Here is a 49,873-nt window from a genome sequence, read left to right on the forward strand (position 1 = left end):
ACGTCATGCCGATATTCATCAACCTGGATTTACTCTTAGTGAAAAGGAAAATGTCGCTGACTGAATTATCGGAGCGGGTAGGCATTACCATGTCTAACCTGTCTATTCTGAAACAGGGCAAGGCGAAGGCCATCCGGTTCTCCACCCTCGAAGCTATTTGTCGCGAACTGGAGTGCCAGCCCGGCGATATTCTGGAGTATAAGGAATAAACCAGACTTACTTATTGTAAGGAGTGCGCGTATGAAGTCATCCATCTTCTCGAACACAGGAAACCCACCCTTACCCCTCCGAGGAGGTGGTAGGGGTGGGTCCAAGTAATAACGTTTATCTCTAGAACGGCCTCATGCGCAGCATTTAATTGATAATGGTATTATTTAACCGATGATTTTGCTCATAATCACTTCATAGGAAAAAACGTAACAGGATATCTTTCACAGAGTAGGGCAGGTGGTATCTTCTACTTTGCTCTGGCCCTGGCCAGGTAAAGCGAAATTGAACCGTAGTTACAGCTGCTTTAGATTTCCATCCAGCACATAGCTTTTGCCTTTCTCTGTTTGGAGCGTGACCACCTGGTCTCCGTAACGAACCTGGCAGGGGTTGCCCAGTTTAGAAAGCACCTTCACCTGCTTCAGTTTCCCCGCCTCCCAATTCAGGTCTACCTCAAAGCCACCGCGGGCTACAATGCCGTGAATGTGGCCCTGCTGCCAGCCGGCAGGCAAGGCGGGTAATAACTGTATTTCCCCGGCGTGGCTCTGCATCAGCATCTCCGTGATGCCGGCTGTTGCCCCAAAGTTGCCGTCGATCTGGAAGGGCGGGTGCGTGTCGAAAAGGTTGGGGAGCGTGGATTTGCGCAGAAGGGCCAGCAGGTTGTCATGTGCTGCCTCGCCATCTTGTAAGCGGGCAAAGAAGTTGATAATCCAGGCCCGGCTCCAGCCAGTGTGCCCGCCCCCTTGTGATAAGCGGTAGTCGATGGTTTTACGGGCGGCCTCCATTAGCTCCGGGTGCTGCTGCTTTGTAATCTGCCGGCCGGGGTGCAGGGCAAACAAGTGCGAGATGTGGCGGTGGCCCGGTTCATTTTCTTCGAACTCTTCCGTCCACTCCATAATGCGGCCATCGCTCCCGATCCTGGTGGGCGCTAAGCGGGTGAGTATCTTTTCGAGTCGACGTCGAAAGGCAGCGTCTTTGTTCAATTCTTTGCTTGCGGCAATGGTGTTGCCGAGCAAATCCCGGATAATCATATGGTCCATCGTCGGTCCCATCACCATGGTGGCTACTTCACCGTCTTCGGTCTTAAAAGTGTTTTCTGGCGAAATGGAAGGTCCTGAAACCAGTTGCTTCGTCTCCGGGTTTTCTACCAGCCAATTGGCGCAGAACTCAGCGGCTTCTTTCATGACGGGGTAAGCCAGCTCTTTCAGGTAGGCTTTGTCTTCTGTGAACAGATAATGCTCCCACAAATGCTGTGCGCTCCAGGCCATGCCCATCGGCCACATCGCCCAACGCGGTTCGCCATAGGTTTCTGTGAAAAGCCACGGGTCTGTTGTGAAATGGGCCACTGTTCCTTTTATGCCATACATGTCGCGGGCAGTTTTGCGGGCATCGGGGCGCAGCGCATCTAAAAAGGTCAGGAAGGGCATGTGCATCTCCGACAAATTAGTGACCTCTGCGGGCCAGTAGTTCATCTGAATGTTGATATTGATGTGGTAGTCGGCACTCCAGGGAGGGGTGAGGCCATCGGCCCAAATGCCCTGCAGGTTCGCTGGTAAGCCACCCGGCCGTGAACTGCTGATGAGCAGGTAGCGGCCAAACTGGTAATACAGCTGCACCAACTGTGGGTCGATGTTGCCGTTCTGCATCGCTACCAGGCGGGCATCGGTGGGGAAATAAGCCGCATCGGTTGTGCCTAGGTGCAAATCGACACGCTTGAAATATTGCTGGTAATCTGCTATATGGTCCTTCTTTAGGGCTTCATAATCTTTCTTTGCCGCGGCAGCTAATTGTGTGGCAGCCATAGCCAGTTGGTCATTGCCCTTGTAATCTGTAGCGGCCGTTAAAAGAAGCGTGACGGCGTCTGCATCTTCTATCCGGATGCTTTCTCCAGCTGCATCTTTTGTACCACCTTCCTGCAGCACTTTTACACGCGCCACCATCCTGACGCCTGTTCCATCGCCTACATGTTCGCTCATAATGATTTCATCGCCGGCCAATTCCAGCTTTGCCTTGTTTCCGGGTCTGCTCAGGTTAATCCCAAAGGCCAGGGCGCCGGGCTTGCTGGCCGTGAGCCGCACTACCAGGGCTTGGTCGGGGGCACTGGAGAAGATTTCGCGGGTAAAGGAGACATCGCCTGCGCGGTAAGTCACTTTGGCTACGGCCGTCTCCAGGTCCAGTTCCCGGCGGTAGCCAGTTATATCTTTGGTGATGGGGCCAAAATCCAGCTGCAGGTCGCCCAGTGTCTGGTAGGTGCTGTGTATTTTCTTGTCGCCCATCATTTTCTCCTGGGCGAGATCCCGTGCTTCCGCATATTTGCCAGCAAAAAGCAGTGCCCGTACCTTTGGCAGGTTAGCGCGTGCTTCCGGGTTCACAAAGTCAGCCGGCTTGCCTGTCCAGACAGACTCCTCATTCAGCTGCAGCCGCTCTGTTGCTACGCCACCAAATACCATGGCTCCCAATCTGCCGTTGCCGACAGGCAGTGCTTCGTTCCAATTAGTCGCAGGGTGGCTGAACCACAACTTCAGGTCATCAGGCGCCTGTTGTTTTTCCTGGGCTACGGCAGGGTAAAGGATGAGGAGAAAAAGGAGTAGGAGAAGGAATCGTAAGTTATGGAGGCTTTGCAGGTGCATGCTAGGTGATTAAATCAAATGGTTTTTCTGGAATAAGTGTAAGTGTAAAATTAAATGAGGTCTTCTATAAGGCTTTCTGTCTCTTTGTTCACGAAGTAGGTTAGTATTACAGATGGTCAACGATGATTACAAGAGTTGATTTTTTAACTTTTTTACAACTCTCTTGTAGATACTCTTCTTCTTGTTGCTTTTTGGTCTTAAAGGCTTTTGGGCTATGTTGTCCATCCAGGTTAGCCTTCCTTTACCAAAAATATAATCCACATCGTCTTCGTGTACCTGGTTCCAGTAATCTATAAGTCCAGCCAAAAACAAAAGAGAAGCGTTTCTTTTGCTATACTCACGCATGTAAGTTGATTCATACCCATTCCTGTGTAAGTAGCTGGTTTCAGGCAATGTCCAGAATTTAGCTCCTTCTGCTAATATCTTTAAACCAAAGAGTTCAGAATCATAGGCACCACCTAAAAACTCATTGTGTCTTCCTGCTTTTTTCCAGAGCGCTTTTGTATATAAGTAATTACCTGACCCACATGGAGTCTTCATGGGATCATTCAATGCATCTATAAAGCTTAGCTTTTCTGTCAGTATCCAGGAGGAAGTAACCTCCAGGGAGTTTTCTGAAAAATAGTCGATTCTGCCAAATGCAGCTGCGTCTAACGCATTGGCAACCAGGAACTCCTTCAGCACTCTAATGCTGTTTGGCCTCAGGATATTGTCAGAATCCAGGCAAAATATCAAATCAGAACTTGCCTGATCTATACCTGTATTTCTGCCTGCGGCGGCAGTTCCTTTATTATTATGATGCCTTAATACCTTAATAAAGCTGTATCTATTGCTATAAGAAAGTGCTTTGGCATACGTGTCGTCAATGGAAGCATCATCTATGAGTATTATCTCATCACCCTCCTCAAAGTTCGTGTTGATAATAGACATAATAGACGCGTCCATGGTAGCAGAACAGTTAAAGCAGGGCATAATAAAGGAAATGCTATTCTTCAATTTCTTAGGTTTATCTATTTCCAAATCGGCTAACTCTTAATTAAAATGATTTGCATCTCATACAAAGGGCCGGAGCATACACGCTGATATTGAATTTTAAAATCTGGTTAATTTCTAACCGCTTACTAATTACAACCTCAACGCTGTTTCCTTTGCATCACTTTGATAAATAAATGTAATATAAAATTAGGATAATTGAACAGTTTAGTACGAACGAGCCCCCTGCCACTCATATTTTGCTGGGAGAATACCCGAATTGCTTTTTAAACTCAGCTGAGAAACTGCCTATATTATTGTAGCCGATAAAAAGTGCTACCTCAGAAACGTTCATTTGCTTTTCGGATAACAGCTGTTTTGCCCTCTGCATGCGTAGCTGTTGAATATGGCCGAATACTGTTGTGCAGAACAGTTGCTTATAGCCTTTCTTCAGTTTAAAATCATTCAGGCCGAATTGGCGGGAAAGGTCAGAAAGGCGCAGCGGCAAAAGATAGTTTTCTTCAATAAAGTCCCGCACCGCTTTTAGCTTTTCCCTGTCGGGCAAAAGAATTTGATCCTGCTTGGCCGACTGACCTGTTAGCGCTATATGCTCCATCTGGAGTGCAAACAGTTCCAGCAGTTTGGCTTCAATGTAAATGTACCGGGTAAGGCCTTGGAAGGGATTGTGCTGCAAGGTCTGAATAATTTCGACCATGCGGGGCTGCACTTCCAGCAGGGCAGGTGTAACCAGAAAGCTTTCCTTCTTCTCTACCTTGTTTGCCAATGCATCCATAGGGCCAGACGCAGTATCCTGCACTATGTTTTTAAAAAACTCAAGGTCGAAGATGAGGTTATACACATCAAATCTTCCTGCTTGTATAATATGCTCTCCCTGAAAACACGTGTTATACTGTAGACTATGGCTTTTCTGAAGGATATTGACAGGTTTGCTTAGGGTGCTAAACCTTGACTCAAGTTCGCCCTTTAGCAAAAAAACTGCCTGAAGGCTTTCCGCTACCTGGTCATCCACCATATGCAGCTTCTGCTCGCAGGTCAAATCCATTCTGTTGAGGACAATGCCGGGTGTAGTAACGGTATTGATTTTAAAAGTAGCAAGCCCGGGCTCTTGTAAAATAGATTCTGCTTCAGCGTACCGGGTTCCCTGGTAAACCATACGCTGCTCCTTCAAACTGAAGATGTTGGCCCAGTTCTCAGAAAGAATTTTATCCATCTTTCATAAATCAGAATCCTTTTATCCTAAACAAAAATATGCCTCTAAGATAGAAATTTGCATTAATTCTACAATGTAATAACAACGATAAAACTATGAAAAGTCTAACAGTAAGTAGCAGTTATCTGGTGCAGGTGGCATATTACCTGTTCTACCCAACCGGTGTAAAGAAAATCTGGAAGAGAAATACACGGCTGCTCGTTAAGCTGATGTACACCATTATCGGCTTTCCGGTATTCCTGCTCAGTTTCTCTTATTTAGCCCTGGTCTCTTTTGCCTTTTTCCTGCCGGAACTGGACATGAGCGTAGGAGACCGAAAAGACCGGACCTTGTTCAACAGCGCCGGAAACTATAGCGTTACCTTTCTTAAAACAGGGGCTGATACAAACGGTGCATATGAACTGGTAAGGGTGGAACTGGAACCTGGGGGAGGAAACGGCTGGCATTACCATAAAACGTTTCATGAGCACTTTCAGGTAGAAGCAGGTGAAATGATGATAGGGCTGGAAGGAGAGGAACTGATACTAACAAAAGGAGAAAAAGCTACTGCGCTTAAAAACCAGGTACATTTCTTCAAAAACCCTTCTTCTGCTAAGGCAACCCTTCTCGTGAGAACCGAACCTGCGCGGGGGCTTGAAAAGACCATCAGAATCGGCTACGGCCTCGCCAACGACGGGTTAATAGACGAAAATGGTATGGCAAATAACCCCTGGCACATGGCGCTCCTGTTGGGGTACAGTGAAAGCTATTATGGAGGAGTACCGGCAGTTATTCAGGAACCCTTAGTAAAATCATTGGCAAAAGTGGCACAGTGGAAAGGTGAAGATAAAACACTTGAGAAGTATTTTAAGTAGCATCGGTCTTACTTCACCTGGTGCAGCCATGTCGTTCATTGGTCAGGAACCGTTTCCTGTCTGTTTATAAGTAAAACCCAGTTATGTACATAGCCGGATAGAGATGTATTATCAACAAAGAATCCCCCTGCGGCTCTCAAGCAGCAGGGGGATTTTGAGTTATTCTAAACCAGAAGTTTCTTATCTGCTTCGGCCTTTCGATCTGCCGGAGGAGCCTCCTGGCTTGCCTGTTGCACCTTTATTTCTCCCGGTCGATTCATTAGGTTTTCCAGGACCGCGGCTCGTTTTACCGGCTGCACCTTTTTTTCGAAGCGAAGCTGACTTCGGGTTAACAAATGTTTCTTTGGGTTTGGCAGGCGCTCCCTTCGGCTTGCTGAAGGCAGCCTTCGGTCTGATAGCCGGACGCTGAGGTGTTTCAGCCGCTTCCTCGAAATCAAGATAAGAAGCGTCTTCAGTGTTCACAGACTCTGCCACCAATTGATGCAGTGTGTCGGTTTCTTCCTGTGTCAGATAGCGCCAGTTGCCTACAGGCTGGTTTCCCAACTTTATGTTCATCACCCGGACACGCTTCAGCTTTACCACCTTGTAGTCCAGCGCCTCGCACATTCTACGGATCTGGCGGTTCAGGCCCTGCGTCAGGACAATCTTGAAAACGTTTTTGCCCTGCTGCTGCACATAACACGGCTTGGTTACGGTTTCCAGAATGCGCACGCCGCTGCTCATCTTTGCCACAAATTCAGGAGTTACAGGCTTGTCTACCGTTACAATGTATTCCTTGTCGTGGTTGTTGCCTGCCCGCAGAATCTTGTTGATGATATCACCGTTATTGGTCAGCAGGATAAGCCCTTCTGTCGGGTTGTCCAGGCGACCAATCGGGAAGATGCGCTTCGGGAAACCGATAAAATCAATGATGTTGTTTTTGTCTTTCGGATCGGTGGTGGTGGTAACACCAGCGGGCTTGTTGAAAGCGATGTAAATTGGTTTATCAGTCGGTTTTCTGGATTTAACTGTTTCTCCGTCTACCGCAACTTTGTCACCTGCTTTTACGGTGGCACCCATCTTTGCTGTTTTACCGTTGATGGTGACACGCTTTTCTTCAATGTATCGGTCGGCCTCTCTTCTGGAGCAAAAGCCGGATTCACTAATAAATTTATTTAATCGTGTGGAGGTATCTTCAGACATGTGATTTCTTAATAATGTATGGTGTAGGGTTGTTAAATAGAGGAGCCCTTATTTTATACTTACGAAATTGATGACAAAGCGTGAGAGAAGATGCTGTCTTCTGAAAGAAGCTTACAGGTTTCGTCTATAACATCATTCATGTAAAACTACAGCGGCTGGCTTTTGCGAAGATGTTCGGGAATTTGTTAATAATCCGTCAGGAATAAACCAGGCACAGCAAGCGCAGGCTATCTTCTGTTTATCATTCTGATATAGAGATCTTCTACTTTTTGACGAGCCCAGGGTGTTTTACGGAGAAACTTTAAGCTGGACTTAATGCTGGGGTTGTTGTTAAAGCTATTGATATTGATTTTATACCCCAGTTCTTCCCAGCCATAATAATCCACTAACTGAACCAGGATCATCTCCAGGGTTCTGCCATGTAAAGGGTTGTTCTTCTGTTCTTCCATCGTATTCCTCGCAAAATTAGTTAAATACAGCAAACTAAACACTTTAATTATAGCGAAAGCCAAACATGAAAGTTATAAGCAGGGTAAAGCCGGAACCGCAATAGTTTACTGGAGTGACTTTGTCAGGCAGGTGCTATGTTTTTCAGGTATAGGCTTTTATACTGGCAAGGTGTTCGGCTCCATGCAGCAGGCCCAGGATAGGATGGAGGTAGAGCTAACGTATTTCTTTGACAATCTACAGACGGTAAACTTCATCACTAACTATAATTACATCTCTGATACGTCTTGATTGATTCTATCTGGGATTATCATTTGTTTATGGAAAGTTATTGCAATTTAGTTGCGAACTCAAAAGCTTATCTTTAACATTGCAACACAATCAGGTCTTTCTCCTACTAAAGAACAATATTAAAATATTTGCTTCTTGCTATGCAGAAATTTGCTTCCCCAGGCCTTTAAAAGAAAACCCGACTGTATTTAAATGAACAGCTGCCAGTCCTATATCGCCTATTTGCTTTTGGTGCTCTTTTGCAGAGTACTGACGCCTGAGGTTGCGATACTGGCACTACATGAGCACGAGCACACAGAGGACAAACCAACCTCAGAAGTCACTATTGGTAAAGCGCACGTGCACTGTGATGTGGATGGTTACAGCAACAGTGAATTCGCTCTTCATACCTTCTCTTCAGAGTTAGTATTAGCCCCCAAATCAGGCCACTATATACATCCCTATAGTTTCGCTTGGAAATTTACTTTCCCCAACAATACCTACCTGCGTGGGCCTCCACTAGCGTAGCTCCCACTTGTTTGCATTAAAATAGCCTGCACAAGATTGTGGTGGCTCCTTTACGGCCTTATTGCGTGGCTGTAAGAAGGAACTCTATGTCCTGCGCTGTACACGCAGGGTGTTGCAGCTTATGCTTTAGTAAAGCGCAACAGGCAAATTTGATGCATTTCTATAGCTGGGAAAGCACAACGGATTATCCTTTTCAGTCTTATGGTACCTGCAGGCAGCGAAGCATTTTGGCGTTCGCAAGGCATGGCTGTGGCCATACTTTCTTCTGTAAGCTGATACAAAACAGCGAAGCAGCAGACTGATATCACATAGATGATGATGGTCATTTCCATGAAGGCTGCCACTGCCAAAGTGCCAGGAAGCCTTCCCGTGCTTTTCCTCCATTTCCCTGTCCTCATACTTTTTTTTAAAGTTTCAGCATTAAAATGAAAACCTCATTTATATACTTTTTCCTGTTTATATCTCTGATTATTAGTGGTGCAGCACATGCACAAGTGAAGCCTTTCCTCTTTGCCGGCGATAAAGTGAAACCCGGTACCAAACAGTCGTTTTTACTGCCAGTAGTCAGTGGGCAGGACAGCACAGTTATACCTGTTACTGTTTTCCACGGGAGCAAAAGAGGACCGGTACTGGGCATTACGGCAGGTGTGCACGGCATGGAGTACGCACCTATCATGGCTGCCCAGCAACTGCCCAGGCAACTGGACCCAACCAAAATGAGCGGTACTGTGCTGCTGGTGCATATGGCCAACGTGCCGGCTTTTCTGCACCGGGGCCTGAGGGTGAACCCCATGGACGGCAAGAACCTGAACCGCGTTTTCCCGGGCAAATCCAATGGCACTATTCCTTGATGGTAAACCAGCCTCCGTGGAAAATCCAATGATGATAGCCAAACGCACTTCTGTTGACAGTGAGCACGAGGGGTTCTTCTACAGCGACCTTTCCAGCGGAAATTTTGTGAAGAAGGGGATGAAGCTGGGCTACGTCACCGACCTGTTCGGCAATCATGTGACCGATATCACCTGCCCGACAGACGGTGTTATACTTTACAAGACCTTCAACCCGCCCATCAAAAAAGGCGACGGCCTGTTTAGCATCGGGCACACTAACTAAATCTTTATCAAAAATAGTAAGAGAGCATACCGCAGCCGGCTTTGTACAATCGGCCCAGCCTTGCTTATCCATTCCAGAAAAACCAATATGAAAAAATATATAGGAATATTATTGCTGCTCCTGCTCCAGATTGCTGCTGTGGCCCAAAATACGGGTTCCATTAGCGGACAGGTAACAGGCAGCAACGGAAATGGGATTGAAGGCATCACCCTTCTCCTAAAAGAAAACAGCCAGGTTGCTGTTACACAGCCCGATGGGGCTTTCACAATCAGCGGCCTGAGCTTTGGGGAATTTACAGTCATTGCGAAGGGCCTGGGCTTTAGGGAGGAGATGCGGCACGTGATTTTGAGCAGAGAAGCTCCGTACGCTCATGTTGATTTCCGCCTCAAAGCCATCTCCAATGCGCTGCAGGAGGTGGAGGTGCTGGGCCGTAAGGAAACCACCTACAAGAGCGAGTACAGCTTTATCGGCACGAAAACAGCCAGTTTGGTGATAGACGTGCCGCAGACTATTTCCACCGTCACCAAAGAGCTGATGGAAGACCAGCAGGCTTTTACGCTGAATGAGGTGGTACAGAACGTGGCCGGGGTAAACCAGTACTCCAGCTATGATGACCTGACGGTGCGCGGGTTCCGGAACGGGTATGAAAGCGGCTTCCGCCTGGTGAATGGCCTGCGCTCGGGCTACAGCTACGGCAATGGCTTTTTCCGGGTGCCGCTTACTGTTAACCTGGAACGGGTGGAGGTGCTGAAAGGGCCTGGTGCAGCACTGTTTGGTGACATTAACCCGGGCGGCACCATCAACATGGTCACCAAAAAGCCGCTGGAGGAGAATCGGAAAGCAGTGAGCTTCTCGGTGGGCAGTTTCCAGACGATGCGGTCTACCCTGGATTTTACAGGACCGCTGAACGAGGATAAAACCATGCTGTACCGCCTGAACATAGGCTACGAAGACACCAAAACCTTTCGGGTGGGAAACGACCGGAAGTCACTGTTGATTGCGCCTACGGTTACTTTCCGCCCTACAGCCAATACCACCATCAACGCGGAGGTGGTGTACAGCAGCTTCAACGGATACCTGGACCGGGGGCTGCCCATACAAGGCGGTGACCTGTATGTGCTCCCCTCATCCTTCGCAATTAATCAGCCCAACGACCATTTCAGAGTAAACGACCTGTCGCTGAATGCCTCGCTGAACCACAAGATGAACGACAGGCTATCCTTCAACGCTGCCTACATGAAGTTCGCCTATGCAGAGGACATTCGGGAGCACCGCACGCTGAACACCTTTGCTGATGCCCCGCTGAACACGGTGATGAACCTGCGCTACTTCGAGCGACTGGCCAAGGAGTATACCGATAACTTTTCAGCTTATTTCTCTCTGGCGCAGCGCACAGGCCGCATCAGCCATAAAGTGGCACTGGGAGCTGATTACGTGAAGTTCGACACCGATAAGAACAGCACCATGTTTGAAGCCCGCCAGCAGCTGATAGATGGCGAGGCGGTGCCGCTTACTTTTGATTTGAAAAACCCGGTGTACGAGATGAAGAACTCCAGTAACTATATCCGCCGCCCGTTGCCACAGTTTTTCATCGACTACATCAACAATGTGTACCATACCACCGGCCTGTATGTGCAGGACCAGCTAGAGGTGACGGAGCGGCTGGGCCTGCTGCTGGGCCTTCGCTACGAGATGTTCCGGGACAAGCGGGACTACGGAGACGGGGAGGAAAACATTCAGCAGAACGTGCTGCTGCCACGTGTGGGGGTAACCTATTCGCTGCGCGACAACCTGAATTACTTCGCCAGCTACAGCCAGGGCTTCAGGCCTATCAACCCACAGTACATCAAGTACCCCGAGCGCTACGGGCGAAGCGAACCCTTCCGTAACGAATCCAGCTACCAGGTAGAGACGGGCCTGAAAGGGGAGTTCTTCCGGAAAGCTTTGTTTGCCACACTGTCGGTATATCAGATTGAAAAGCGAAATACCCTTGTCAATACCTTTCAACTGACGGAGGAAGGAAACCCCATCTACCGGCAGAACGGCAGAACAAGGTCGCAGGGAGCGGAGCTGGAGCTGACTGGAAACCTCATGCCCAACTTCAGCCTGAACGCTAACTATGCCTATAACCATACCGAGGTGCTGCACTCAGATTTAAGTGCAGAACAGGGAATAATGGCTGCCAATGCTCCAAAGCATTCGGCGGGGCTGTGGGCAAAGTATATTTTCACTATTCCTGCTTTAAGAGGCTTCGGTGTGGCAGTGGGTGGTAACCACGTCAGCCGCCGGCGCATGGAGGTGCAGGTAAACCAGGTGAACACAGGCGAACTGATTTGGGACTACTGGCCTGCATACACCGTGGCCAATGCAGCGCTGTTCTACAACGTGAATAAGTTTAAGTTCAGCTTTAACCTGAACAATGTGCTGGACGCGCAATATTTTGTGGGCGGGTATGATTACTTCCGCTCCAGCCCGGGCGCTCCGAGAAATTATATGGCTACAGTGGGGTATACTTTTTAATGATATGGGATTGGGCAAACTCGCACCAGCGGCAGAAGATTTTAAATAACTCAAGTTGCGATGTGCACATTTCACTACCGTTGAAGACCCACCCCTGCCCCTCCAAGGAGGGGAATCATCTTTTGAAGTTCGAAATTCCCCTCCTTGGAGGGGCAGGTTTATTTTAGCTACAAAAAACACTAACAATTGAAGTTTATCATTCAACCGGAAAAACTAAAGAGACATACCTTATGGAATTTGTTTTAGAAGCAAAGCAACTCAGCAAAGTTTACCAGGACAAGCTGGCGCTTAAGGGCCTGAACCTGCAAATACGGGCCGGTGAGATATTCTGCCTGCTGGGGCAGAACGGTGCGGGCAAGTCCACCACCATCAACCTGTTCCTGGGCTTTATTACACCTACCTCGGGGGCCGCCTACATAAACGGATTGGAAGTAGCCAGAAATGTTACGGAAGTAAAAAAGTACCTGGCTTACATACCTGAGAACGTGATGCTGTACCCTAACCTGACGGGGCTGGAGAACCTGGCCTTGTTCAGCAGCCTGGCAGGGTTCGATTACTCTAAAGAGGAGCTGATGGAGTACCTGGTGCGCTCAGGCTTGCCTGCAGAAGCTGCCAGCCGCAGGGTGGGCGGTTACTCCAAAGGCATGCGGCAGAAGGTGGGCATCGCCATTGCGGTAGCCAAACACGCCAAGGTGCTGCTGCTCGATGAGCCTACCTCTGGCCTCGACCCGAAGGCGAGCAACGAGTTCTCTGAGTTGCTGCTGCGGCTTAGCGACGCAGGCACCGGCATCTTTATGGCCACGCATGATATCTTCCGGTCTAAAGAAGTCGGTACGCGGGTAGGCATCATGCGGGAGGGTGAGCTGGTGGATGTGTTGCCTGCCGCCGACCTGGAGGCAAACGAACTGGAAAAGTTATACCTCAACCACATGCACATTTAAGAATGGTGAAAAGTATCGCAAAAAAAGAATTCGTCAGCACCCTCCGTGACAGCCGCTTCGTTGCTTTGAGCGTGATAGTGCTGCTGTTGTTGCTGGCTGCCACCATCGTGGGCTTGCACAGCTATAAAACCTTACAGGCCGAGCGTGACACAGCACAGGAAACGGTAAACGACCAGTTTGTAAGCGCCGCTGACCGTCACCCGCACCGCATGGCGCACTATGGCTCCTATGCCTTCCGGCCAAAGTCCAGCATCAGCTTCCTGGACTTCGGTATGGATTCTTACACGGGTGCCTCTGTATACATGGAGGCGCACCGGCAGAACAGCGCCAACTTCAGCCAGGCGCAGCAGTCTTCTTCGCTCATCCGCTTCGGCGAGATGACGGTGGCTTTTGTGCTGCAGATGCTCATCCCGCTGCTCATTATTTTCCTGTGCTTCGGGGCCTTTACCCAGGAAAAAGAAACAGGAACGCTGAAGATTCTGCTGAGCCAGGGCATATCGCTCCGGCAGATGGCCTGGGCCAAGATAGCCGGCTACAGTAAAGTGGTGGCCCTGGTGGTGGCACCTGCTTTAGCTTTGGCCAGCCTGCTGCTGTTTGGCAGAGGCGGTTTTGAACTGGGAGGAGATGTAGTAATCAGGCTGCTGCTGTTTATGCTCTTTTACCTGGTCTACTTCTTTATTTTTATCGTGCTGTCGGTGGTGGTGTCGGCACTGCATCAGCGTTCCAGCACGGCACTGGTCACCTTGCTGGGTATCTGGATTCTCTTTTGTGTCATTACGCCAAAGGCGGCGGCCAACCTGGGGGCCAATCTGTATACCACTCCCACCAAGGCGCAGATGGAAGCCGATGTGCATGAGGAGGTGGCCAAAGGTATAGACGGGCATAACTCACAGGACGAACGGGCGGAGGCCCTGAAGCAGGAGCTGCTGGAAAAGTATAATGTCGAGACGTTGGAGGAGCTGCCTGTGAACTTCGATGGTATCTTGATGGCGCTGGGAGAGGAGCAGAGCAGCCATGTGTTTCAGGAGCATTTCGATGAGCTGACGGGCACCTTTGAGAAGCAGAACAGTATCTCGGAGTATGTCGGTTTGCTGAACCCGTACCTGGCCGTGCGCCATTTATCCATGGGCATGGCGGGGTCTGACTTCAGCCACTTCATACACTTCCAGAAGATGGCTGAGCAGTACCGCTACAACCAATCCCAAAAGCTGAACCACATTCAGGCTACCCAGCTGAAGTACGGCGACAAAGAAACCCGCCTGAGCAGCGAGACCTGGAAAGATTTTACCCCTTTCACCTATGAGACGCCGCCTGCGGGATGGGCGCTTGGCAACCATCTATTATCCTTAGGAGCCATGCTGCTGTGGCTGGTGCTGGTGAGCACAGTAGGAATCAGGCTGATTGACAAAACAAAAGTAGCTTAAACGATGAAGATATTCCGGATACTGATAAAATATGAATGGCTCAACTTCAGGGCCGATAAAGGGCTGTTGATTCTAACAGCACTTACCCTGTTTGCAGGCCTGTACGGCATTTATTACGGCACCACAGAAATAGAAAGGCAGCGGGAAAACATAGCAGCCCTTGACGTGCTGACGGAGCATAACGTGGAAGAGATGAAGGTGAAATTCTTGGGTGATGCCGACGCAGGGGATATTGGATACTACCACTCCACCTTTGCCGTCAACCACCCGGACTCCTGGGCCAGCCTCTCCCTGGGGCAGCGCGACGTGAACCCCTATTACCTCAAACTGCGCCTGCTCAACCTGCAGTCGCAGCTATACGACACCGAGAACATCAACCCGCTCAAAGTCCTGTCAGGTAACTTCGACCTGGCCTTTGTGCTGGTATACCTGTTCCCCTTGCTCATCATTGGGCTTTGCTTTAACATCCTGTCAGCGGAGAAGGAGCAGGGCACGTTACCCTTGTTGCTGTCGCAGCCCATCAGCCTGCCTTTGGTAGTAGGAGCCAAGCTAACCTTCCGGATGATGCTGGTGCTGGGGCTGGCGCTGTTGCTTTCAGTGGTTGCCATGGTCTGGGGGCAGGTAGTGCCCGATGTGCGGATAGGCATATGGTTAGGAGTGGTACTGCTGTACTGCCTCTTCTGGTTTGGAGTGGCTTTCCTGGTGGCGGCTTTGCAGAAAAACTCTGCTTTCAACGCTGTTACCCTGCTGGGTGTGTGGCTGCTGCTAACCATCATTATACCAGCCCTGCTGAACGTGTATGTGGCCGTGAAACAGCCCGTGCCGCAGGCATTGGAGCTAACCATTAAACAGCGGGAAGTGGTGCACGCAGGCTGGGATAAACCGAAGCGGGAAACAATGAATAAGTTCTTCGCCCATTACCCGCAGTGGACCGATACCACTGAAATTCAGGGGCGCTTTGCCTGGCGCTGGTACTATGCCTTTCAGCACCTGGGAGACGTGGCGGTGGAAGACCTGGCAAGAGATTACCAGGAGAGCCTGCAGGCACGTCACCAACTGGTAGCGCAACTGAACGTGTTGTCGGTGCCCGTGAATGTGCAGGGTATCTTTAACGCGATGGCTGGTTCAGACCTGCCTTCGCACCTGGCCTTCCTTCAAAGTGCTTCGCGTTACCACGATTCACTTCGGGAGTACTATTACCCTTTCCTGTTCAACCAGGTAGCTTTCACGCATGCCGATTACGACGGGGAGCCAAGGCACAGCTTTACCAGTTCCCCCGATTTTGCTACGGCATATAGTGGGCTTGTAAAACTAGTAGTGAGCGTGCTACTGGTGTATGCAGTGGCTTTGTTGCTTTTCAGGGTAAAAGAGGCAAGTGTGAAGTAAGGCGCTTATAAATAAAGTGAGGTATAGGAGCGTTCGCTCTTACCTGTTCGTTTATAAATAACAATTTGATTCTAAGATTGGCAGTACAAACTTCGATGTTATCATTATTGGCGGCAGCTACGCCGGGCTATCTTCGGCTATGGCTCTGGGAAGGGCAATTTTCTTGGTATGGTTTATGGACTTTATCTTCTACTCCCACAGTTTATGAGGTGCAATGTTCTAAGTTGCTCTTTATTGGCAAGCATTGCAGAACCATTACCGGGTAATTAAATATAAATGTATTTTTTACGTTTATACTTAATAAAGCTAGATTGCAGGATATTTCTGCTTTAATACTATCATCATAAACAAAATGAACTACATCAAACTCTTAAAACTTACGCTTGCGGTGATGCTCATTGTCAGCGGATGTACAATGAACGCGCAAAAATCGGAGACGAAGCAATTCGACAATCCGATAGCCTTACAAAGAGCAGATCCGTTTGTGACGAAAGCTGCCGATGGTACTTATTACTTTATTGCCACAGTGCCTGAATATGACCGCATTGAGATACGCAAGTCAGAAACCATCAATGGCATAAAAGAAGCGGAACCGGTGGTGGTATGGCGCAAGCACAACGAAGGTCCTATGGGCAATCACATTTGGGCTCCTGAACTGCATCGGATAGATGGAAAATGGTATATCTATTTTGCAGCTGGTTCGGCTGAGGACAAATGGGCCATACGCAAATATGTGTTGTCAAACCCGTCGGAGGATCCCACACAGGGCGAATGGACAGAGGAAGGTGAGATGGTTAGCGATAGGAATGAGTTCACCCTCGATGCTACCACCTTTGTGCATAAAGGCCAACGCTACCATATCTGGGTGGATAGGGCATCTGATAAGGAGGTGAATACAGGCTTGTATATTGCCGAAATGACCAACCCAACTACCCTTGCTGACAAGCAGGTCGTAATCTCCCAACCTGAATATGCGTGGGAAAGGATTGGACATAATGTGAATGAGGGCCCGGCAGTACTTATCCGCAATGGGAAGGTGTTTGTAACCTTCTCGGCCAGTGCCACCGATGCCAATTACGCCATAGGTTTACTTTGGGCCGACGAGGATGCTGATCTTCTGGACCCTGCCTCCTGGAACAAATTACCCGAACCGGTATTTTACACCAACGAAGAGCTGAAGCGTTTCGGTCCGGGGCACAACAGCTTCACAGTGGCTGAGGATGGCAAAACCGATATCATGATTTACCATGCCCGCGACTATAAAGAGATTGATGGAGAACCGTTATACGATCCTAACCGCCATACCCGTGCCAGGGTTTTGAGATGGACCGAGGATGGTATGCCTGATTTTGGTCAGGATTTGAGTGACGATGAAACGGCGTTAGAGCAGTCAAAAAAGCAATAGTATTCTTAACGTTCGTATCACTAATTAGAAAGACAAGAGATTTTCAATGGATCCATCAGGCGTTTAGATGGTACTTAAATCATGGAGTTTTACTCCTAAACCCCAGCTACCTCTTGTCTTCCTGTTGAGTCTTTTGTTTCCTGGTAATCAAACCACAAAACCATTGAATGGCAATTCTACACAGAGTTGCCATTCAATGGTTTTGTGGTTTATCCGTTTAAAAATGCCTCTTCTTGCTTCGTCATTTTAGGCGGGAGAAAAGTTGGAAAGCAACCATTTGATTAAGATTAGGGTCGTTTAGAAAAAGAGACTTACAAACTCATGCTGCGGTTTACTAACTGCTTGCCGGCATTAGACACAGCAGGTCTGTCTTTGCTATAACCCTATTTTTATAAATGCAACTAACGAAACCTGTACATCTTTCCCTTTCAGGACTATTTAGACATAGAGAGCTATGGGCCTTTAATTGCCTTCTTCTGTTTGTGTTGATGCCAATTGGCATTAAGCCTATCCTACAGCTAAACCACGAACTAAATGCCGGGCTGTTCCAGGATGATAAAATAAGCATCAAAGGCACCATCCTGGACAAAGCAACGAACACACCTATACCTTTTGCCTCTGTTTCTGTCGTGGGGAGGGAGCACCATGTTCAGGCCAATGGCAAAGGTTACTTCACGCTGTTGTTGCGTCCGGAAGACAGGATACATGCGCTCAGGGTTTCTTCCTTAGGCTACGTCTCCCGTGAATACAAAGTAGAAGCTTTGTTAGAAAAAGCAGGAGCGGGTGATGCCAAAATATTTCTGGAGCCAAAGCACAGGAGCCTGAAAGAGGTAGAGATAACTGCAAAGGCCCAAAAGTGGAAAGCGCAGCGGGTGGGATATCACATAGACGAAGGCACCTCTTTCCATTATCAGTTTACCCCTTCAGATACAGCGTCAGCAGAGGGGCCTGGGCAGGAAATAGGCACCCGGATCAAAGTGAAAAGGAAGCAGGCTGTGCTGCAAAGCGTTTCCTTCGGCCTGGCCGGCTCGGGTAACGCAGCTGTTAAGGTGGGGGTAAAGCTTTACTCCATCAAAGACAATCTGCCACATCAAAACCTTCTGCCTAAACCAGCCATCATCAGCATTAAGCCGCACCACACAGGCTGGATAACGGTGGACCTGGAGAAACACAACATCACCGTGGAAGGGGACTTTGCCCTTATCATTGAGTGGCTTTCGGAGACCACCAGGCTTAACAGCGGCTCGCTCATGACCTTTGCAACAACCCCCAAAGGACAGGTTACCTATTACCGGGCAGCGGGCGCGAAGCCCTGGAGGATTCGCAAATCGACATTACTTGATGTGAAGAGCATCGGCATGTATGCCACCCTGCTATACCAAAGGTGAGCAATCCCCAGCGGCCCTGCTCCTTGGAGGGGGGATAGGAGTGGGTTCTTTTTAATTTAAGTCAACTATACATCTTTCAGGCATTGAGAGGGATTTGTTCTTGCTGCTTTTACAGCCTGCATGCCAACGGTAAACCAGGCAACGAGCAGTGCTATCAGTCCGGCACTCATGAAATACCATAGCTCTAAATCTATTCTGTATGCAAAGTTGTCAAGCCAATAGGTTACGATGAGGTAGCTGAGTGGCAAGGCAATGAGGATGGAGGTTAGCACCAGCTTTGTGAAGTCGCTCGAAAGCAGGTAGACAATGTTGAACTCACTTGCCCCCAACACCTTTCGTACGCCTATTTCCTTCAGCCTTCTTTCGGCAGTGAAAGCAGCGAGGCCAAACAGGCCGAGGCAGGATATGAGAATGGCTAACCCGGCAAAGTATTTGGATAGCACAGCCACGCGTTGCTCTGCAGCATACAGTTCCTGGTAATCTTCGTTCAAAAACCTATAGTCGAATACAAAACCGGGATTATATCCTGTGTAAAACTGTTGCAGCTTTTCAATAGTCTCCTTTTCTCTTCCGGCTTCTATTTTCACCATTACCTTCATGGCAGTTATTGGCTCTAATCTGAAAAACATGGGCTTCACACGCTCATGCAACGACTGGAAATGAAAGTCCTTTGCCACACCAATAATTTTCTTGTCTTCCCCCCACAGGTTCACCACTTTGCCAATGGGGTCTTTCATTCCCATAGCTTTAATGGCTGCTTCGTTGAAGATGATTTTGGAGGTGTCTGCACCGAAGTCTCTTGAAAAGGTCCTGCCTTCCTTCATGTTTATACCCAGCGTTTCGATCATGTCGTAATTCACAGCCACTGTTTGAAAAGCAACGTCATCCTTGTTTTTCCCCTCCCACATTAAACCGATTGTAGAGCCATGATCGCTGATGATACTGCCCCCGCTGGATGCATGTATAACACCCGGTATTCTTTTTGCCTCTGAAAGAAAAGTATTCAGGTTGGTCTGCACCTTGCCTTCTGCGCTAAAATAAATGATGTTGTCTTTGTTGTAGCCCAGGTTCTTGGTCTGCACATACTCTATCTGCTTGTAAACAACCAGAACAGACACAATAAGTATAACTGATAGCGCAAACTGAAATACCACGAGCCCTTTTCGCGCCCACAGTTCTCCCCCCAGGCTATCCAGTTTACCTCTTAGCACAATGGCAGGCTTAAAGCCGGAAAGGTACAAGGCCGGGTAACTGCCTGCTAAAAGCCCGGTAAGAAAGGTGACGCCAAGCGCAGCCAAAACAAAGTGCGCATCGAAAGAGAGGGCAAGTTGCTTCCCGGTAATTTGATTGAAAGGAGCCAGGGAAAGCTCTACCAGCATAAGGGCAACTATCAGCGACGCAAAAGCCATCAGCATAGACTCGCCCATGTATTGGAAAACAAGTGATTCCCGGCTGGCACCCATGGCCTTTTTTATGCCCACTTCCTTTATTCTTCTGGAGGCTTTCGCCGTGGACAGGTTCATGAAGTTGATGCACGCAATCACGAGTATGAAAATGGCAATCATGGAAAACAGCTTCACATACTCTATTCTTCCTCCTGCCTGCACGCCATTCTCGTAGTTGTCGTACAAATATTTATCTGAAAAGGGCCGGATAAATAAAGAGACATTGGAGGCTGGAAGCTTGCTTTTGATGAACCCGCTAATCTTGTTGTTGAACTGGTGCGGACCTGTTCCTTCCCTTAAAAGCAGGAACGTCTCTGCGTTATGATTATCCCAGTGTATCCCGCTTCCGAGCATGTCTTTAAACTCCTCAAAAGAGAGCACAAAATCGTATTGCGCAGAGGAGTTAGGAGGGATGTTTTCGAAAACGCCGGAAACAACAACCGGTTTTTTGAACTGTAGAATCTGCCATTCTACGGTTTTGCCGACAACGTTCTGCGTGGTATTAAACAGCTTCAGCGCCAGTGCTTCGGATATAACAATGGCATTTTTGTCTTTTAGCACCTGGTCTTTATCTCCCTGGATAAGGTGATAGGAGAAAACATGAAAGAAATCCTTGCTTACAAACTGACCGGTTGCGCTGATGTGGTTCTCCTTTTTAGAAATGGTGAACATATCAGGGATAATAGAAGAACTGGCGGCATACGACACCTCAGGCAATTCTTCCGCCAGCGCCTCCGCCAAAAGCCCGGGGCCGCTTTCCCAGGTCTCAATGCTTTCCGAATTGTCATGGTTCGTCATCACCTGAAAGAGCTGACTATCGTTTTCATAAAACTTATCCGTGCTCACTTCATCATTCACCCACAGGAAAATGAGCAGCGTACAAGCCAGTCCTGTAGACAGGCCAGCCAGGTTTATAAAAAACGTGCTTTTGAACCGTTTGAAGTTTCTGTAGATGAGGAGAAGGCTGTGCTGGAACATGATAACTTCTGTTAGGCAGGCGTGATAAACATAGTCTTTGTTCCTTGTGTTATCCAATACATGTGCCACGATCAAAACAGGCTTCAGCTTCCTGTATTAGCCCTTTTGGGGCCGCGCGCTGTTCGAATACAGACACCAAAACGTACGATAACGTACGGTGAATCCTTGGCTGAAGCCATCTGAGGTTCGCTGTTTGGTGTCGTGTTTTTTCTCTTCTTAAGCGCGATTCTGCTATACTGGGCTCAACCCCGGTATCGTCAATTGATGCAAAGGTTATATTCTAAAACATTCTTGAGATGTGAGCCGGAAGAGCCAGCGTAGCATTGAGAACTCTATTTGGAACTCCAGATAGAGTTCTCAATGCTACGCTGATTACAAAAAACATTTATAGGAGCGGTGATGTCTATCCTACAGTACAGTTACACCCCCAAATTCTTTTAGCCCTCAAATCCTTCCAGCACGATCATCTTCGTGTTTGCTGCTTTGTGGCGGATGGCTTTGGCTTTAGTGTACTCCGGTGAGTTCCACCATTCCTTTGCCCGCGCTACTGATGGGAACTCCAGCATTACCATGCGGTTCGGTTTCCAATCGCCCTCCAGCGTTTCGTACTGGCCACCTCGTACTATAAATTTGCCATCGTAAGCGGCCAGCGAAGCCGGGGTTAACTTTTTATACTCTTCGTAGGTAGCTGGGTCTGTTACTTCAACTTCTACAATTACATATGCTGCCATAGTTCTTTTATTTTTGTTTTGGGTTGATAATAGTGTCGGTAATGATAATCACGTTACCAGTTCTTCCGGAAAATATTCGGCCTTGGCAGGTAATCCCCTAAATCGTAGAGCACTGTTTTGCCGGTAGCTTTCTCTTCCTGTACGCATACACCTACCGAGAACAGATCTACTGCTTTTGAAAAATCTTTGGTGTACACCAGCTCTTTCCAGGCATCGTTCATGTCATCAGACCAGTAAATATCATCGAAGATATAAATGGCGTTTTCTGACATAAGTGGCTTTACCCGTTCAGCATAGTGCAAGGTTGCCTCTTTTTCGTGCTGCCCGTCAATAAACACGCAATCAAATTTCGCCTTCTCTTTAATGAGCAAATCAATGGCATCATCGAATAGGTTGTTCATGATCCGGTAATGGGGAGATATCCTTCTCATGTTTTTATCCGCGATATTGCACAAGGATTCAGAGCCTTCTATTGTCGTCAGTTCCACTCCTTTAGCAGAGACAAAATAGCTTCCCGAAAAACCGGTGTTCGTGCCTAGTTCCAATACTCTTTTGGCGCCATACCCTTCCACAATTCTTCGCAGGAGCATGCCCTTTAGTTTCGGGGAACCTGTTTTTACGTGTGCTTCAATGTTGCTCTCCACATACTCCCCGCTAAGCGCATGCCCCTGCGCATCTTTCTGAAAAGAGCCGGAGTGGGGGGACGTATAGCTGGCTATCTTTTGTGCCTCAGATACTTTTGGAATCTGCGAGCGGAATGCCTCTATTTTAATGGCGATAGCTCTTTCATCCGAACTTAAATAAGGAACAAATTGCAGCCTTGCCGGCGGGTGAAATTCCTGCGGGAGCTTCCTTAAAAAATCAGAATGAAACTGATTATAGTTAACAGCCCGTGCTACAACTTCTTTTAAATACTTGCTTATTTTACTCATTAGAAATGGTGTGTTGATTTGATTGGCAAAAAGCTTTTCAGGGAAGAAACAGTCTTTCTAAAGAAGCTTTTTGCACCTGTCAGGAACAGGATATTTATGTATGTAATAAAAGAACCCACCCCTGCCCCTCCGAGGAGGGGAATTTCTACATTTGTAATTAAATTCCCTCCTCGGAGGGGCAGGGTGGGTTAAAAACATCTCTCGCTCATTAGCAGCCACTACTCCGCAACATTTACGATTTACTTACTCTTCGCAGTTTTCGGTGCATCTCCTGAAAAGAGTACGGGTGGCTTTCTGTGCTTTGTGCCTTGCTCGTAGGAGTAGGTCAGCTTAATCAGGCCTGGCTCATCAAACATTCTGCCCAGGAACTGCAGGCCGGCTGGCAGGTTCTCATAGGTATAGCCCATAGGTACTGTAAAAGCAGGCTGCCCTGTATGCGGGGCGATAATCTGGCTGTTGTCTCCCTTGTAACCCTTGAAGTCTCCCACTCTGGCGGGTGGGTTGTTCCAGGTAGGGTAAATGAGCGCGTCTACCTGGTGCTTGTCCATTGCGGCTACCACTGCATCCCGGAAAGAGATTCTTTTAGGATCCGTATAAGCGTCACCACAGGCATGAGCGGCGTCATCCGGATGTTCAGCCTGCTCAAATTCGTGTTGCAGGTTTTCTTTTATGTAAGGAGAATACTTGCCTGAAACAATGACCTCCTCCAGGCTGCTCACTGGCGCTCCTTCACCTAAAGAAAAAAGGTATTGGTTAATGTCCTGCCGGAACACTGAGCACCACTGGTCTTTGCTCAGGCTATCAAAGTTTTCTACCTCCACAGAATCCACCACTACGGCACCTAATCTTCTGAGGTCTGCAATAGCCTGTTCAAAAAGAGCCTTCACCTGTGGGTCGGGGTTCTTTTCACTCAGGGTTCTGAACACACCAATACGGGCACCTTTCAGGCCATCTTTGTTTAAAAACTGGCGGTAGTTTTCCTGTACTTTCCCTTCGCTGTGTTTGGTGAGCGGATCGGCTGGGTCATACCCGGCAATAGCCTCCAGTATTTTGGTGGCATCGGCTACAGTACGGGCCATGGGGCCGCCTACGTCGTTGCGCAGGTACAGGGGGGCAATACCGTGCCGGCTGGTCAGGCCCAGTGTAGAGCGGAAGCCTACCAGGGCATTGTGTGAAGAAGGGCCTCTGATGGAGTTGCCCGTGTCGGTGCCTAAACCCACGGTGCCCATGCTGGTCGCCACAGCCGCCGCCGTGCCGCCGCTGGAACCTGCTGGAACGTGATTCAGATTGTAGGGGTTCAGCGTTTCGCCGGCAATAGAGCTGATGGTGACCATGGGGCTGAAGGCCCATTCCGCCATATTGGATTTGGCCAGGACAATGGCGCCGGCTTCTTTCAAAGCTTTTACCTGGTATGCATCTTCGGACGGAGCAAATCCTTCCAGCGCCAGCGAACCGGCTGTGGTCTGCAGGCCTTCCGTATTATAGTTATCTTTCACAATAACCGGAATGCAGTGCAGCTTCCGGAGCTTTTTTGTCTGGGCAAATTCCTGGTCCAGTTCCCTTGCCCTTTCCAGTGCCTTCGGGTTAGTCACCACGATAGCGTTTAGTTTGGTGGGCTGGTCGAAGGTTTGAATGCGGGTAAGGTAAGCAGTTACCAACTGCTCACAACTGCAGGTACCTGCCTGAAAGGCCTCGTGTATGTCAGCGATGGTTGCCTCCTGTATGCTGAAAGATTTTTTAGCAACACTGCTCCTGGTAGTGGTGCCTTTCTCCGCCGCCTGCGGGGTACAACTGTTAAATAAGAAAAAACAAAATAAGCAGTAGAGAACTGCTGAAAAATGAAAGCGCATGGGCTTGTTAATTTTTTATTGTCAGAAGTAAAGCTACAGGTATTCTGGCTATCTGAAAAGGTGTTGGCCTGAAAAAAAATATGGGAATGTTAACAGATGATGTAGCATGGCAGCAGCCTTCTGCTGTAACATATGCATACTTTCTTAAAATAAACTTAACTTTAAGCTGCTGAGCTGCCGTTGAGCTGTTTAGCCATTCTCTAAGTTTAACAATTGAATAGCAAATGCCAAAGTTTTACCAGGTCATAAGTTTAGCCCTACTTATGGCTGTCACTCAAACATCCTGTTCCACTACAAAAGAAGCGGCGCAACAACCAACTGCCGCTAGCCAAACAGAGAACACTGTAAAGGCCAGACCAGCCTCCAGAAGCGGCTTCAAAAACTACAATGAAGTTATCACAAAAGACGCTGTGTCAGACCAGGGGCTTTTCACCATCCACAGGGTGGGGGACAAGTACTACTATGAAATACCTGATTCGCTGCTGCAGCGCGATTTCCTGTGGATAAGCCGGTTTGCCAGCCTTCCGTCCGGGCTGGGCGGCGGATACGTAAACGCAGGTTCTTCTGTGAATGAGCAGATGGTGGTGTGGCAGAAGTTTAATGACAAAATTGTGCTGAAGACGAAGTCGTACAACGCTGTTGCGGCCGACTCTCTACCAATTAGCCTCTCGGTGCAGGCCAACAATTACCAGCCAACCATCTATGCGTTCGATATCGCTGCCTTGTCAAGAGACTCAGCAGGGTATGTAATTGATGTAACCAAGTTCTTCTCCAGCGACATCAAAGTAATCAGCGGCCTTAGTGCTGATATGCGGAAGAACTATAAAGTGAGCAAGCTGGATGAGAGCCGCAGTTTTATCAACAGTGTGAAAAGTTTTCCGCTGAACATAGAGGTGAAGCAGGACTTTACCTATGATGCTGCCGAGCCGCCTTCTAACTCTGCCACCGGGTCAATTAGCTTGATGATGAACCAGTCGATGGTGCTGCTGCCGAAAGAGCCGATGCAGCCCCGCATCAACGACTACCGCGTAGGCTACTTTACTATCCGGCAGGTCGACTATGGCTCGGAGGCGCTGAAAGCCGACGAGAAATCATACATCCGCCGCTGGAAGTTAGTGCCCAAAGACATTGCAGCCTATGAGCGCGGCGAACTGGTAGAGCCGGTCAAGCCAATTGTATACTACCTCGACCCAGCCACACCTGATAAGCTGCGCCCATACATTAAAGCGGGTGTGGAGCAATGGCAGAAAGCTTTTGAAACTGCCGGCTTCAAGAATGCCATCATCGCCAAAGACCCGCCTTCACCGGAGGAAGACCCGGATTTCAGCCCGGAAGATGTGCGCTACTCCGTTATACGCTATGTAGCCAGTACCACCCGCAACGCCGTTGGCCCGAGTGTGTCTGACCCGCGCTCCGGGGAAATTATTGAAAGTGACATTATCTGGTATCACAACCACCTGCGCTCTTACAGAAATAGGTATTTACTGGAGACAGGCGCTGCCAACCCGAACGCCCGCACCCTCGAAACTCCGCTGGAAGACCTGGGCGAGATGATGCTAGAGGTGATTACGCATGAAGTGGGCCATGCCCTTGGTTTGCCGCACAACATGAAAGCCAGCGCCGCCTACCCAACAGATTCGCTTCGTTCGGGAGCATTTACGCAGCAATACGGCATTGCCGCCACCATCATGGACTATGCCCGCTACAACTACATCGCACAGCCCGGCGACCAGAATATCCGGTTCATCCGTCAGTTAGGGCCTTACGACCATTATGCCATTAACTGGGGCTACCGCTACCTGCCAGATGCCAACAGCGCAGAGGAGGAAGTGCCGACACTATCGAAATGGATAACGGAAAGAACCGGCGACCCGATTTACCAGTTCGGCAGCGGTAGCGGCGGCTACGACCCGGAAAGCCAGACAGAAGGCATCGGTGCGAATGTAGTGGAGTCCAGCACTTATGGCCTGAAGAACCTGAAGCGGGTAGCGCCGAAGCTGTATGAGTGGACGGCAGCCCAAACCAATGACTACGATGACCTCGAAGAACTTTACGGTGAACTGGTTGGTGTTTGGAGCCGCTACATTGGCCACGTGGTAACGAATGTGGGGGGAGTGCATGAAAACCGCCTGAAGCCGGAGCAGACAGGTTACATCTTTACACCCGTAGCTGCCAAAACACAGACAGCATCCATGGATTGGCTTCTGAATAACGCTTTTTCTTCACCGGAGTGGCTGCACCAGACAAACATCAGCCGCAATATTCACCATGCCAGCTATGTGGAGAGCATCCGCAACCTGCAGGAGCGCCACCTGAACAACCTGCTTTCCGCAGACAGAATGGCCCGCCTGATGGAAAATGAGGTGAACAACGTAGGCTACAATGCCCTGGACATGGTACGCCAGCTACAGCGCGGCATCTGGAGCGAGGTATACAGCGGCGCCAAGATTGATATCTATCGCCGCAACCTGCAAAAGGCCTACCTGGACCGCATGAACTACCTGCTAAACGAAGAGCCGGCCCGAAGCAACCGCAACTACGGAACGCCGGTGGAAATCAGCCAGTCTGATATCCGTTCGATTGCAAGAGGCGAACTCGTAAAGCTGCAGCGCCAGCTGAGAAGTACCCAGAGCCGTTACAATAACGACCTCAGCCGATACCATATAGATGATGCCATTGTCAGGATTGAAAATATCCTGAATCCGAAGAAAGCCTAAAGTTGGCTCAGAAACATTAAATATGAACGCCCCTCCAATCGGAAGGGCTTTTCATTGGTTGAGGTGATTAAACCAAAGGCCTTCAAGCCTGGCATATATCTGAAAAAGAAGATTTTAGGTGTGAATAATAATATTTACCTTACTTTAAGGTTAGTATAAGAAACACAGTCGATTATATTTTATTTTACATCAGCAGGATTCGCAGCATGAAGCACATTCTTATTTTAGCAATATGTATTTTTATTGGAGAGGGTGCCATGGCACAGATAAACCTGAACAAGGTAAAATCGGCCCTGAGTGGCAACAGCCAACTCTCTTCAGATGAAGTGGGGGCAGGGTTGAAAGAGGCCTTAACGGTTGGCGTTTCAAAGGGGTCAGACATGGTATCGCAGGCAGACGGGTTCTATAAAAATCCCGCTATCCGTATTCCTTTCCCACCCGAGGCTCAGAAAGTAGAAGACAGGCTTCGCCAGATAGGCATGGGCGGTGAAGTAGATAAATTTGTACTTGCCCTCAACCGTGCAGCAGAAGATGCTGCACAGGAAGCCAAACCCGTATTTGTGTCGGCCATTAAACAAATGACCATTCAGGATGCCTGGTCTATTTTGCAGGGGCAGAACGATGCCGCCACGCAATACCTGAGCCGCACGACATCAGGCCAACTGAATGAGAAGTTTAAACCTATCATACAGAACTCACTGAATAAGGTAGACGCCACCCAGCTTTACGCTAACCTGATTAACACCTACAACAAAATTCCCCTGGTGCAGAAAATGAACCCGGACTTGGATGAATACGCTACCCAGAAAGCCATTGATGGCCTTTTTGTAATGGTCGCACAAGAGGAAAAAAACATCCGCCAGAACCCAGGCGCCAGAACCACTGACTTACTGCAAAAAGTTTTTGCGGCTCAAAAGTAAATAAATGCAACGCTGAACAGCGCTGTTATAGCAAATCAAAAGCCCTTCCAACCGGAAGGGCTTTTTGTGTCTGAAGAATATAGGATGCTAAACAAATGCTACCGCTTCTCCAGTTTCCTGAGCTCCTGCTCTATATAGCTTTTGGGGAGCCAGCGCTTGCCTACCAGCACGCCCTCTATCTGCTGTGTTTGTTCAATTTGCTCTAATGGGTTGCCCGCCAATAACACAAGGTCAGCGGCAGCGCCGGGTTTGATAACGCCAATATCGTTGCGGTTCAGGTAACGACCTATGTTAACGGTGCCGGTGCGAAGCGCTTCGTAAGGACTAAGGCCTGCGTCTACGAGATATTTTAGCTCGTGGTGCGTCGAGAAGCCCGGCACATTGAATACCTGTGGCGCATCGGAGCCGAGCAGCAGCCCAACGCCATTTCGGTTCGCTTCATAAATAAGTTTTCTTCTGAGCTGTACGTAATCCGCTATTTCCGCTGCATCGTACTGCGGGTTCTGCATCAGGTTCTTTTTCGTGGATGTCCAGTTATCAAGCGTTTTAGGCGCCATGTATTTCATTTCCGGTGCCTGTCGCAGCACTTCGGGGTCTTTGTCAGCCGCTATCCATCGCTCAGCAAGCGCCTGCGTCGGAACAACCCATATATCGTTTTCACGGAGTGCGTTCATCAGCTTGGGTATGCGGCTTTCGTCAGCCTGGTCAGCAATGTACATGGCAAACAAACCCGCTTGCTGCTCCGGAATGGTATCAAGGCCAGGCACAAGGCTCTCCACAAAGCCATCCAGGTGATCGATAGAGGCATAGCCGCTTTCAATGGCGCGCCAGACACCCACCTCATAAGACACATGGCCGGCAAACGGGATGCCTACTTCTTTGGCAGTGCTGGAGATGGCGGCAAAGGTTTCGGGCGTGAGGCCGGGGTGCAGCTTTAGGAAATCGTATCCTGCCTGCTTCTGCTGGCGCACCATTTCAGCGCCTTCAGCCGGGGTTTTTACACTGTTGCCGTTAAAGGAAGGACCAGAGGTATAAAAGCGGGGGCTGATAAGTTGTCCGCTCTCAATCCTGTCGCGCAGCTCCAGGTGGCGCGGGTGGCCCAGCATTCCGCGGATGGTCGTAATGCCCTTCAGCGCGAAAAGCTTTAGAACTTCCTCCATCGGTTCAAATTCATCTACAGGAGGTACGTGCGCATGCATCTCCGCCAGGCCCGGCATCAGGTATTTACCTTCCCCGTTTATCACCAAGGCATCTTTGCTGTACTTCACTTCCCCTGATTTGCCCATGGCACTGATAACACCGTCTTTCACCACCACGACCTGATTTGTGAGCACCTGCTCTTTATCCATGGGGATGACATTGACCGCACGAAAAACTATTTCGCGGTTCCCGGAGTGCACCGGCTCCTGTGCCATACCGGAGATACTGAATAGCACAAGAAAACAGGCGAAGGCTGCTTTCAGGAGTTTATTTGTTGCGTATTGAAGCATAAGAAACAGGATTTAGAATGAGACGAAACAGCAGGAAAGCATCATTTCCTAATTACAAGAGAAGTAAATCCTTTCATAGCAACTGTTCTACCATGAAATACTCCTAAAAGACTTCAAGTGTTTACTCATGGCAGAGCAACAGGTTGTTCTGCCGCCAGCCTTATTTCGAACCAGGGTATTTCCTTTCTTGCCTGGCAACCGGAGGGTGTGTAACAGCGAAAGATTTCGTGCTTTATACTCCGTTGTACATGCCGGTCAGGATTGCTTTCTGGTAGTTTTTTTATCGTACAGAGAAAGTGTCCGTAAGAGAAGAATTATCTGAAACTAAATTTAATAATCATGAAGAAGACTTTCAATTTTATAATGACAGCGGCTTTTCTCTCATCGGCACTTGTATTCGCCTCCTGTTCTGATAATCAGGCCACCGAGGACTCTGACTTGGAAGGAATGACAACCGGAGGACTTGATATTGGTGGCGCTGCCGCTGGCGAAGGCGTGGATACTACGATTGTAGAAACCGATACCCTCCGCACCACAGCCGGCTCAACAACTGGTACTACCGGTGGAGCTACTACTAATTAATTCAGGAACCAGCCTCCGTTAGTGAGAAAGTCCTCCTTTGCAGAGGGTAGGGTAGAATTTATAATATACTTTGGTTCAATTGTAAAGCAGGTTCAAATTGCAACTTTGTGCATGATTATCTACAGGTGAAATCATCCCCCTCACCCCCTTCAAAGGTGGACAATACACATTATCTCTAACCTCATATCAGAACAAAGACTGCAGCAGTTGGTGTTTCCCTTTTGTAGCTGTCCGGAATCACACGTAATTTCGAACTTCCAAATGCTCCATTACCCTTTTATATGAACAAAATAACCGCCACCATCAACCACATTGCGCTTTATGTGCATGACCTCGACAGAAGTACAAAGTTTTATAAAGAAGTGCTGCAACTGCGCCAGATTCCGGAGCCATTTAAAGACGGCTGGCACAACTGGTTCAGCATAGGAGAGCGAAGCCAACTGCACCTGATAGAAGGAGCACCCCGGGAGATAGTGCAGGAGAAGCAAAGGCACATTTGCTTCAGTGTGCCATCGCTGGAAGATTTCATGGAGAACCTGGAAGAGCTGCGCATTGACTACGGCAACTTCGAAGAAACGTCCAAAGAGCCTAACCTGCGTTCAGATGGTATCCGGCAGATTTTCTTCCAAGACCCCGATGGCTATTGGCTGGAGGTAAACGATGACCATGCATAACCTGTGCTGGTGAAGTTAAAGCCTTGGGTATTACCTGCTCCTGAAAACGTAAGATGCCAGGCACAGGCTTATCAGGCCGGCGGAAATGATGACTACAATTACATTCGGGAAATATGTGAAGTCAATTCCTGTTGAAAATCTGATGGCCGTGAAGACAAAAGTTGCTGTGAATATCAGTAGCCAGTACCAAAGCACCTGTTGGGCTGCTGGCAAAGTAGAGGTACTTTTTACCGTAGGTCGCAGGAGAGCATAAAGCACGACAAGGCCTCCAATTATAGAAAACACGATCTGAAGCAGAAAGTAAACAGGAATCTGATAGTCACCCAAAGCCACATCTGTTGCTAAAATCGGAAACCAGTTGAGAAACAGGCCATACTCGTGAGTAAAATTGTCCCAGAAAAGATGAGAGGCGATGCCGACAAGCATGGAAACCACCACTACCCAGGCGTGCTGCCTGTAATAGCGTATCCAGTCAAAGTCTTTGAAGTGGCTTAACCGCTGCCGCAGAAAAAGAGGAAGATGGTTGATAAGCGGATTGCGTACGATGAGGTGAAACAGAAAGGCAAGCAGAATGGCTAATGGCAGATTGAACCAGAAAATGCTGTGCCAGGTGTGGCTGAAAGAGACTTGAGCTTTCATCTTCAGGAACATCTCGAAATCCGGAGCGACACTGCCCGCAACCAGGCCTGTTAAAGAGCGCCAGCGCTGGGGCAGGTAATAGCCTGGCAAGACAATGGCTGGATGGGAAAAGGTGAAAGGCATAGGTAATCTATCCTGAATCAAAATCACAAAATAAGTCCCCTGTCGCTTTTCAGCAGCAGGGGACTTCAGAATTATTCTATAGAAAGAATCAGTAGGCTAGTAATCGTTACGCTCAATGGCGGCAACACCCGGAAGCGTTTTGCCTTCCATATACTCCAGCAGCGCGCCGCCACCAGTCGACACATAAGACACACGGTCAGCGTAGCCCAGCTGGTTTACAGCAGCAGCAGAGTCACCACCGCCAATCAGGGAGTAAGCGCCACGGCTCGTAGCCTCTACCACAGCCTCGGCGACAGCCTCAGTACCTACAGAGAAGTTAGACATCTCAAATACGCCCATTGGTCCGTTCCAAAGAATAGTTTTAGAATTGGCGATAACGGCAGCATACTCTTCGCGTGCGTTCGGGCCTATGTCCAGTCCCATCCAAAGAGGCTTGATGTGGTGGCTGAGGCAGGTATCAACATTGGCATCGTTGCTGAACGCATCGGCTACCACAGAGTCTACCGGAATCATTAGCTGCACGCCTTTTTCGCGGGCCATGGCAATCAGGCGGCCCGCCAGTTCAACTTTGTCTTCTTCTACGAGCGAGGATCCAATGGTACCACCATCGGCTTTGATAAAGGTATAAGACATACCGCCGCCGATGATCAGGTTGTCTACCTTATCCAGCAGGCGCTCAATAATCAGGATTTTATCGGAGATTTTGGCACCTCCCATAATAGCGGTATAAGGACGTTCCACGTTTTCGAGCACACGACGGGCATTTTCCAATTCAGCCTGCATCACGTACCCCACCACCTTATCGTTCGGGAAGTAGCGCGCTACCACGGCTGTAGAGGCATGCTCCCGGTGCGCTGTTCCGAAGGCATCGTTCACATACACATCACCCAGGGCGGCCAGGTCTTTCGCAAATTCAGGGTCGCCTTTCTCCTCTGCTTTGTGGAAGCGAAGGTTCTCCAGCAACAGAATCATGCCTGGCTGCAGCTCATTTGCTAGCGTAGCAGCCTCCGGGCCTACACAGTCGTTGGCAAACATCACTGTCGTGTTAAATTCATCTTTCAAACGGGGTACAAGATGGATCAGCGAATACTTTTCCTCCGGTCCGCCTTTCGGGCGGCCAAGGTGCGACATCAGGATCACAGCCCCCCCATCGTCCAGGATTTTCTGAATAGTAGGAACTGCCGCTCTAATGCGGTTATCGTCTGTAATGTTGTAGTTTTCGTCGAGAGGCACGTTAAAATCCACGCGCACCAATGCCTTTTTTCCGGCAAAGTTATACTGGTCTACGGTTTTCATGAAGTATATTGGGTTTCGTTATCCGATACTCGTTGTTCGTTAATTAGAAATTTTTGTTGCTGTGGCAAATATAGTAAATTAGATATAAGTGGTGAGAGTAGGGTATTAGTTTGTAGAAGGAGTGGCGTATGCGGAAGGGGTAGTGCTAAGGTGCAAATCAATTGTACAGGTAGATAGTCCTTTATTTGCTCCAATTAGTCTGAAGATAAACTTTAAAAAACAACTAAAAACGTTAGCCTCACAAGCAACTGGCATTTGCAGAAGTAGTGGCTAAATTTGTTACCTTTGCAAGGATGAAAGTAGGAATAATTTTCGGTGGGCCGTCACGTGAACGGGAGATTTCGTTTGCAGGAGGCCGTACGGTTTATGATAATTTAGATAAAGCCCTGTTTGAGGCAGTTCCCGTGTTTGTGGACAGCCTGGGCAACTTTATATTGCTGGATTGGCAGTATATCTACAAAGGCACCATCCGGGACTTTTACCCGCCGGTGGAGGCCCTGCCGGAGACGGAGCACGGCCTGCAGATATACATGGAATCGCTGGGCGAGCTGAGTATTGCCGAACAGGATGCTATTATCGCCAAAGCAGGCAAGCGCCTGATGCCGCATGAGTTTAAAAACCATTTCGACTTTGCGTTCCTGGCATTGCACGGCCCTTACGGGGAAGACGGCAGTATACAGGGCTTGCTGGAGTGGTACCATATTCCATACTCCGGTTCAGGTATTCTGCCCTCCGCGATAGGCATCGACAAAGCCGCGCAGAAGGAGATGTTGAACCAGCACGGTTTTCCTACGCCTGATTACAGCACCATCCAATACAGCGACTGGTCCGACCAGACAAAGCGCGGAAGAATATTTGAGCAATTGGTGGAGAAACTGGGTCTGCCTTTAGTATTAAAGGCGCCGCACCAGGGTTCTTCTATTGGTGTTTCCATTATCAAAGAAAATGATTTTGCCCAGTTTGAGGCAGGCGTAGAGCGCAGTTTCTTTACTAAAACCATCCAGAAGAGCCAATGGCAGGCGCTGGGAGAAGAGAAGCAGGTAGCCAGCATGCGGCAACTGGTGGATATCCGAGAGGGAATCGGTATGCCGGTGCTGCTGCAGGACGGCAACATACTGTATCACCCGGAAGAACTGCTGCGTTATATTAACGAGACGTTCAGCAACGCTGATACCGAAAGCATTACCCTCACCAACATAGAGCACGAGCAGCAGATTCTGGTAGAGGCCTTTATCAAAGGCAAGGAGTTCTCTTGTATTGTGGTGCAGGATGAGACGGGTAAAGCACTGGCCCTGCCGCCAACTGAGATTGTGAAGGGCAGCGAAGTGTTTGATTACCGCTCTAAATACCTGCCTGGCCTGAGCCGCAAAATCACACCTATCAACCTGCTAACAGAGCAGATACAGGAGATCCGTCAGGCCTGCAGCAAGCTGTTTAAGAACTTTGGCTTTAATGTGTATGCCCGTCTGGATGGCTTTATCACAGAAAGCGGTGAGATATTCTTGAATGACCCGAACACCACGTCCGGCATGTTGCCCTCGTCGTTCTTTTTCCATCAGGCTGCCGAAATCGGTCTGAACCCCTCGCAGTTCCTGACCTACATTATCCGCACGTCGGTGGCCGAGCGATTAAAGTCTGGCAAAGACACGGTGAAGCTGACGCGACTGCTGCAGCAGCTGGATGGTGCGATTCGGGATGAGCAGGCGCACCGGCAGGATAAGATCCGGGTGGGCGTGATCATGGGCGGATACTCTTCAGAACGCCATATTTCTGTGGAGAGCGGCCGTAATATTTACGAAAAGCTTTCTTCGTCTACCAAGTATGAGCCGTTGCCCATCTTCCTAACGGGAAGCAACGAAGCGCATCGCCTGTATACTATACCGGTGAACATCATGCTGAAAGACAATGCAGACGATGTAAAGGAGAAAATCCACCATTTTGAGCAGGGCGGTAAGCCGCACCCGGTGCTGGCGCAGATAATAGAAGAGGCAGAAAGCATTACGCGCAAATACACCGGCCGCAGCTTGCAGGAGCCGCAGCGCATCACGTACGCCCAGCTGAAGAACCTGGTGGATGCGGTATTCATTGCCTTGCACGGTCGTCCGGGTGAGGATGGTGCTTTACAGACAGAGCTGGAGAAACTGCACATCCCGTACAACGGTTCCGGCATCCGCTCTTCCCGCATCACCATCAATAAATACGAAACCAACGAGATTCTCGCCAAACATGGGGTTCCGGTGGCAAAGCACCAGATGGCTTTAAAAGAAGACTGGCTAAAAGATAAAGAACTCTTTTTCCAGGGAATAGAAGCGGAGTTTCCTTATCCGTTCATTGCCAAGCCTGCAGACGATGGTTGTAGTTCTGCTGTAAAGAAGATCAAGAACCGCCGGGAACTGGAGGCATTCAGTACATTGATGTTCCGTGAGATGGAGGAACTGGACACTGAGTGCGCCCGCACCCTTTCGCTGGGCTTCAAAGAGGAATTCCCGAACAAAGCAGGCTTTCTGGTGGAGACACTGATTTCGAGGAACGGCGCGAAGCACTTTCTGGAAGTAACAGGCGGCCTGCTGACCAAGTATGGTCCGGATGGCACAGTGGATTACGAAGTGTTTGAGGCTTCGGAAGCGCTGGCGGAAGGAGAAGTGCTGTCTTTAGAAGAAAAATTCCTGGCGGGTGAAGGACAAAACATCACACCGGCACGTTATGCTGCTGACCCGGTACGCCGGCAGAAAATATCAGACAAGGTGAAGGAGGATTTGAAGCGTGTGGCGCAGATTTTGCAGATTGAAGGATACGCCCGTATCGATGCGTTTGTCCGCATTCTGGAGAACGACGAGGTGGAAACGATCATCATTGAGGTGAATTCCCTGCCAGGCATGACGCCAGCCACCTGTATCTTCCACCAAACGGCCATCAACGGGTACAAACCATACGATTTCATCAACAGGATTCTGCAGTTCGGCATCGAGCGCAATAGAATGAAAGTGATGCAATGAAGTTTGGAAGTTAGAGAGTTAGAAAGTGAATGCGCTATTCGCTGGCGCGAATCTCCAGATTCGTGACGTAGGGTGAGTGTTGAGTCTCCGACTCAACTGGGCCTCTGGCCCAGGAAGTAGATACGAGAGAAGGCCCTTGCGCCACGTATCAATTTTTAACCAACAAGTACAGTATCAGTGAAGTAGCACTGACAGTCGTTAAGTCCTCCTTCGAAGGGGGTAGGGGGATGAAAGGCTGCTGGATGAGTAATAAACGTCGGCTAAACGCAGATCAGATTTACATCAATCTGTTTTGACAGAGTTATCCGCATAAGCAAAAATCATCCCCAGCCCCCTTCGAAGGGGGACAAAAAGAAGTAGTATTAATACCAGGAAAACATAGTCTGAAAGAGTCTTTCATCTTTTGTCTAATGTCTTTTGTCTCTTTTATAGATTAAAAATGTTCAAAGCGAAATCTTTTTTAAGTGTTCTAATACACCTGCTGCTGATGGCAGTCGTGATGGTGGCATTGATTGTAGGCTTCTTTTATTATTACCTGCCCTCCACCACAAACCACGGCGAAAGCATTGCAGTGCCGCGGATAGAAGGTATGCAGCTGACTGATGCGGAAGATCTGTTGGAGGAACGCAACCTACGCTTCTTTATCAACGACTCCAGCTATAACTCCAACTTAGCGCCTTACACCATCCTGACGCAGGATCCGGCGCCGGAAGCAAGCGTGAAGGAAAACCGCAAAGTTTACATCAGCGTGAACATGAAGAACCCGCCGATGATAAAGATGCCGAAGCTCATTGATGGCTCGGTGAAAAACGCGGAGCTTATTCTGAAAAGCTACGACTTGAAGAAGGGTGAGATTACACAAGTGCCGGACCTGCAGCAGAACGCCGTGCTGAAGCAATTCGTGAATGGCAAAGAGGTAAAGCCAGGTGAAATGATTCCGAAGGGCTCTGTGGTGGACCTGCACGTGGGCGATGGCCTCGGTAATACAGAGTTTGAAGTGCCTGAAGTGATTGGTATGCCGGTAGATGAGGCATCTGTGCTGCTGGTAGGGCAAGGGCTTCAGATAGGCAACATCATTTATGTACAGGGCAGCGAAGAACCGGATGGCACTGTGCTGAAGCAGCGCCCGTTTGCTGAGGTAGGCGCCAAGATTCGCGTAGGCGAACTGGTAGACCTATGGGTGGCTGGTGAGGAGCCGGTAATGGGCATTGATTAATTCAGAAGAAAAAAAGAACAAGCGCCTGCCAGAAATGGCGGGCGCTTTCGTTGTAGAGATAAAGCAGTAACATGAGAAAGCCGCTGGTACTTATTCTTTTCTTTCTTTGGAGTGGAGTGGCAGCTATGGCACAGGCCATTCTGCAACCACTGCAGCAGGAAATGCGCCAGATTCAGCGGAGCACTGCAAAGCCTTTGCGTTCGACTGCCGCTGCTGCAGTCTCCCTACCTTTCTTTGATGACTTTGCTGCCACCACAGTAGCGCCCGATCCATCACGCTGGCAGAATGGCGGCGTATACATCAACAACCGCTTCGGGTTTGAGCCAATCACTATTAACGTTGCCACTTTTGATGGGCTTAATGCCGCCGGACAACCCTATGTCCCCGAGTCTGTTGGGGCAGGAGCTTCAGATACGCTTACTTCCGAACCTATTCTGTTAGGCAGCCTCAACCCCGGCGATTCCGTCTACCTCAGCTTCTATTGGCAGTCGGGGGGTATAGGCGATGTGCCGGACCTGACAGAGAGCAACCTGCGTTACCTGCAACTGGAGTTTAAAGACAACACCGGCACCTGGAATCAGGTATGGCGACAGCCAGCTCCAGGCGTGGTCACCGACTTTGCGCAGGTTTTTGTCGGGCTGCGGGAGCCCCGGTATTTCCACGATGATTTCCAGTTCCGCTTCCGGAATGTGGGGCAGCGCAATGGCTTGGCCGACGTCTGGAACGTGGACTATGTGGAGCTTGGCAGCAACCGTAGCAAAGGACAAAACACCACCCGCGATATCGCCATTAGTGAGGGCGTGAGCAAGCTGCTGGAGCATTACACTGCCATGCCTGCCCGTCAGTTCAGGGCAAACCCTACCGGCGAACTGGCGGAAGAGGTGCGGGCAACGCTGAATAACTTAGGTGGCTTACCGGGTGCTATCAGCTGGCGCGGGTATATCAAGCAGTTAAACGAAGCTACCGCCGATACTTTTCTGCGCGGACAGGCCCTAATTCCGGGCGCCGCCCGCCAGTATGAGGTGACAGGAACACCTACTCTGGATGCCATCCAGGTGCCAGCGAGCGGACCTTTTACCTTACTCCACGGCATCCGGCTGGACACAAGGGAGCAGGACCCGCTGCAACGCGCCAACGACAGTACAGAACGCAAAACAAATTTTGCCGACTATTACGCCTACGACGATGGAACGGCAGAGGCAGGCTTCAGCTTCTTAGGGACAGGAAATGTGCAGGTGGCGCAGCGTTTTGACCTGAACGAGCCAGACCAACTCAGTGGCTTTCGGGTGTACTTCCCGCGCGTTGGAAGAGACCTTTCCGGTTCTCCTCTTATCTTTAAGATATGGGCTGAACAGGATAGCGTGCCGGGGGAAACATTGCATCAGCAAAGCTTCCAGATACAGTACAGCGATACCCTCAACGAGTTTTACGAAGTGCAGCTTTCTAAGCTGGTTCCGGTAGAGGGGAGCTTCTATATCGGTTGGTCGCAGGGAGGAAACACCTATGTAAACATCGGGTTTGATAAAAACGAGCGTGCTACGGACCGCCGCTTCACGTATACCCCTTCGGGTGGATGGATAGGCGAAACAACGCTGGAGGGAGCCATCATGATGCGCCCGGTACTGGTAGGTGAGGCCCTGGGTGTTGAGGATGATTTAGCTGCCGCCAGCATGCGCGTGTTCCCTAATCCGTCCAGGGGGGAAGTGTTCATCAATGAGCCCTACGAGCAGGTATCTGTTTTCGATATCACCGGTAAAAAAGTCCATAGCCAGACCTATGCCGGACCAGCGCAGCCCATAAACCTGCGCCACCTGGCACCAGGACTCTATACTTTGCGTATTCAAACAAGAAAAGCAATTGTCAACAAAAAACTAATACTGACGAAACTATGATTACTTCATCACAAGACATTACAGCAGAAGAATTAAAGGAGCGCCTGAACAAAGGAGAAACTCCAGTTATTATAGATGTGCGGGAGGATTGGGAATACCAGGAAGCAAATATTGCCGGTGCTAAAAACATCCCCCTCGGCGCTTTACCTACACGCCTCGACGACATAGAGGACTATAAAGACCAGGAAGTGATAGTGCAGTGCCGCTCCGGTGCCCGCTCTGCCAACGCCAAAGCGTTTCTGCAGCAGCAGGGCTTCAGCAATGTGCGCAACCTGCTGGGCGGTATTCTGGCATACCAAGGCTAAACACCTGCGCAGGCCTATAGTAACTGTATTAAATTTATACTAAAGGTAGAGAGGCATCAGGCTTTTCTACCTTTTTGTACCTGCTGCTGTCCCTGTTTTCATAAAGCAGGATACAGTCTTCTGACACATGTTAAATTGTATTTAAATTCTGTGGTTTAACATTGAAAAACAAGATAGTGCTAGAGTGATTTTCCGACTTGCGAATGGAAAAGCTATATTCTTTATGAAGGAGGAGATAAAAAGGGTATAAGTATACTTTATGTTAGAATGGTCAAAATCCGCAGTATATGCGATTTCGTACTTAGATTTTATTCTCACCTAAAGCATTTTATGTCATACTTTTATCCATCCACCTTATGAGGAAAATTCTAATCGCAGTCGTTTTCTGCTTTCTGACGGTAAGCCAGGTTTTTGCACAGGCTTACGTAGATTTAAAACTTAAAACAGCTATCACCGACCGCATTACCCCCTTACAAGTAGTTGTCACTTTCAAAGGAGAAGGAGCCCCAACCCTGCTGGATATCTCAGCACTTACACAGGCTGGTATCATTAACGGATTGACTTTGAGAGCCCTGCCGATAGCCGGCATAGTGGCAACAGCTTCACAGGTTGAAGCGCTGGCAGAGGACCCCAGGGTACTGTCGCTTTATCTGAACGAATCGCTGCAATACGAGAGCGATGGCGCCACTGAACTGACAGGTGTAGACAAAGCCCGAGACGAACTGGCGTTCACCTCCCAGAATGGTGGCTTTCCTGTTTCAGGACAAGGCATTGGCGTGCTGGTAAATGACAGCGGTGTAGACGGTACACACCCGGACCTGCAGTTTGGCAAAAACCTGAAGCAGAACGTAACGGCTGCCACTAATTTAAATTCCGTGTCCGGGATACTACCTTATACCCCACTGGAAAATGTGCCAAACACTGACGCCACCGGAGGCCACGGCACACACGTAGCAGGTATCGTGGGCGGAACAGGGCAGGCATCGTCGGGCAAGTATGAAGGGGTAGCTCCAGGCGCTGGCCTGGTAGGCTACGGTTCAGGTGCAGCGCTATTGCTGCTGGATGTTCTGTCTGGCTTTGATTATGCGATCATCAATCAGGCTACTTATAACATCCGTGTCATCACTAACTCTTTTGGTACTACAAGCGACACAGGTACAGATGTAAACCCTGCAGACCCCATTACACTTGCCACCAAGCGATGTGTTGACCGTAACATAGTCGTGGTATTCTCTGCAGGTAACTCCGGCCCAGGCTCCGGCACTATGACAGGGCAGTATAAAAAAGCGCCTTGGGTTATTGCGGTTGCCGCCGGGGATAAGTCTGGCCGCCTCGCAAGCTTCTCTTCCAGAGGCATCGAAGGGAAAGGCGGCTCTTTCACGCTCGATGGTAATTCTTACAACTGGGAAGATCGTCCAACGGTTACATCGCCTGGCGTAGACATTATTTCTGCTAAGGTTACGGAGCCACTTACGGTGCTGTCTACGCAGCAGGACATTGATGCCATGGACCCGGCACATGTACCCTATTACACGCACAAGAGCGGCACCTCTATGGCAGCTCCGCATGTGGCAGGTATAGTTGCCCTCCTTCTGGATGCAAATCCATCGCTTACAGTAGCACAGGTAAAGGAAATTCTGCAGCAAACTGCCACCAACATACCGGATAGAGCGTCCTGGGAAGTGGGGGCTGGTTATGTCAATGCCTATGCTGCCATTGACAGAGCCTTTAGAGCTTCGGCCCCTTACGGTTCCACACTCAACCTGAACCGTACATTCAACAGCAATGTAAATACAAACACAGTATCTGAAAACTTTACTATTGATTATAATCCAGCAACTACTGCTACAAACATCTATGCATTTAATGTGGCAGAAGGCACAACAGGTTTGGAGGCTAAAATCAAAGCTACCGGTGTAGAAGGTGAGACAGGTAACCCTGTAAGGTTGTCTCTTATTTCACCGAATGGTGTGAGAACAAGTGCTGGTATTCCGGTATTGTTTGCCCTGAGCTATGACCGGGGCGTAGCAGTAGCCTCACCTGAAGCAGGTACCTGGACGGCTGAAGTATCTGGTCTGAACGGGGTGGCTTTCCCGGAGCAAATAAACGGAGTTGTTAATATGATGACAGCTGCAGGCACCACAGGGTTAAGCGATATTACGGGCCACCCGGCAGAGGCCTCCATTAAAATGGCCGTGAGTGCCCGTTTAGCCGATGGTCTCTCTGGCGGTGGCTATAAGCCAGATGAACTCCTGAAGCGCATCGACCTGGCAGATTACCTGATGATGGGAGAGGGCATTCGTCAGTTCCTGCCAATAGATGGTGCCTTTACCTTAACAGATGTGAAGGATAGAAACCTGCTGGCTGAGTCTATAGTAGCGAGGGGCGGTGCTTTACGGGACAGAGAGCATAAGTTTGCAGGCATTATGCTTCCTGCAACTGCAGGTAAATTCTCTCCTAACGGTAAAGTAAACCGGGCAGAGTTGTCTTACTCACTGGTGCAGGCTTTAGGTTTGCAGGATTTTGCGTTGGAGCGCAACGGTAAAACACCGACTGTTGAGGTGAATGGTACCAGCTATGACATTGAGGATGCCGCTGATATTCCTGCCGGTCTGGAAGGCTATGTGAGCGTGGCGCTGGAGCTGAATTTGATTAATGCCTATTACTCCCTGACACAGGGTCCATATGACCTGGAGCCAATGCTGCACGCTAGCTTTAAGCCACTGCAGGATGTTACCCGTGCTGATTTCGCGGTCATTATCACCCGCACACACGCACAGTGGAATGCGGGTACACAACCGCTTTCAGCTTCTGGCAGCTCAGCGGCTGTAGTCGCTTCGGGTGTGATGCCTGAAGAACGCGTTTACAGCTATCCAAATCCATTCTCCGGCAGAACGACCATTAGCTATATGGTGCCACAGGACGGACCGGTGCAGGTAACAGTGTATGATGTGTTAGGCAAGAAAGTGAAAACGCTGGTAGCAGAAAGCCTGAAAACGGGTAACTATTCTGTAGACTTTGAAGCAGGCAACCTGCCAGGCGGAACATACATCTATCGTGTAGAGGCTGGAAATAAGGTGTTTACCAACAGGATGGTACTGACAAAGTAGCGCTCTAAGCTTTTTCTCAGCAATGAAGAAGCCATCCGGACCCGGATGGCTTCTTTTTTATTCAATAATAAAAGGCGAAGGACTGAAGCAGAGAAGGAAGATGACGAACGCAAATATACCCAGCGCCTTTCGCATAGGCGTGAGGGGCCGTTCGTCAGGACAGGACGGGTGGAAGATGCCCATTACCCGCGAGAGAAGCAGGCCAAACACGAGCCAACCACTATACCCATCCGCTTCTGGAAAGGCAAAAGAAATCAGTACCTGTGCCAGCACGACAAAAGCCGTCAGGTACAGGGCGTAGGGTAGTGTTGGCGCTGCCGGTTTCAGCACAAACAGCAGGTACAGGATGTAAAACGTCCACATCCAGATGTAACCAGACAGCTCAGGGAAAAGCTCAGAAAAACCGTACTGGAGCAATAGTAGCCCTATGGCCGCAGCCAAGCCCTGGCGCCTGTCGTCTAATATCTTCCAGAGCGCCCAATAACTGAATGGTGCAAACACCACGAGTAGTTCTTCCGCCCACACAGGCTCTGTGTATGGCGAGATAATACCCAACCCGGCATAGAGGATGAACAGAGTGAAGAAGATGGGGGAGAGGCGGTTAAACTGCCTATAGCCAATCAGGCCGTAAAGCACATGGCCCCCGTCTAACTGACCAATGGGTAGCAGGTTGAGCGCCGTAAAGAAAAGCGCCAGGTAACCTGCAAACACCAGGGGGTAGTGGATGACTTCATACTTGTTAGGCACCAGTTCCGGGTCTGCTACAAATCGCTCAAAGGCGATAAACAGCAGGTTCTTACCCAGGTAAAAGCTTCCTAAACCTTCCTGGTACACATATTGTGCGTAATCCAGCCCAAAGCGCTTGTACTCCGGGTGTATGTCGAAAATATACTCCTGCGGCGGGAGGTGTGTAAAGGCGTAGAAGAGCAGCGGAATAGCTACCACAAAACCAGCCAGCGGCCCGGCGACGCCAATATCAAAAAACTGCCGCCGCGAAAAGATGCGCTCCTTTATCCGGATAAAGGCTCCCATGGTACCCAGCGAAAAAGAAATACCAAACCACAACGGAATGTAGTAAGGTAAGGTCACGTTGGTACGGTAGTATTTGGCTGTGAAATAGTGGCCGAACTCATGCACCGTCAGCACCCCTAAAAAGGGTAATGAAAAGTAAAGTCCACCTGCAAACTCTGCCCAGGTAATGGTGCCTGTCCAGTCAAAGCCTTCCGGGCCCACAAAGAAAAGCTTGCCAAAACGCCACTCCGTTCCCGCAAGGGTAGTGGTGACGAGCGTAATACAGAAAAGCAGCAGGTGAAGAGGGTAGTTGTGCTGCTGCTTAGATGGTAACATTTTTAAAAACCTCGTTAATCGTAAGTGGTGGCTGCAGGTGAAGGGTATTCAGCCCTACTTTATCTGCGCTTTCAATGTGCTGGATGCTGTCGTCAATAAACAGCGTTTCTTCTTTCTCTAAGCCATTCATGGCCAGAATCTGCTCAAAGATGGCTGCATCCGGCTTCCGCTTCCCAATGAGGTGGGAGTAATAGCTTTGCTCAAACAGCGAATCCAGACTTGGAATTGTGAAGCTGCGCGCCACTATCTCGTTGAAACGTTTCATGTGGATGGCATTGGTATTGCTCAGTAAAAAGAGGCGGTACTTCTTACCTAGCTTCAGCAGCAGGTCAATGCGCTCCTGTGGGATGTCCAGCAGCATGGCATTCCAGGCGGCGTCTATCTCTTCATCAGAGGCGGTGATGCCGTAGGCGGCGCGTAATTCACTGCGGAAAGCCTCAGGCGAGCTGGCACCTGTCTCAAACATGTCGAACAGTTGGCTCTGTTCTTTCTGGTTATAGGCAATGCTACAGTTTTCTTTGCACAGTTTCTGCAGCTCTTCTATGCTCTTGTTATAGTTGAGGTTAATGATGACACCACCCAGGTCGAAGATTATATTCTTAATTTGTGTCAGATCCACGGAAAAAATATTTTCGTTTCTATTTGAAATATTGAATGCAAATATGTAAAATTGCACTCCCAAATCAAAGAAAGGCATGCCTTTTAAGGGAACGGGCCTATAGCTCATTCGGTTAGAGCAACTGACTCATAATCAGTAGGTGCCTGGTTCGATTCCAGGTGGGCCCACTTCATAATCAAGCACTTACGAGATAGAACTTGTAAGTGCTTTTTTTATGAGCACACAAGTAGCAGTATTAGACTTCAGCACTTGTTTTCATTCTGTGCCGTTGGCACTTGGCTTTTGTGGCACAAAGTTCATCAAGAGCGCGATGTTGCAACCTCTTAGTTATTGATAGCCTCTCCATAGTTACAACACTTCCTTATTTATATACACCAATTGTACTGGAGAATAGGGTAGGGTATGAGGTGAAGTATATTGTTGTTCACACAAAATTATTTTATGGATTTTTAACTCTATCAATAATCAATATTAGGTATCACAATGAGTTCCTATGAAAATGCCAAAGTCGAGCTAAGTAGGCATGATGCAGGCCGACGTTTCCTGCCTTAGCGCATACAAGTTTGTATGAGTCGATTAAATTTGTTATTCGGCTCATTTTTATTTTATATTTGAGCCATTTAAGCGTTATATTCGGCTCATGATCTACAATTGGCAACAACCCGACTGGCTTGAATTCAGGTATGATGTAAGCGAAGTAGAAGATATGCTCTTCGAGTTCGCAGAGCTGACGGGGCATGTCAGTGGGATGTTGAAGGCCCTCCCTGAAGCGGCCCAGTTGGAAGCTGTGATTGACATGATGGTGGCTGAAGCTATCAAAACGTCAGAAATTGAAGGCGAGTACCTTAGCCGCCAGGATGTTGTTTCATCTATCCGCAATAACCTCGGCCTTAATCAAACCCTTGAAGCTACAAAAGATAAAATGGCGCAAGGGGCGGGTGAATTGATGGCCGATGCCCGTAAAACCTATGCGGATGCCTTGACAGTGGAGAAGCTCTTCCAATGGCACACGATGCTTTTAAAAGAGCAGAAACAAGTCAAAGTCGGCGTGTGGCGCAGCCATGAGGAACCGATGCAGGTTGTTTCAGGCGCGCTTGGTAAAGAAAAGGTGCATTTTGAAGCTCCTCCCTCTTCTCGCATACCGGATGAAATGAGTAGGTTCATTCAATGGTTCAATCATACAGCACCTGGAGGAGGCAATGAGATCAGGAAAGCCCCTGTCAGGTCGGCGGTTGCACATTTATATTTTGAAACCCTTCACCCGTTTGAAGATGGCAATGGCAGAATCGGGCGCGCCATAGCAGAAAAAGCTTTGTCGCAAACCCTGGGCCGTCCGGTGTTGCTTAGCCTCTCAAGGACAATAGAGGCAGATAAGAAAGCGTATTACAATGCCTTGGAGCAGGCACAGAAAAGCAACGACATCACGTCCTGGGTTATATACTTTGTCAGTGGTATTCTAACCTCACAGCAACAGGCTATCAGCCTTGTCGATTTCATTCTGAAGAAATCGAAGTTCTTTGACCGGTTCAGGAACTCACTGAATGAACGGCAAATAAAGGCTGTAAGAAGGATGCTTGACGCAGGACCGGAGGGTTTTGAGGGAGGTATGAACGCAAGAAAATATATAGCTATTACCAAAGCCTCCAAGGCGACTGCAACAAGAGATTTGCAGCATCTTCTGGAACTGGGAGCGTTCATCCAGGAAGGTGGCGGTCGGAGTACCCGCTATATTTTAAATATTTAATTTCAATAAACACTTTGTGCAGGACTAATCGAAAAGGATCAGCCCTGCAAAAGTACCTATACACCGGCTTGTGGAATTGTTACTGTTTTCAAGAAGGTGCTTCAAGTTCTGTCCAAGAAGATTATCCCAGCCCCCCTCAAATCGCTCTTTTTTGAAATGCGGATGATTGGGAAAACTCTCTATATCTGTTTGAATCACCCTTAACTTAGTTTTGTCTTCTTCCGAAAATAAATCAAATATAACCTCTGAATTTCCCTGATAGCCTTTATAAGCCCAATTATGCGCTAACGTTCTACCACTTTAGTCACAATCCATTCCTTTTGGTACTCGGCACTGCTATCATCAAATTGAAATTTAAATCCGACTATAGGTTCAAATTGTTTAAGTTGAGGAAAATACCATTCCTTCATTTTATCCTTATCAGTTAAAGCCTGCCAAACTTTCTCAATTGGTACATTATAATTAAACTCTTTTATTAGTGGAGTGCTCATGATTTTTTATCTGTTAATATTTCCGAAAAGCAAAGAATAGATAACTCAGCTTCTTGCAGAACGGGTCACCGCTTGTTGCCGTCCCAAGAAACGGGGGAATTTTAATACAGCAGAAGCAGCTTTGCAACACCTGGTGGCAAAGCAACGCTTTGCCACCAGGTGTTGCTGGTACTGTCATAAATACTCTCCAAGCTTAGGAAAAGTGGCTTTTTATACCATAATTCCTAAAATTATTTTAAATTTAAAGCGATACAGTTGGGAGCTTAATGTAACTAACTACTCTTACCAAAACTACTATTTTCCTACACAGGTGACATTCCAGTGATTCATATGCCGGACCAATTATTGAAGGACATGGAAGCCGTCAAGCAAATTCCAGTTGTCACCATGATGCTTGATGTTATTTGCCAAACAACTGGAATGGGCTTTGCGGCAGTTGCCCGGGTGACGCAGGACAGATGGCTTGCCTGCAGCGTCCGGGACGAAGTGCAGTTTGGCCTGGAAGAGGGAGGGGAGCTGAAGATTGAGACGACCATCTGCAATGAGATACGGGACAGCCGCAAGCCGGTGATCATTGATAACGTCAGCGAGGCCCCCCTTTACAAAAATCACCACACGCCCAAAATGTATGGTCTTCAAAGCTATATATCCTTTCCCATCATCTTAAAGAACGGAGAGTTCTTCGGGACCCTTTGTGCCATAGATTCAAAACCCGCACAAGTGAACAATAGTAAAGTCATTGGCATGTTCACGATGTTTGCGGAACTGCTGGCTTTTCACCTGCAAAGCCTGGATTTGCTGGAACGCAGCTATAAGACGAATATGGAGTTGGGCAATCAGAACAGAGTCCTGGCCAGTGCCAACTTTGAACTTGACAACTTTGTCTACACAGCATCCCACGACCTGAAATCACCAGTTTCCAACATCGAAGGTTTGCTTGATGAACTTTCTGAGACTATCGCTAAGGGGCAGATAGACAGGATTGAAGTCAACCAAATTGTTCAGTTGATGAAATCCTCCGTTAAGCGGTTTAACACAACTATCAGTGACCTTACAGCTATTGTGGAGCTGGAAAAGGCAAGCTTGAGTAAAGATCCCGAAGAAATAGACTTCTTTGATGTGGTGGAAGCTGCAAAAATGGACTTACATAAGCTGATAGTAGAATCCAACGCGAAAATCAAGGTAGTCTCTGCGGACAGACTCTTGGTGGGTTTGTCCAAAAAGAATTTAAAAAGCGTCATCCAAAACCTTTTGAGCAATGCCATCAAGTACCGCTCGCCTGACAGGAAGCTGGAAGTAACCGTGCGGATGGAAGAGGTTGAAGGCAGGACACATCTTACAGTTGAAGACAACGGTTTGGGGATACCATCTGATAAGCAGGACAAGGTCTTCACCATGTTCAAACGTTTCCATGATCATGTGGAAGGGAGCGGTCTCGGCCTATATATAGTAAAGCGAATAGTAGATGCTGTTAAAGGGCAGATTCAGGTAAGAAGCACCCTGGACAGAGGAACATCTTTCCTTATCATCTTCTAGGAGGTTCAGGGAGGTTATTGCAATACACAGCAACACTGATACAGCTCTCTGTGAACACAGTTAATGTAGACTTCCCTAAAAGTCGGCCATTTGGAAGTTGAAAAAATCTTTAACTCCCCTCCTTTGTTTCAAGGAGGGGCAGGGATGGTTCATTTTGTTCATAAAGTAGCGCCACGCTCTATGAATAAAAATTTATGTAAACCTGTGAAGCCGAAAAACAATTTCAGGCTAAACCATTTACCTTTCTGAGCAGAGCAGAAATCTTCCGACAGTTACTATTACAACCTACTTCAGGAGGTGTAGGCGTAAAATCTTGCCGTTATCATAATCTGTTAGCACATAGAGGGAGCCATCAGGCGCCTGTTCTACATCGCGTGTGCGGACTGCCAGCGGGATGCGCTCGACTTCCTCTGCCTGTTCCCCATTGATTTGTACCCGTACGAGACCGCTGCTGGTTAACCCTCCGATGAAGGCGCTGTTCTGCCAGGCAGGAAACATAGAACCGGTATAGAATATCATCCCGGAAGGAGAAATAGTAGGGGTCCACTCAATGACAGAATTGGCAAATTCAGGGTGTGTGGGCGGGTTGGGGATATCAGTGCCATCGTAGTTTTTTCCCCAGCTTACGACGGGCCATCCATAATTCCGGCCCTTTACCGGCTGGTTCAGTTCATCTCCTCCCATTGGTCCCATTTCGGCAACCCATAGCTTGTTGGTGCGGGGATCAAACGCGGCACTTTCGATATTGCGGTGGCCGTAGGACCAGATTTCGTCCTTCGCATTTGCCTGTCCTACAAAAGGATTGTCTTTGGGTACTGTACCGTCCCGGTTGATGCGGATAATAGTACCCATGTGGTTGGAGAGGTCCTGCGCTGGCTCAAACTTGAACCTGTCGGCCATGGTGAGCATCAGGTGTCCTTCCTGCGTAAACAGGATGCGTCCGCCGAAGTGGTTCGGGCCTTCCACTTTGGGGTCCTGCCGAAAGATGACTTTGAAATCCTTTAGCTCATTTCCTTCCAGTTTGCCGCGCCCCAGCGCTGTTGATGCCGTGCTGTCTTCACCTGGTTCGGAAAAGGAGAGGTATACCAGGTTGTTTTGCCTGAAGTCCGGGTCCAGCGCGACATCTAACAGCCCACCCTGATCGCTTACAAATACTTCAGGGGTGCCTTTGAGTGGTTGTGAAAGGTTGTTGTCGGTGTCCAGTATCCGAAGGTTCCCGGCGCGCTCGGTCACCAGCAGCCGGTTGTCTGGCAGAAAAGCCATGCCCCAGGGGTGCTTCAGGTCCCCAGCCAGTTCTTCAATTTCAATGTCGCCCGCTTCGGTGCGTACCGTAGGCTTTTCTTGTGAAAAGGCTTGTATTGTAATCAGTACAAATGCCAGTGCTCCTGTCGTGCGACGAATAGCACGCGCTATCAATTTTCCTCCTGCTGTTTTCATAGTTCAATCTTACTGCTTCAGAATTATTACCTTTTCTGATAACGCAGCAGCACAATTGATGTTCTGGTTTAAACTATAGCACCAGCAGGTATCCTTTATAGTGCAATTCTCATAGCCTTATTTTGTTGCCTGAAGTTTGTGGAAATGAAGTTTGTATTTACATGATCGCGCACTCGTCTCGTACGGACAGGTCGCGACCCAATGCCGTCAACTTAAGGGATTTTTCGTAAAACTCTGCAAAAGGCTAGGCATTATGAGTATTAAAAAAAGAACCTGGAGATTTTGAAGCGTTTGCGCGTCATGAT

39 protein-coding genes, 1 tRNA gene and 1 pseudogene (1 of these 41 cut by a window edge) are annotated in these 49,873 nt (G+C 48.8%); 24 read left to right on the forward strand and 17 right to left on the reverse strand.

Annotated features, from left to right (window positions below):
* Position 1, forward strand: a 1-nt sliver of a protein-coding gene (locus DXT99_RS07900; RefSeq protein WP_115564976.1) for a DUF2975 domain-containing protein. The gene continues 635 nt to the left of window position 1, outside the view; only 1 of the gene's 636 nt is visible here; its start codon lies beyond the left edge, outside the window; its stop codon straddles the left edge of the window (only 1 of its three bases is visible, at position 1).
* A gap of 4 nt (positions 2 to 5) precedes the next feature.
* A complete protein-coding gene (locus DXT99_RS07905; RefSeq protein WP_115564977.1) occupies positions 6 to 209 on the forward strand; it encodes a helix-turn-helix domain-containing protein in 204 nt (67 codons plus the stop codon).
* 294 nt (positions 210 to 503) lie between these two features.
* Here the strand turns inward: DXT99_RS07905 and DXT99_RS07910 are convergent, their stop codons facing one another.
* The 3 genes from DXT99_RS07910 to DXT99_RS07920 form a co-directional block, all read right to left on the reverse strand.
* Positions 504 to 2,837 carry a glycoside hydrolase family 95 protein gene (locus DXT99_RS07910; protein WP_115564978.1) on the reverse strand — a complete coding sequence of 778 codons (2,334 nt, stop codon included), beginning with the start codon at positions 2,835 to 2,837 and terminating at the stop codon, positions 504 to 506.
* A 126-nt stretch (positions 2,838 to 2,963) separates the two neighbouring features.
* The gene (locus DXT99_RS07915; protein WP_147294186.1) at positions 2,964 to 3,833 is read right to left on the reverse strand and encodes a glycosyltransferase family 2 protein; all 870 of its coding nucleotides are present in this window, start codon (positions 3,831 to 3,833) and stop codon (positions 2,964 to 2,966) included.
* 229 nt (positions 3,834 to 4,062) lie between these two features.
* Complete coding sequence (locus tag DXT99_RS07920; protein WP_115564980.1) at positions 4,063 to 5,040, reverse strand: helix-turn-helix transcriptional regulator; 978 nt, start codon at positions 5,038 to 5,040, stop codon at positions 4,063 to 4,065.
* Between the two features lie 95 nt (positions 5,041 to 5,135).
* On the opposite strand from DXT99_RS07920, the gene DXT99_RS07925 reads away from it, so the two are divergent.
* Positions 5,136 to 5,894 carry a cupin domain-containing protein gene (locus DXT99_RS07925; protein ID WP_115564981.1) on the forward strand — a complete coding sequence of 253 codons (759 nt, stop codon included), beginning with the start codon at positions 5,136 to 5,138 and terminating at the stop codon, positions 5,892 to 5,894.
* 180 nt (positions 5,895 to 6,074) lie between these two features.
* On the opposite strand, the gene rluF is transcribed toward DXT99_RS07925, so the two are convergent.
* Positions 6,075 to 7,076 (reverse strand): 23S rRNA pseudouridine(2604) synthase RluF, encoded by a 1,002-nt coding sequence (rluF, locus tag DXT99_RS07930; protein ID WP_115564982.1) that lies wholly within the window; start codon positions 7,074 to 7,076, stop codon positions 6,075 to 6,077.
* Positions 7,077 to 7,303: 227 nt separating this feature from the next.
* Positions 7,304 to 7,525, reverse strand: a complete 222-nt coding sequence (locus tag DXT99_RS07935; protein WP_115564983.1) for a VF530 family protein — start codon at positions 7,523 to 7,525, stop codon at positions 7,304 to 7,306.
* 481 nt (positions 7,526 to 8,006) lie between these two features.
* Between DXT99_RS07935 and DXT99_RS07945 the strand changes: the two genes are divergently transcribed.
* The 9 genes from DXT99_RS07945 (at position 8,007) to DXT99_RS07990 (ending at position 18,498) form a co-directional block, all read left to right on the forward strand.
* Positions 8,007 to 8,321: a hypothetical protein gene (locus DXT99_RS07945; RefSeq protein ID WP_115564985.1), complete on the forward strand. Its 315-nt coding sequence runs from the start codon at positions 8,007 to 8,009 to the stop codon at positions 8,319 to 8,321.
* Between the two features lie 425 nt (positions 8,322 to 8,746).
* Complete coding sequence (locus DXT99_RS07955) at positions 8,747 to 9,172, forward strand: M14 family metallopeptidase (protein ID WP_115564987.1); 426 nt, start codon at positions 8,747 to 8,749, stop codon at positions 9,170 to 9,172.
* Positions 9,156 to 9,434, forward strand: a complete 279-nt coding sequence (locus tag DXT99_RS07960; RefSeq protein WP_115564988.1) for a succinylglutamate desuccinylase/aspartoacylase family protein — start codon at positions 9,156 to 9,158, stop codon at positions 9,432 to 9,434. The genes DXT99_RS07955 and DXT99_RS07960 overlap by 17 nt, the downstream gene beginning before the upstream one ends.
* Positions 9,435 to 9,521: 87 nt before the next feature.
* Positions 9,522 to 11,954: a TonB-dependent receptor gene (locus tag DXT99_RS07965; protein WP_115564989.1), complete on the forward strand. Its 2,433-nt coding sequence runs from the start codon at positions 9,522 to 9,524 to the stop codon at positions 11,952 to 11,954.
* Between the two features lie 230 nt (positions 11,955 to 12,184).
* Positions 12,185 to 12,895, forward strand: coding sequence for an ABC transporter ATP-binding protein (locus DXT99_RS07970; RefSeq protein ID WP_115564990.1), 711 nt, complete (start codon positions 12,185 to 12,187; stop codon positions 12,893 to 12,895).
* 2 nt (positions 12,896 to 12,897) lie between these two features.
* Positions 12,898 to 14,319 (forward strand): ABC transporter permease, encoded by a 1,422-nt coding sequence (locus tag DXT99_RS07975; RefSeq protein WP_115564991.1) that lies wholly within the window; start codon positions 12,898 to 12,900, stop codon positions 14,317 to 14,319.
* Between the two features lie 3 nt (positions 14,320 to 14,322).
* Positions 14,323 to 15,705 (forward strand): ABC transporter permease, encoded by a 1,383-nt coding sequence (locus DXT99_RS07980; protein WP_115564992.1) that lies wholly within the window; start codon positions 14,323 to 14,325, stop codon positions 15,703 to 15,705.
* Between the two features lie 352 nt (positions 15,706 to 16,057).
* Positions 16,058 to 17,110 carry a glycoside hydrolase family 43 protein gene (locus DXT99_RS07985; protein WP_115564993.1) on the forward strand — a complete coding sequence of 351 codons (1,053 nt, stop codon included), beginning with the start codon at positions 16,058 to 16,060 and terminating at the stop codon, positions 17,108 to 17,110.
* A 488-nt stretch (positions 17,111 to 17,598) separates the two neighbouring features.
* Complete coding sequence (locus DXT99_RS07990; RefSeq protein WP_181885066.1) at positions 17,599 to 18,498, forward strand: carboxypeptidase-like regulatory domain-containing protein; 900 nt, start codon at positions 17,599 to 17,601, stop codon at positions 18,496 to 18,498.
* 65 nt (positions 18,499 to 18,563) lie between these two features.
* Here DXT99_RS07990 and DXT99_RS07995 read toward each other — a convergent pair whose 3' ends face one another.
* The 4 genes from DXT99_RS07995 to DXT99_RS08010 form a co-directional block, all read right to left on the reverse strand.
* Complete coding sequence (locus tag DXT99_RS07995; protein ID WP_246000533.1) at positions 18,564 to 20,990, reverse strand: ABC transporter permease; 2,427 nt, start codon at positions 20,988 to 20,990, stop codon at positions 18,564 to 18,566.
* A gap of 368 nt (positions 20,991 to 21,358) precedes the next feature.
* Positions 21,359 to 21,652 carry a DUF1330 domain-containing protein gene (locus DXT99_RS08000; protein WP_115564995.1) on the reverse strand — a complete coding sequence of 98 codons (294 nt, stop codon included), beginning with the start codon at positions 21,650 to 21,652 and terminating at the stop codon, positions 21,359 to 21,361.
* A gap of 53 nt (positions 21,653 to 21,705) precedes the next feature.
* Positions 21,706 to 22,584 carry an O-methyltransferase gene (locus DXT99_RS08005; protein ID WP_115564996.1) on the reverse strand — a complete coding sequence of 293 codons (879 nt, stop codon included), beginning with the start codon at positions 22,582 to 22,584 and terminating at the stop codon, positions 21,706 to 21,708.
* A 239-nt stretch (positions 22,585 to 22,823) separates the two neighbouring features.
* Positions 22,824 to 24,434, reverse strand: coding sequence for an amidase family protein (locus DXT99_RS08010; RefSeq protein WP_115564997.1), 1,611 nt, complete (start codon positions 24,432 to 24,434; stop codon positions 22,824 to 22,826).
* Positions 24,435 to 24,697: 263 nt separating this feature from the next.
* Here DXT99_RS08010 and DXT99_RS08015 point away from each other — a divergent pair, with 263 nt between their 5' ends.
* On the forward strand, positions 24,698 to 27,151 hold the full coding sequence (locus DXT99_RS08015; protein ID WP_246000568.1) for a zinc-dependent metalloprotease: 2,454 nt from the start codon (positions 24,698 to 24,700) through the stop codon (positions 27,149 to 27,151).
* A gap of 206 nt (positions 27,152 to 27,357) precedes the next feature.
* A complete protein-coding gene (locus tag DXT99_RS08020) occupies positions 27,358 to 28,071 on the forward strand; it encodes a DUF4197 domain-containing protein (RefSeq protein WP_115564999.1) in 714 nt (237 codons plus the stop codon).
* Positions 28,072 to 28,169: 98 nt separating this feature from the next.
* Here the strand turns inward: DXT99_RS08020 and DXT99_RS08025 are convergent, their stop codons facing one another.
* Complete coding sequence (locus tag DXT99_RS08025; protein WP_246000571.1) at positions 28,170 to 29,561, reverse strand: amidohydrolase family protein; 1,392 nt, start codon at positions 29,559 to 29,561, stop codon at positions 28,170 to 28,172.
* Between the two features lie 339 nt (positions 29,562 to 29,900).
* Between DXT99_RS08025 and DXT99_RS08030 the strand changes: the two genes are divergently transcribed.
* Entirely contained in the window at positions 29,901 to 30,143 is a 243-nt protein-coding gene (locus DXT99_RS08030) for a hypothetical protein (RefSeq protein ID WP_115565000.1), read from the forward strand.
* A gap of 281 nt (positions 30,144 to 30,424) precedes the next feature.
* Positions 30,425 to 30,817 (forward strand): VOC family protein, encoded by a 393-nt coding sequence (locus DXT99_RS08035; RefSeq protein WP_115565001.1) that lies wholly within the window; start codon positions 30,425 to 30,427, stop codon positions 30,815 to 30,817.
* Between the two features lie 30 nt (positions 30,818 to 30,847).
* Here DXT99_RS08035 and DXT99_RS08040 read toward each other — a convergent pair whose 3' ends face one another.
* Positions 30,848 to 31,579: a DUF4184 family protein gene (locus tag DXT99_RS08040; protein ID WP_115565002.1), complete on the reverse strand. Its 732-nt coding sequence runs from the start codon at positions 31,577 to 31,579 to the stop codon at positions 30,848 to 30,850.
* Positions 31,580 to 31,675: 96 nt separating this feature from the next.
* Positions 31,676 to 32,875: a phosphoglycerate kinase gene (locus DXT99_RS08045; protein ID WP_115565003.1), complete on the reverse strand. Its 1,200-nt coding sequence runs from the start codon at positions 32,873 to 32,875 to the stop codon at positions 31,676 to 31,678.
* A 293-nt stretch (positions 32,876 to 33,168) separates the two neighbouring features.
* Between DXT99_RS08045 and DXT99_RS08050 the strand changes: the two genes are divergently transcribed.
* The 5 genes from DXT99_RS08050 to DXT99_RS08070 all read left to right on the forward strand — a co-directional run bounded on the left by DXT99_RS08050 (position 33,169) and on the right by DXT99_RS08070 (position 42,394).
* Positions 33,169 to 35,871, forward strand: coding sequence for a D-alanine--D-alanine ligase family protein (locus DXT99_RS08050; protein WP_115565004.1), 2,703 nt, complete (start codon positions 33,169 to 33,171; stop codon positions 35,869 to 35,871).
* Between the two features lie 439 nt (positions 35,872 to 36,310).
* Positions 36,311 to 37,087, forward strand: coding sequence for a PASTA domain-containing protein (locus DXT99_RS08055; RefSeq protein ID WP_115565005.1), 777 nt, complete (start codon positions 36,311 to 36,313; stop codon positions 37,085 to 37,087).
* A gap of 71 nt (positions 37,088 to 37,158) precedes the next feature.
* The gene (locus tag DXT99_RS08060; RefSeq protein WP_115565006.1) at positions 37,159 to 38,979 is read left to right on the forward strand and encodes a T9SS type A sorting domain-containing protein; all 1,821 of its coding nucleotides are present in this window, start codon (positions 37,159 to 37,161) and stop codon (positions 38,977 to 38,979) included.
* The gene (locus tag DXT99_RS08065; protein WP_115565007.1) at positions 38,976 to 39,284 is read left to right on the forward strand and encodes a rhodanese-like domain-containing protein; all 309 of its coding nucleotides are present in this window, start codon (positions 38,976 to 38,978) and stop codon (positions 39,282 to 39,284) included. The genes DXT99_RS08060 and DXT99_RS08065 overlap by 4 nt, the downstream gene beginning before the upstream one ends.
* A 356-nt stretch (positions 39,285 to 39,640) precedes the next feature.
* Positions 39,641 to 42,394 (forward strand): S8/S53 family peptidase, encoded by a 2,754-nt coding sequence (locus DXT99_RS08070; protein WP_115565008.1) that lies wholly within the window; start codon positions 39,641 to 39,643, stop codon positions 42,392 to 42,394.
* Positions 42,395 to 42,451: 57 nt separating this feature from the next.
* Here the strand turns inward: DXT99_RS08070 and DXT99_RS08075 are convergent, their stop codons facing one another.
* Positions 42,452 to 43,741 (reverse strand): site-2 protease family protein, encoded by a 1,290-nt coding sequence (locus tag DXT99_RS08075; RefSeq protein ID WP_115565009.1) that lies wholly within the window; start codon positions 43,739 to 43,741, stop codon positions 42,452 to 42,454.
* Entirely contained in the window at positions 43,728 to 44,360 is a 633-nt protein-coding gene (locus tag DXT99_RS08080; protein WP_115565047.1) for an HAD family hydrolase, read from the reverse strand. Before DXT99_RS08080 ends, DXT99_RS08075 begins: the two co-directional genes overlap by 14 nt.
* Positions 44,361 to 44,453: 93 nt before the next feature.
* On the opposite strand from DXT99_RS08080, the gene DXT99_RS08085 reads away from it, so the two are divergent.
* Together DXT99_RS08085 and DXT99_RS08090 are read left to right on the forward strand one after the other, a co-directional pair.
* Positions 44,454 to 44,527, forward strand: a tRNA-Ile gene (locus tag DXT99_RS08085).
* A gap of 473 nt (positions 44,528 to 45,000) precedes the next feature.
* Positions 45,001 to 46,104, forward strand: coding sequence for a Fic family protein (locus tag DXT99_RS08090; protein WP_115565010.1), 1,104 nt, complete (start codon positions 45,001 to 45,003; stop codon positions 46,102 to 46,104).
* A gap of 24 nt (positions 46,105 to 46,128) precedes the next feature.
* Here DXT99_RS08090 and DXT99_RS27950 read toward each other — a convergent pair.
* Both DXT99_RS27950 and DXT99_RS27705 read right to left on the reverse strand, forming a co-directional pair.
* Positions 46,129 to 46,371 (reverse strand): annotated as a pseudogene (locus DXT99_RS27950) (hypothetical protein); the annotation flags it as partial.
* Positions 46,372 to 46,388: 17 nt separating this feature from the next.
* Positions 46,389 to 46,595 (reverse strand): SRPBCC family protein, encoded by a 207-nt coding sequence (locus tag DXT99_RS27705; protein ID WP_115565012.1) that lies wholly within the window; start codon positions 46,593 to 46,595, stop codon positions 46,389 to 46,391.
* Between the two features lie 330 nt (positions 46,596 to 46,925).
* Between DXT99_RS27705 and DXT99_RS08105 the strand changes: the two genes are divergently transcribed.
* Positions 46,926 to 48,131: a sensor histidine kinase gene (locus DXT99_RS08105; RefSeq protein ID WP_246000572.1), complete on the forward strand. Its 1,206-nt coding sequence runs from the start codon at positions 46,926 to 46,928 to the stop codon at positions 48,129 to 48,131.
* Positions 48,132 to 48,416: 285 nt separating this feature from the next.
* Here DXT99_RS08105 and DXT99_RS08110 read toward each other — a convergent pair whose 3' ends face one another.
* Positions 48,417 to 49,568 carry a PQQ-dependent sugar dehydrogenase gene (locus tag DXT99_RS08110; RefSeq protein WP_115565014.1) on the reverse strand — a complete coding sequence of 384 codons (1,152 nt, stop codon included), beginning with the start codon at positions 49,566 to 49,568 and terminating at the stop codon, positions 48,417 to 48,419.
* Positions 49,569 to 49,873 lie beyond the last annotated feature (305 nt).

The sequence above is a fragment of the Pontibacter diazotrophicus genome, assembly GCF_003367245.1.
Lineage (GTDB): Bacteria > Bacteroidota > Bacteroidia > Cytophagales > Hymenobacteraceae > Pontibacter > Pontibacter diazotrophicus.

What these genes read in the sequence shown, in the direction of transcription:
- DXT99_RS07925 (WP_115564981.1), top strand. Translation starts at nt 5,136, where the DNA reads ATGAAAAGTCTAACAGTAAGTAGCAGTTATCTGGTGCAGGTGGCATAT.
- DXT99_RS08090 (WP_115565010.1), top strand. Translation starts at nt 45,001, where the DNA reads ATGATCTACAATTGGCAACAACCCGACTGGCTTGAATTCAGGTATGAT.
- DXT99_RS08110 (WP_115565014.1), bottom strand. Translation starts at nt 49,568, where the DNA reads ATGAAAACAGCAGGAGGAAAATTGATAGCGCGTGCTATTCGTCGCACG.
- DXT99_RS08020 (WP_115564999.1), top strand. Translation starts at nt 27,358, where the DNA reads ATGAAGCACATTCTTATTTTAGCAATATGTATTTTTATTGGAGAGGGT.
- DXT99_RS07905 (WP_115564977.1), top strand. Translation starts at nt 6, where the DNA reads ATGCCGATATTCATCAACCTGGATTTACTCTTAGTGAAAAGGAAAATG.
- DXT99_RS07945 (WP_115564985.1), top strand. Translation starts at nt 8,007, where the DNA reads ATGAACAGCTGCCAGTCCTATATCGCCTATTTGCTTTTGGTGCTCTTT.
- DXT99_RS08005 (WP_115564996.1), bottom strand. Translation starts at nt 22,584, where the DNA reads ATGAGTAAAATAAGCAAGTATTTAAAAGAAGTTGTAGCACGGGCTGTT.
- DXT99_RS07955 (WP_115564987.1), top strand. Translation starts at nt 8,747, where the DNA reads ATGAAAACCTCATTTATATACTTTTTCCTGTTTATATCTCTGATTATT.
- DXT99_RS08070 (WP_115565008.1), top strand. Translation starts at nt 39,641, where the DNA reads ATGAGGAAAATTCTAATCGCAGTCGTTTTCTGCTTTCTGACGGTAAGC.
- rluF (WP_115564982.1), bottom strand. Translation starts at nt 7,076, where the DNA reads ATGTCTGAAGATACCTCCACACGATTAAATAAATTTATTAGTGAATCC.
- DXT99_RS08045 (WP_115565003.1), bottom strand. Translation starts at nt 32,875, where the DNA reads ATGAAAACCGTAGACCAGTATAACTTTGCCGGAAAAAAGGCATTGGTG.
- DXT99_RS08015 (WP_246000568.1), top strand. Translation starts at nt 24,698, where the DNA reads ATGGCTGTCACTCAAACATCCTGTTCCACTACAAAAGAAGCGGCGCAA.
- DXT99_RS07980 (WP_115564992.1), top strand. Translation starts at nt 14,323, where the DNA reads ATGAAGATATTCCGGATACTGATAAAATATGAATGGCTCAACTTCAGG.
- DXT99_RS08010 (WP_115564997.1), bottom strand. Translation starts at nt 24,434, where the DNA reads ATGCGCTTTCATTTTTCAGCAGTTCTCTACTGCTTATTTTGTTTTTTC.
- DXT99_RS08065 (WP_115565007.1), top strand. Translation starts at nt 38,976, where the DNA reads ATGATTACTTCATCACAAGACATTACAGCAGAAGAATTAAAGGAGCGC.
- DXT99_RS07965 (WP_115564989.1), top strand. Translation starts at nt 9,522, where the DNA reads ATGAAAAAATATATAGGAATATTATTGCTGCTCCTGCTCCAGATTGCT.
- DXT99_RS08075 (WP_115565009.1), bottom strand. Translation starts at nt 43,741, where the DNA reads ATGTTACCATCTAAGCAGCAGCACAACTACCCTCTTCACCTGCTGCTT.
- DXT99_RS08035 (WP_115565001.1), top strand. Translation starts at nt 30,425, where the DNA reads ATGAACAAAATAACCGCCACCATCAACCACATTGCGCTTTATGTGCAT.
- DXT99_RS07920 (WP_115564980.1), bottom strand. Translation starts at nt 5,040, where the DNA reads ATGGATAAAATTCTTTCTGAGAACTGGGCCAACATCTTCAGTTTGAAG.
- DXT99_RS08025 (WP_246000571.1), bottom strand. Translation starts at nt 29,561, where the DNA reads ATGCTTCAATACGCAACAAATAAACTCCTGAAAGCAGCCTTCGCCTGT.
- DXT99_RS08000 (WP_115564995.1), bottom strand. Translation starts at nt 21,652, where the DNA reads ATGGCAGCATATGTAATTGTAGAAGTTGAAGTAACAGACCCAGCTACC.
- DXT99_RS07970 (WP_115564990.1), top strand. Translation starts at nt 12,185, where the DNA reads ATGGAATTTGTTTTAGAAGCAAAGCAACTCAGCAAAGTTTACCAGGAC.
- DXT99_RS08055 (WP_115565005.1), top strand. Translation starts at nt 36,311, where the DNA reads ATGTTCAAAGCGAAATCTTTTTTAAGTGTTCTAATACACCTGCTGCTG.
- DXT99_RS07975 (WP_115564991.1), top strand. Translation starts at nt 12,898, where the DNA reads ATGGTGAAAAGTATCGCAAAAAAAGAATTCGTCAGCACCCTCCGTGAC.
- DXT99_RS07935 (WP_115564983.1), bottom strand. Translation starts at nt 7,525, where the DNA reads ATGGAAGAACAGAAGAACAACCCTTTACATGGCAGAACCCTGGAGATG.
- DXT99_RS08050 (WP_115565004.1), top strand. Translation starts at nt 33,169, where the DNA reads ATGAAAGTAGGAATAATTTTCGGTGGGCCGTCACGTGAACGGGAGATT.
- DXT99_RS07960 (WP_115564988.1), top strand. Translation starts at nt 9,156, where the DNA reads ATGGCACTATTCCTTGATGGTAAACCAGCCTCCGTGGAAAATCCAATG.
- DXT99_RS08040 (WP_115565002.1), bottom strand. Translation starts at nt 31,579, where the DNA reads ATGCCTTTCACCTTTTCCCATCCAGCCATTGTCTTGCCAGGCTATTAC.
- DXT99_RS08060 (WP_115565006.1), top strand. Translation starts at nt 37,159, where the DNA reads ATGAGAAAGCCGCTGGTACTTATTCTTTTCTTTCTTTGGAGTGGAGTG.
- DXT99_RS08030 (WP_115565000.1), top strand. Translation starts at nt 29,901, where the DNA reads ATGAAGAAGACTTTCAATTTTATAATGACAGCGGCTTTTCTCTCATCG.
- DXT99_RS27705 (WP_115565012.1), bottom strand. Translation starts at nt 46,595, where the DNA reads ATGAGCACTCCACTAATAAAAGAGTTTAATTATAATGTACCAATTGAG.
- DXT99_RS07990 (WP_181885066.1), top strand. Translation starts at nt 17,599, where the DNA reads ATGCCAATTGGCATTAAGCCTATCCTACAGCTAAACCACGAACTAAAT.
- DXT99_RS07910 (WP_115564978.1), bottom strand. Translation starts at nt 2,837, where the DNA reads ATGCACCTGCAAAGCCTCCATAACTTACGATTCCTTCTCCTACTCCTT.
- DXT99_RS08105 (WP_246000572.1), top strand. Translation starts at nt 46,926, where the DNA reads ATGCCGGACCAATTATTGAAGGACATGGAAGCCGTCAAGCAAATTCCA.
- DXT99_RS07985 (WP_115564993.1), top strand. Translation starts at nt 16,058, where the DNA reads ATGAACTACATCAAACTCTTAAAACTTACGCTTGCGGTGATGCTCATT.